General features: G+C 65.5%; 36 protein-coding genes, 3 pseudogenes and 1 riboswitch. Of the genes and pseudogenes, 8 read left to right on the top strand and 31 right to left on the bottom strand.

The genetic code is table 11. The features are described from left to right. Together LN450_RS04190 and LN450_RS04185 are read right to left on the bottom strand one after the other, a co-directional pair. A pseudogene (locus tag LN450_RS04190) lies at positions 1 to 171 on the bottom strand (histidine-type phosphatase); the annotation flags it as partial. Further along, positions 161 to 2,932: a TonB-dependent receptor gene (locus tag LN450_RS04185; RefSeq protein WP_011346449.1), complete on the bottom strand. Its 2,772-nt coding sequence runs from the start codon at positions 2,930 to 2,932 to the stop codon at positions 161 to 163. The pseudogene LN450_RS04190 and the gene LN450_RS04185, both read right to left, overlap by 11 nt. On the opposite strand from LN450_RS04185, the pseudogene LN450_RS04180 reads away from it, so the two are divergent. After that, a pseudogene (locus LN450_RS04180) lies at positions 2,931 to 3,296 on the top strand (hypothetical protein). The gene LN450_RS04185 and the pseudogene LN450_RS04180 sit on opposite strands and share 2 nt — an antisense overlap. Before the next feature lie 140 nt (positions 3,297 to 3,436). Here the strand turns inward: LN450_RS04180 and LN450_RS04175 are convergent. From LN450_RS04175 to LN450_RS04150, 6 genes are all read right to left on the bottom strand, one after another. After that, positions 3,437 to 4,639 (bottom strand): OmpA family protein, encoded by a 1,203-nt coding sequence (locus LN450_RS04175; protein ID WP_011346448.1) that lies wholly within the window; start codon positions 4,637 to 4,639, stop codon positions 3,437 to 3,439. A gap of 141 nt (positions 4,640 to 4,780) precedes the next feature. Further along, positions 4,781 to 6,775 (bottom strand): esterase/lipase family protein, encoded by a 1,995-nt coding sequence (locus LN450_RS04170; protein WP_039418417.1) that lies wholly within the window; start codon positions 6,773 to 6,775, stop codon positions 4,781 to 4,783. Beyond that, positions 6,772 to 7,809 (bottom strand): Lnb N-terminal periplasmic domain-containing protein, encoded by a 1,038-nt coding sequence (locus LN450_RS04165; RefSeq protein WP_011346446.1) that lies wholly within the window; start codon positions 7,807 to 7,809, stop codon positions 6,772 to 6,774. The genes LN450_RS04170 and LN450_RS04165 overlap by 4 nt, the downstream gene beginning before the upstream one ends. Beyond that, positions 7,806 to 8,378: a TetR/AcrR family transcriptional regulator gene (locus LN450_RS04160; protein WP_039418415.1), complete on the bottom strand. Its 573-nt coding sequence runs from the start codon at positions 8,376 to 8,378 to the stop codon at positions 7,806 to 7,808. Before LN450_RS04160 ends, LN450_RS04165 begins: the two co-directional genes overlap by 4 nt. A gap of 136 nt (positions 8,379 to 8,514) precedes the next feature. Next, positions 8,515 to 11,229 (bottom strand): phosphoenolpyruvate carboxylase, encoded by a 2,715-nt coding sequence (gene ppc, locus LN450_RS04155; RefSeq protein ID WP_011346444.1) that lies wholly within the window; start codon positions 11,227 to 11,229, stop codon positions 8,515 to 8,517. A gap of 351 nt (positions 11,230 to 11,580) precedes the next feature. Continuing rightward, positions 11,581 to 14,115 (bottom strand): S9 family peptidase, encoded by a 2,535-nt coding sequence (locus LN450_RS04150; RefSeq protein ID WP_011346443.1) that lies wholly within the window; start codon positions 14,113 to 14,115, stop codon positions 11,581 to 11,583. Between the two features lie 125 nt (positions 14,116 to 14,240). Next, a riboswitch (S-adenosyl-L-homocysteine riboswitch) is annotated at positions 14,241 to 14,353 on the top strand. Between the two features lie 31 nt (positions 14,354 to 14,384). Between LN450_RS04150 and ahcY the strand changes: the two genes are divergently transcribed. Next, positions 14,385 to 15,827: an adenosylhomocysteinase gene (gene ahcY, locus LN450_RS04145; protein ID WP_011346442.1), complete on the top strand. Its 1,443-nt coding sequence runs from the start codon at positions 14,385 to 14,387 to the stop codon at positions 15,825 to 15,827. 237 nt (positions 15,828 to 16,064) lie between these two features. On the opposite strand, the gene LN450_RS04140 is transcribed toward ahcY, so the two are convergent. The 5 genes from LN450_RS04140 to LN450_RS04120 all read right to left on the bottom strand — a co-directional run bounded on the left by LN450_RS04140 (position 16,065) and on the right by LN450_RS04120 (position 20,463). After that, positions 16,065 to 16,847, bottom strand: a complete 783-nt coding sequence (locus LN450_RS04140) for a class I SAM-dependent methyltransferase (protein WP_011346441.1) — start codon at positions 16,845 to 16,847, stop codon at positions 16,065 to 16,067. A 31-nt stretch (positions 16,848 to 16,878) separates the two neighbouring features. Beyond that, positions 16,879 to 17,811: a sulfotransferase domain-containing protein gene (locus tag LN450_RS04135; protein WP_011346440.1), complete on the bottom strand. Its 933-nt coding sequence runs from the start codon at positions 17,809 to 17,811 to the stop codon at positions 16,879 to 16,881. Positions 17,812 to 18,303: 492 nt separating this feature from the next. After that, positions 18,304 to 18,990 (bottom strand): sulfotransferase family protein, encoded by a 687-nt coding sequence (locus tag LN450_RS04130; RefSeq protein ID WP_005910850.1) that lies wholly within the window; start codon positions 18,988 to 18,990, stop codon positions 18,304 to 18,306. Positions 18,991 to 19,140: 150 nt separating this feature from the next. Then, positions 19,141 to 19,698, bottom strand: a complete 558-nt coding sequence (locus tag LN450_RS04125; protein ID WP_011346439.1) for a DUF3228 family protein — start codon at positions 19,696 to 19,698, stop codon at positions 19,141 to 19,143. A 219-nt stretch (positions 19,699 to 19,917) separates the two neighbouring features. Continuing rightward, positions 19,918 to 20,463, bottom strand: coding sequence for a DUF2058 domain-containing protein (locus LN450_RS04120; protein ID WP_039417995.1), 546 nt, complete (start codon positions 20,461 to 20,463; stop codon positions 19,918 to 19,920). A 714-nt stretch (positions 20,464 to 21,177) separates the two neighbouring features. Between LN450_RS04120 and LN450_RS04115 the strand changes: the two are divergent. Continuing rightward, a pseudogene (locus LN450_RS04115) lies at positions 21,178 to 22,547 on the top strand (alpha-amylase family protein). Between the two features lie 382 nt (positions 22,548 to 22,929). Here LN450_RS04115 and LN450_RS04110 read toward each other — a convergent pair. Further along, the gene (locus LN450_RS04110; protein WP_011346434.1) at positions 22,930 to 23,865 is read right to left on the bottom strand and encodes a Gfo/Idh/MocA family protein; all 936 of its coding nucleotides are present in this window, start codon (positions 23,863 to 23,865) and stop codon (positions 22,930 to 22,932) included. A gap of 374 nt (positions 23,866 to 24,239) precedes the next feature. Between LN450_RS04110 and LN450_RS04105 the strand changes: the two genes are divergently transcribed. Next, positions 24,240 to 24,644: a VOC family protein gene (locus LN450_RS04105; protein ID WP_011346433.1), complete on the top strand. Its 405-nt coding sequence runs from the start codon at positions 24,240 to 24,242 to the stop codon at positions 24,642 to 24,644. Between the two features lie 75 nt (positions 24,645 to 24,719). On the opposite strand, the gene LN450_RS04100 is transcribed toward LN450_RS04105, so the two are convergent. Beyond that, a complete protein-coding gene (locus LN450_RS04100; protein WP_011346432.1) occupies positions 24,720 to 26,480 on the bottom strand; it encodes a S53 family peptidase in 1,761 nt (586 codons plus the stop codon). A 239-nt stretch (positions 26,481 to 26,719) separates the two neighbouring features. Continuing rightward, positions 26,720 to 27,697 carry an NAD(P)H-quinone oxidoreductase gene (locus LN450_RS04095; protein ID WP_011346431.1) on the bottom strand — a complete coding sequence of 326 codons (978 nt, stop codon included), beginning with the start codon at positions 27,695 to 27,697 and terminating at the stop codon, positions 26,720 to 26,722. Between the two features lie 396 nt (positions 27,698 to 28,093). Here LN450_RS04095 and LN450_RS04090 point away from each other — a divergent pair, with 396 nt between their 5' ends. Genes LN450_RS04090 through LN450_RS04080 form a run of 3 tightly spaced genes read left to right on the top strand, consistent with a single transcriptional unit; the run spans position 28,094 to position 31,018 of the window. After that, the gene (locus LN450_RS04090; RefSeq protein ID WP_011346430.1) at positions 28,094 to 29,476 is read left to right on the top strand and encodes a glycoside hydrolase family 2 TIM barrel-domain containing protein; all 1,383 of its coding nucleotides are present in this window, start codon (positions 28,094 to 28,096) and stop codon (positions 29,474 to 29,476) included. Between the two features lie 39 nt (positions 29,477 to 29,515). After that, positions 29,516 to 30,343 carry a methylenetetrahydrofolate reductase [NAD(P)H] gene (metF, locus tag LN450_RS04085; protein WP_008573251.1) on the top strand — a complete coding sequence of 276 codons (828 nt, stop codon included), beginning with the start codon at positions 29,516 to 29,518 and terminating at the stop codon, positions 30,341 to 30,343. Positions 30,344 to 30,388: 45 nt separating this feature from the next. Further along, positions 30,389 to 31,018: a hypothetical protein gene (locus tag LN450_RS04080; protein ID WP_011346429.1), complete on the top strand. Its 630-nt coding sequence runs from the start codon at positions 30,389 to 30,391 to the stop codon at positions 31,016 to 31,018. 111 nt (positions 31,019 to 31,129) lie between these two features. On the opposite strand, the gene LN450_RS04075 is transcribed toward LN450_RS04080, so the two are convergent. The 3 genes from LN450_RS04075 to LN450_RS04065 form a co-directional block, all read right to left on the bottom strand. Beyond that, the gene (locus LN450_RS04075) at positions 31,130 to 32,077 is read right to left on the bottom strand and encodes a Nudix family hydrolase (RefSeq protein ID WP_008571815.1); all 948 of its coding nucleotides are present in this window, start codon (positions 32,075 to 32,077) and stop codon (positions 31,130 to 31,132) included. Between the two features lie 322 nt (positions 32,078 to 32,399). Continuing rightward, positions 32,400 to 35,138, bottom strand: coding sequence for a preprotein translocase subunit SecA (gene secA, locus LN450_RS04070; RefSeq protein WP_011346428.1), 2,739 nt, complete (start codon positions 35,136 to 35,138; stop codon positions 32,400 to 32,402). A 156-nt stretch (positions 35,139 to 35,294) separates the two neighbouring features. Further along, the gene (locus LN450_RS04065; RefSeq protein WP_011346427.1) at positions 35,295 to 36,236 is read right to left on the bottom strand and encodes a M23 family metallopeptidase; all 942 of its coding nucleotides are present in this window, start codon (positions 36,234 to 36,236) and stop codon (positions 35,295 to 35,297) included. On the opposite strand from LN450_RS04065, the gene LN450_RS04060 reads away from it, so the two are divergent. After that, on the top strand, positions 36,237 to 36,683 hold the full coding sequence (locus tag LN450_RS04060) for a DciA family protein (RefSeq protein ID WP_008571812.1): 447 nt from the start codon (positions 36,237 to 36,239) through the stop codon (positions 36,681 to 36,683). It abuts the gene before it with no gap. A gap of 185 nt (positions 36,684 to 36,868) precedes the next feature. On the opposite strand, the gene lpxC is transcribed toward LN450_RS04060, so the two are convergent. The 12 genes from lpxC to LN450_RS04000 all read right to left on the bottom strand — a co-directional run bounded on the left by lpxC (position 36,869) and on the right by LN450_RS04000 (position 52,737). Then, positions 36,869 to 37,780 carry a UDP-3-O-acyl-N-acetylglucosamine deacetylase gene (gene lpxC, locus LN450_RS04055; RefSeq protein WP_011346426.1) on the bottom strand — a complete coding sequence of 304 codons (912 nt, stop codon included), beginning with the start codon at positions 37,778 to 37,780 and terminating at the stop codon, positions 36,869 to 36,871. A 234-nt stretch (positions 37,781 to 38,014) separates the two neighbouring features. Further along, the gene (gene ftsZ, locus LN450_RS04050; protein ID WP_008571978.1) at positions 38,015 to 39,253 is read right to left on the bottom strand and encodes a cell division protein FtsZ; all 1,239 of its coding nucleotides are present in this window, start codon (positions 39,251 to 39,253) and stop codon (positions 38,015 to 38,017) included. A 313-nt stretch (positions 39,254 to 39,566) separates the two neighbouring features. After that, complete coding sequence (gene ftsA / locus LN450_RS04045; protein WP_003485272.1) at positions 39,567 to 40,802, bottom strand: cell division protein FtsA; 1,236 nt, start codon at positions 40,800 to 40,802, stop codon at positions 39,567 to 39,569. Further along, entirely contained in the window at positions 40,799 to 41,626 is an 828-nt protein-coding gene (locus tag LN450_RS04040) for a cell division protein FtsQ/DivIB (protein WP_008571979.1), read from the bottom strand. The genes ftsA and LN450_RS04040 overlap by 4 nt, the downstream gene beginning before the upstream one ends. A gap of 124 nt (positions 41,627 to 41,750) precedes the next feature. Beyond that, entirely contained in the window at positions 41,751 to 42,707 is a 957-nt protein-coding gene (locus tag LN450_RS04035; protein ID WP_008571981.1) for a D-alanine--D-alanine ligase, read from the bottom strand. Further along, positions 42,704 to 44,137 (bottom strand): UDP-N-acetylmuramate--L-alanine ligase, encoded by a 1,434-nt coding sequence (murC, locus tag LN450_RS04030; protein ID WP_011346425.1) that lies wholly within the window; start codon positions 44,135 to 44,137, stop codon positions 42,704 to 42,706. The genes LN450_RS04035 and murC overlap by 4 nt, the downstream gene beginning before the upstream one ends. Beyond that, positions 44,134 to 45,429 (bottom strand): undecaprenyldiphospho-muramoylpentapeptide beta-N-acetylglucosaminyltransferase, encoded by a 1,296-nt coding sequence (gene murG, locus LN450_RS04025; RefSeq protein WP_011346424.1) that lies wholly within the window; start codon positions 45,427 to 45,429, stop codon positions 44,134 to 44,136. The genes murC and murG overlap by 4 nt, the downstream gene beginning before the upstream one ends. Then, positions 45,426 to 46,802 (bottom strand): putative lipid II flippase FtsW, encoded by a 1,377-nt coding sequence (gene ftsW / locus LN450_RS04020; protein WP_011346423.1) that lies wholly within the window; start codon positions 46,800 to 46,802, stop codon positions 45,426 to 45,428. Before ftsW ends, murG begins: the two co-directional genes overlap by 4 nt. Then, positions 46,802 to 47,887 carry a phospho-N-acetylmuramoyl-pentapeptide-transferase gene (mraY, locus tag LN450_RS04015; protein WP_011346422.1) on the bottom strand — a complete coding sequence of 362 codons (1,086 nt, stop codon included), beginning with the start codon at positions 47,885 to 47,887 and terminating at the stop codon, positions 46,802 to 46,804. The genes ftsW and mraY overlap by 1 nt, the downstream gene beginning before the upstream one ends. Continuing rightward, a complete protein-coding gene (locus LN450_RS04010) occupies positions 47,877 to 49,388 on the bottom strand; it encodes a UDP-N-acetylmuramoyl-tripeptide--D-alanyl-D-alanine ligase (RefSeq protein WP_011346421.1) in 1,512 nt (503 codons plus the stop codon). Before LN450_RS04010 ends, mraY begins: the two co-directional genes overlap by 11 nt. Continuing rightward, positions 49,385 to 50,860, bottom strand: a complete 1,476-nt coding sequence (locus LN450_RS04005) for a UDP-N-acetylmuramoyl-L-alanyl-D-glutamate--2,6-diaminopimelate ligase (RefSeq protein ID WP_011346420.1) — start codon at positions 50,858 to 50,860, stop codon at positions 49,385 to 49,387. Before LN450_RS04005 ends, LN450_RS04010 begins: the two co-directional genes overlap by 4 nt. An 8-nt stretch (positions 50,861 to 50,868) precedes the next feature. Beyond that, the gene (locus LN450_RS04000) at positions 50,869 to 52,737 is read right to left on the bottom strand and encodes a peptidoglycan D,D-transpeptidase FtsI family protein (RefSeq protein WP_011346419.1); all 1,869 of its coding nucleotides are present in this window, start codon (positions 52,735 to 52,737) and stop codon (positions 50,869 to 50,871) included. Between the last annotated feature and the right edge of the window lie 43 nt (positions 52,738 to 52,780).

Raw genomic sequence — 52,780 nt, 5'->3', positions numbered from 1 at the left:
CCATCGCGGCTCCCCACCGCTGGCCGACGGCGCGCGTTGCAATGCCCACTGCTCCGTTCCACCGCAGGCGCGTGCACGGCCTGCGCTATGCATCGCGTCCGTCATGACATCTGCATCCTGCTGCGCACCTGGAAGGTCGTCGGATGCGAATCGTGCGCGATCAGAACACATACTTGGCGGTCAACAGGCTGGTCATACCGGAATCGACGATGTCGGAAATCGCATCGGTGTCATGGCCAACGTGCGCCCAGTAGCTGTGCTGTTTGGTGAGGTTGGCCACCGACAGATCCACGCGCAGGTGATCGTTCGGTGCATAGCCCAGATGCAGGTCCACGCGGGTGATCGGCTTGATCCACAGGTTGTCCCAATTTGCGCCCTGGTTGAGATAGTCGTACACCGACACGTATTCGCCGGAGTAGTGATAGCTCAGGTTGACCGACCACGGCCCCTTTTCGTAGAACAGCTCCGCATTGGCGAGCAGGTTCGGCGCGTTCTGGATACGTTCGTGTGCGAAGCCTTCTTCTCCCAGGTCCACGCGCGTGGTCTGGCGGGTGATGTTGGCACCGATGCCGAAGCCGTCCAGCGGTGCGGGCAGGCCCTGGAAGGTTTGCCGCACGGCCGCTTCCATGCCCAGCACGCGACCGTCGCCACCGTTTTGAGGACGCACGAAGCGGATATTGCCGCTTTCGCTTTCGCCGGCATTGGCGGCGTTCGAACCGCTTTCATAGATGTAATCGGTGAGGCGCTTGTAATAGCCGGCCAGCATGGCGTGGCCGCCGCTGTCGTTCTGCCATTCGCCCGACAGGTCCACGTTGAGCGACTTGATCGGTTTCAGATCCGGGTTGCCTTCGGTGATGGTGGTCTGGCCATCGCTGGAGATGTCGGTGGAGCGGCCGCCGCCCAGCTGCACGAAGGCCGGGCGCGTGTAGCTGGTCCACACCGAGCCGCGATACACCGCGCCATCGCCATCGGGCCGGTAATTGACGAACACGCTGGGCAAGGCGACGTTGTAGCGCGTGTGGTTGTTGGCGAATGCGCCGACCTGCTCGGCACCGTTGATGGCGGCCGGCTGCGCCCAGAACGTGTTGGTGATGGCGGTATGTTCGAAGCGCACGCCCGGCAGGATTTCCCAATTGCCGGCGCGCAAGGTGGCCATTGCATAGGCAGCGCTCACCGCTTCGGTCGCGCGCATGGTGTTGCAGTTGAGATTGTTGATGGCCAACTGGCCGCAACTGTCGAAACTGGCAGGGGTGAGCGTGCGTGCGATCAGGTCATTGAGCGCTGCATTGCTCAGGCGCACGGTGGGAAACGCGTATTGGCCTGGATAGACCGCATCATAGCGCTGCGCGATCAGGCCGGTATCGCGCAACAAGGTGCCGTCGGTGTACTTGGCATTGGTCCAATCGCGATCGGTGAAGCTGCGCGAGCTGTCGACATACTTCACGCCAAAGGCAATGCGGCTGAGTAGCCCCGCATCGAAGTCATAGGCCACGTCGAACTTGCCGCCGCCCTTGTCCTGGCCGCTGTATTGCTTGGAAATCTGCCCGGTACGTCGCGCATACAGGCTACCCACGTCCGAGGCCTGCGCCTGCATGGCCGGGGTGAGCAAGGGAACCGGGAAACCGTCGCCGTCGTAGCTGATGAAACGGTTGGCGCCATAGGCAAAGTTGGTCGAACTGTACTGGTCGTTGCGCGCGGAGATTTCCACGTGATCCGGCCGGTCGTTATTGCCGGTGCCGTAGAAGATGTTGGGCGCGAACGTCCAATGGCCGAGCTGCTTTTCTGCGCCGAACTGCACGGTGGCAAGGTCGGCCTCTTCCGGGTTGGTTTCGTACCAGTAACGCACTGCAACGCGGTTGATCTGCGGCTGATACACGCCGCTGCTGCCGATTTGCGTGAAGCTGACATTGGCCGGCACGAACTGCGTGTAGCCGGTGTTCTGCTCGGTCTTGGCAAAGGCGTAGGTCATGCGTGCATACAGATGCAAACTGGGATCCACACGCCAGTCGAAGGCCGCGTTGCCGCCGTAGCGTCGGGTCTGCCCCTGCGAGTAGCCGATATTGATGCCGGTGCTCTGCAGGACCTCTTGCGGGTCGGCGCCTGCGGCCAGATTGCCGCTGGCGTCGGCACGTGCAAATTTCCATGCGCCATCGTTGCGTGCAGCCGAGGCAGAGGCCACTTCGCTGTTCACGAAATGGCGCTCGTCGTAATACGCACTGACCGACACACCGAACTGCCCGGCACCGCCGAAACGCGCATGCCAGTCGCCGGCTGCGCCGCTGCCCAGCCCGGAATCGCCGTAGTCGCGTGCACGGCTTTCCAGGCGTCCACTCAAGGTCACGCTGCCGCCCTGGCGATCGGGCGAATCGAATGCGCTGGGCGTGCGGTAATCGATGGTGCCGCCGATCGCATCGCCGTCCATGTCGGCGGTGGAGGTCTTGTTCAACACGATGGTCTGCAGGCCCGACGGCGGCAGCAGGCTCAATTGCACGCCGCGGCTGTACGGCATGCCTTGCGCGACGTTGATGCCGTTGATCAGGTTGACGTTGTATTCGGCATTGAGGCCGCGCACCGATGAAAACATGCCTTCGCCGCGCGCGGCGCCGTCGATGCCGCCGAAATACGACTGCCCGGTATTGATCACGTTGACGCCCGGCATCAGGCCCAGCGCTTCGGCGACGTTGTGCACGGCAGTGGTCTTGAGATCGTCGGCCGACAACACGTTGACGGTATTGGTGGCGGCCATCTGCATGTCGGTCGCGTTATAGCGCGTGGCAGCGACAGTGACCTTGTCCAGCGTGGCCATGTCGCCCTGTGCGGGCGTGGTGGACTGCGTCTCCTGGGCCGCGGCATGGCCGCACAGGGCGCACAACGACAAACACAGCGCCTGCGACAACCGCGAAGGACGCAACAGCGAGCAACGAACGATCATGATCCAATCCGATGAATGCAGCAGCGCGCCATGGACACGCGCCAAGGCTGCGCCGCCGCGAATGTGGGGAAGCGAGGCAGCCCGCGCAGGCGGAACTGCATCACACCTGCAAGCAGGCGCCGCGCATGGTGGTGATGCGGTATGTCAGTTTGGTGACCGTGGTTGCGAACATGACAAATGCGCGCAACGCATGCGCAAGTCGGCACAGTCATTGCCGTATGGAGGCAAACATTGTCGACGCTGTGCGCTGCCTGCCTGGCGCATGCATCCACCGACAGCAGGGCATGCGCGCCGGCGAGGCGATGCATGGACCCTGGATGCACGGGGCCAGGTGGTGGCGCAGACACACACCTCAATCATCTGACGGTTGCGCACGCGCCAACGGCAGGTGTTGCCGACTGCCTTCGGCCGCCCGCCAGCCTGCGATCGACGCGCATTGCGGTGGCATGCGAGGCAGTCCGCACCAGCGCGCGGTCAAGCGCTCCCCCCGCCCGTCACGCTGCGTCAGGTACGCAGGAAGATCTCCACCCGTCGATTGAGCTGCCGCCCGCCCGGATTGTCCTGGCCGTTGAGAGTATTGGGCGCCACCGGCTGCGATTCGCCATAGCCCTTTGCATTGGCCGACTGCGCGGCACCACGGGCGCGCAAGGCCGCCAGCACGGCATTGGCGCGTCGCTCGGACAGCGCCTGGTTGTAATCGTCGCTGCCCTTGGCATCGGTGTGCCCGCGCACCTGCATGTCTTTTGCCGTGACCTTGGTCAGTGCGGCGCCCAGGGTGTCGAGCACGCGCGCCGCGTCGGGGCGGATGTCGGACTTATCGAAGTCGAACAGGATGCGGTCGTTCAAGGTGATCAGGTAACCGCAGGGTGCGCCGGACGGTGCGAACTTTTGCAGCGGCGGGAAGCGGCCTGCTGGCGGCACTTTCGGTAGTGGCGGCATGCGCACTTCGCGCGGCGGTGTACCGACCGTGCCGGTGCCGTCGCCGTGGTTCTGCACCAGGCCATCGGGACCGTTCCAGGTGCCCGAGCCATCGGCGTTGATGGTGACCAGCCCGCGTGGCCCGTTCCAGGTGCCGCTGCCATCGCCACGATTGTCGACAAGCCCGCTCTTTTCGCTGTTCCAGGTTCCGGCGCCCTTGCCGTCCAGACTGATCAAGCCGGCCGGGCCGTTGTAGGTGCCGCCACCATCGGACTGCACATCGATGAGCGCCCCACCGGACCCGCCTTCGCCGATCGCATTGATGGTACCGCTGCCGTCGGCATTGACGTTGACCAGCCCGCCCTCGAAGTTGGCGGTGCCACTGCCGTCGGCCTTGAGATCGAACAGACCGCCCTCGCCATTGCGCAACAGGTTGCCGTTGGCGTCGACGCTGGTGATGCCGGCATCGGTGATCAGGGTACCGCCATCGCCGCAGCGTGCCGGGGCGACGCTGACGCCTTCGATCGGGTCGAGAATGTCCTGCAGCGATGCTTCCAGTGCACGTTGCGCGGGAGTGACGCCGACGATCTCCGGCACCACGATGGTGGGGATGGCCGGAAATTCCGGTGCGGCCTGGTCGACGGCCGCTGCAGCGTTGGAGGTGCCTGCAGGCTGCATCGGCGCAGCGCCCGTGGCACCGGCAGCAGTGGTTGCATCCTTTGGAGCTTCGCCACGCCCGCATCCGACCAACAACACCGGTACCCACAACATCGCCGACAGCTTGCGCATCGCCTCTTCCCTGTTCGAGCCTGTACGAGACCCGCCTGATAGCACGGTCGCGGTCAACATGGCGCTAAGACCGGCGGCTTTCACGCTGCATGCCGGTGCCGCCAGTGGAGCACGCGAAACGGCAGCCGCCCCACCGGCAGGCTAGCGGTCCGGCGCGTGCGAGGCCTGCTGCTCTGCCTGCAACTGCACATGCAGGATGCGACGAATTTCCAGAATGGCCTGCGGCGTTTCCTGCACGCTGTGCCAGGAGGTCACCACCAGCTCCGAGGCCGCGCCGTCCAGATGCGCGCTGCGATACGGCACCAGGCCGTCGTCGGAATCGGCCAGCGGCACCTGCGGTTTCTCGCGCCCGATGATGGTGTGGTACTGCACGTTTGGAGAGATCGGCAGATCCATCGTGGCACGCACGAACGGATCGGTGTCGCGCAGGTTGTCGATGCTGGTGGGCACCAACGCGCGGCCCTTGCGGCGGGGAGCGCCGCCCGGATCGTCGCGTTCGCTGTTGGCCAGGTCCTGCATCACATCGCCGAAGCGATCCAGCAACGCGCCCGGCAAACGGACCAGCTTGCTCACAAACCGCCCCAGCCCGCCCTCGGCCAACGGCGTACCGCGATGCGGCGCGGCGATGAAGATGGCGCGGTCCACTTGCGGCATCGGCGAAAAGTGCAGCAACGGCCACAATTTGGCGCGGATGCGCGCGCCGCGTTCGCCCTCCAGCCGGTAGTTCTGCAGCAGGGAATCCCACAATTGCTCGCCAGAGGACGACACCAGCAGCCGCCCGATCACCCCGCCCATGCTGTGCCCGACCAACACCATGTCGTGCGACGCGATCGCACTGCCGGATGGATCGAAGTGCTGCAGGCTGCGTTCCACCAGCGACTGGATTTCCGCGCGGTTGATCGCCATCGGCGCGTTGGTCGGGTAATACACCTGCCAGATCTGGTAGCGCTGGCGCAGCGTTTCATCGCCCATCACTTCATTGGCCACGTTGACCCAGGCCTCCGGGCTGCTGGCCAGACCGTGCAGCATCAGCAGCACGCGTCGGTTGGGATCGTAGGGCTGCATCAGATACAGGTGCGGACGATCGATACCGCGTGCGCTGCCCAGCATCGACCGCAGCGACTGGTCCGCAAATCCGGATTTGGCCAGCCACAATCCATACGCAGCAGTGAAGTTGCCTGCCAGCGGCACGCGTTGGCCATGCAGCACCACTTCGTTCTGGCGATACGGGTCGTACGGCACCAAGGTGACCAGGTGGCTGCGCAACACCTCAGCAAGCGTCTCGCCCTCGAAACGCAGCAAGATCGTTGCAGGCGCGTACGGCATTTCGCTGAACGTCGGTAACGGGCGATCGGGCGCCGCACCCGCCGCGACGGCCTGCTGCAATGCCAGCCCGGCGGGGTCGCCAACCACTTGCGGGTCCACTTCCGCGACCAGCTCGGCGCCGAATCCATCGCGCCGGTAGGTGCTGCGCAGGCCATTGAAGCGCAGCGCCGAGGCGGCGAAGATCGCACGTGGCGTATTGCCGTCGCCCGGCAGCCGGTAGGCGGACAGATCGACGTCGAGCTGCCAGCGCCCGACCGTGGTGGATGCCGGAGTGGTTTCGCCGGCTTGCTGCGATCGTGCGAACAGGCGCTCCACCACCTGCTGCACGGCGTAATTGTAGTAATCGCGCACCTGCGACTGGCGATTCTCGAACGCCCGCGCACTGGGTGCACGCGCGGTGAAGAACAGGTACGCATACGCATGCCGCGCGGCCTCCAACCAGGCCTCCACCGCGGCATCGCTCATCGTGGTGGGGTTGCGCCCGCTCAGCGCGATGGCACGCGCGGTCCACAGTTCTGCCTGCGTGGCCAAGCGCCGCTCATCGCCGATACCGGCCTCGCTGGTGAGCTGCTGCAGGCACGGCAGCGGCGCAGCGCGGCAGGCCTTGGGTTGCAGGCCGGCAACCTGCAAGGTTTCGCTGCCGGACTGACTCAATTCACCGGTGCTCAGCACATCGCCACGCGTTTGCGCGATGTAGTCGCCGCTGTTGCGCGACTGCACCGTCACCATGGCGCAGCCGCTCAACCACACAGTTGCCAGCACTCCCGCCAGGAATGCAGCGGCACGCGCTCGGGGCATGCGCGGCCTCATCGCGGCGTGGTCGCGGTTGCGCCTGGCGCCGGCGCCAGCGGCATGCCGGCACGGATGCGCGCAGAAAAATCCGCGGCCTTGTCGGCGGAGATCGCACGCGCGGTGAAATGCCCGCGCTGCTTCAAGGTGGCGAAGGGATAACCGGGCATCAGGCCGTGATGGTCGTAGGCGTATTGGTCGACATAGCCGGACAGCAGCAGGCGATGATCCAGCGGCAGTGTGGGCTGCAGTTGCCGCACCAGCGCGAACACAATGGTGGTGCAGTTGCTGGTAAGCGTGTTGTAGAACGCCGGCTTGCGATCGAGTTCGTTGGCCAGTTCCACATATCCCATGAACATGCGGCGCAGCCCGGCCTTGGGAATCGCCAGGCGATACAGGTACATGTCTTCGCCACGCACGTTGGTGCGCACGCGCAGGATGTCGCGTTCGTCGGCGGCGACCAGGGTTTCTTCGAAACTGCGAAAGAATCCGCCCAACGCGGAAAACGCTTCGCCACGTTCCTTGCGGATTTCCAGCGAGAACACCACGTGCGAACCATCGTCGAAGCCGAACGACACCAGCGTGTGCGCGATCGCCGGGCCCATCCAGTACGAGAGCGCAAGATCTGCGCTGACCAGGCGGTTCAGATCGTATTGGCGCGTCTCCCAACGCGGCACATAGTCGGTCTCGCTGCGCCAATCGAAGTTGCGCACGTTGTGCAGGGTGACGATGTCGCCGTGCACCTGCGGCTGCAGACGCTGGGCGACATCGTCGGCCCAGTCGCGGTCCTGGCTGGGCTGCATCAGCCACCACGACACCGCCAGCACCACGAACGCGGCGCTGAAGATGCCCACCAGGGCCCAGTTCTCGCGGCCACGACGTACCCCCCACAACGCTGCCACCGCCATCGCGCACCACGAGGCCACCCACCCGGCGCGTACGAGGGCGTTGCCAGCCAGTGCGTAGTAGATCGCCAGGCCGCCCCATCCGGCGGCCAGCACCAGCGCAGTGCGCAGGGCCCAGCGACCGATGCGGGCGCGTGTGGCCGGTGTCATCGCGTGCCGCCTTCGGGTACCCGCATGCCCAGCGCATGCATCAACAGATCGGCCGAGCGATGCGCAAGCCGCTTGCGTTCGGCCTCATCGTTGCCGCGCAGACAGCTGCCCAGCATGTCGATCACCAACAGCACCTGTTCCTCGTCGACATCGGCACGGCACAGCCCGGCGTCGCGGGCGCGATGGACGAACGGCAGGAAGATGCCGACCACCCGCCGATCTGCCGCCTCCACCGCCGGATGCGCGCGTTCGATCGAGCGCCAGAAATCCACCAGCGGTGAAGACTGGGCAATGTGCTCGGCGACATCGTGCAGCAGCACCGCCAGGCCATCCGGACGGTCGGCGAGGTCGGCGGCAAGGCGCTCCAGCCCATCCAGGCCACGCACCATCAATGCAGTCATCAGTGCCAGCCGGTCGGGGAAATTGCGATACAGCGTGGCGCGCCCCAGACCGGCGCGCTCCACCACCAGCTCCAGCGGGGCATTGACGCCGTGTTCGCTGAACACCTCGTCGGCGGCATCGAGAATCTGCCGGCGGCGCAGCGCGGCATCGGGGCGGGACGTCATCATGCCGACATTATCGGACAGATTTGTCCGGTTACGCCAGAGTCCGCTTGCCGTTCGTGCGCGCTCTCCGACCAACGGCGTGATTGCCGTTGGCTTGCGGTGGTCTGTTCCCTACCCGCCCCTGCAGCCGGCCATGCAATCAGCCGGTGTTCTGCACGCCCTGCGAGACGCCGTTGACGCAGGCCACCAGCGCACGCAGCAGCGCTTCGTCTTCGCCATCGGTGGCGCGCCAGCGTTGCAGCAGATCCACCTGCAGCACGCTGATCGGGTCGATGTAGGGATTGCGCAGACGGATCGACAACGCCAGCCGCGGGTCGTGCTGCAACAGCGACTGTTGTTGCAGCAGCGCCTTCACCCAGGCCTTGGTCAAGGCAAGTTCGTCGCGAATCAGCGGGAAAAACCGCGTGTGCAGGTCGCCGGACAAGCGCGAGAACAACTCGGCGATATTCAGGTCGCCCTTGGACAACACCATGGCGATGTCGTCCAGAAAGGTGCGGAAGAACGGCCAGTCCTGCGCCATTTCGCGCAAGGTGTCTTCATGCCCGGCATCCACCGCCGCCTGCAGGCCGCTGCCCACGCCGTACCAGCCGGGAATCACCGCACGCGCCTGGCTCCACGCAAACACCCAGGGAATCGCACGCAGGTTGGACAAGGCCGCGTCCTGGCCCAGCCGCCGCGACGGACGCGAGCCCAGCGTCATGCGCTCGATCACATCGATCGGCGTGGCCAGGCGGAAGTACTGCATGAACTCCGGCGCGCCGACGAAGGCGCGATACGCAACCGTGCTGCGTTCGGCCACCAGATCCATCACCGGGCGCCAATGCGCCTCGCGCGGCTCGGGCGCACGCGGGCGCAGGCTCGAGAGCAGCACCGCGCCGGTCATCTGCTCCAGCGAGCGCAACGCCAGAGCGCGGATGCCGTACTTGCGGTGGATCACCTCGCCCTGCTCGGTGACGCGCAGGCGGCCATCCACGCTGCCGCGCGGTGCGGCATCCAGCGCGCGGCTGGTCTTGCCACCGCCGCGCGCGATCGAGCCGCCACGGCCGTGGAAGAAGGTCAGCCGCACGCCCAATTCGGCGGCCGCTTCCAGCAACTCGACCTGCGCGCGTTGCAGGCCCCAGCGCGAGGCGGCGATGCCACCGTCCTTGCCGCTGTCCGAATAGCCCAGCATCACCATCTGCGTATCGCCGCGCGCGGCCAGATGCTGGCGATACACCGGGTCGGCCAGCAGGTCCTGCACGGTGCCGGTGCCGCCGCGCAGATCGTCCACGGTTTCGAACAGCGGCACGATATCCAGCGGCACCGCGCCGGCATCGTCGACCAAGCCGCCACGCCGGGCCAGTGCCAGCACGGTCAACACGTCGGCGCGGTTATGCGCCATCGAGATGATGTAGCTGCCCAATGCATCGGCGCCATGGCGGGTGCGCGCATCGGCAAGCGCGGCGAATACCGCATCCAACCGTGCATTGCCTTCATCGTCCACGCGCGGCAAAGGTTCCTGCCCTGCGGCATACGGGCCGAGCACGGCAGCGCGCTGGGTGGCATCCTGCGCATCCCAATCGGTCTGGCCCAGGGCATCGGCCACCGCGCGCGCATGCACGCTCGATTCCTGGCGCACGTCCAGCCGCGCCAGATGGAAACCGAAGCTGCGCACGCGCCACAGCAGACGCCGCACCGCGAACCACCCGGCATGCAGGCCCTTGTTGGCCTGCAGGCTGTCCAGGATCAATTGCAGGTCGTGCTCGAGCTCCGAAGGTGCGCTGTAAGCGCCCTCGGCATCGTCCAGTGTGGCCTGCAGGCGCGCGCGCATCAGGTCGTTGAGCAGGCGGTACGGCATGTCGCCATGGCGCGGGCGCGAACGCGCGGCCGCGTCGGGGAGCAGCGCGCGGTAGCGCTCCAGCTGTGCGGTGAGTTCGGCGCTCACCTGCACCAGCGTGGTCGATTGACTGAGCAGGCTGGCCAACTGCCAGAGTTCTTTCTGATAGCGGTCCAGCACCGCGCGCCGCTGCGCGTCCAGCGTCCCGGCGATGGTCTTGGCATCCACATTGGGATTGCCGTCCATGTCGCCGCCCACCCAGGTGCCGAAGCGCAGCAAACGCGGCAATGCCGGCACGCTGCCGTAGGTTTCTTCGATGGCGTGTTCCAGCGTTTCGTACATTACCGGGATGACGCGATAGAGCACCTGGGTGAGGTAGAAGCCCACGTGCTCGCGCTCGTCGTCCACGGTGGGGCGCACCGGCGAGGAATCGGCAGTCTGCCACGACGCGGTCAGGGCCATGCGGAAGCGCGCGGCGTCGCTGGCGCGTTCGTTGGGCGTGCGCATGCCGTCCAGGTTGTCGACCAGGCTGGCGACCATCAGCTGTTCTTTTTCCAGCAGCGCGCGCCGCACCGCCTCGGTGGGATGCGCGGTGAACACCGGCTCCACATCGATGCGCGGCAACCATTGGCTGAGTTCGTCCAGGGTCACGCCCTGCGCCTTGAGGCGGCGCAATGCGTCATGCAGGCCATCGGGCTGCGGCGTATCGGTGCCGCTGCGCTGGTATTCGCGGCGGCGGCGGATGCGGTGCACGCGCTCGGCGATGTTGACCACCTGGAAATAGGTGCTGAACGCCCGGACCAACGCTTCGGCGTCACGCGGCTGCCGTCCGGTGAGTTGTTCGCTCAGCGTGGAAGGTGGGGCATCGCTTTCGCGCCGCGAGATGGCGGTGGTGCGCACGCGTTCGATTTCATCGAGAAATTCCGCAGACACCTGCTCGGCGAGCAGATCACCCACCAGTGCGCCGAGCCGACGCACATCGTCGCGCAAGGGAAGATCGGGGGTAGCGAACACAAGACTGCTGCGGTACTCGTTCATCGGAAACGCACACCCTCTTCAAGCGCAAAGTCGTCGAAGACTAACCCAAAAGGATTAGATGATCGCGACCGGCACGACGGTTTCAACACCAACCATCGTGTGCTGGCGCACGTGGCGATGAATCTCGTCGTGGCGCGCTCGCGCGCGATGCGCCGTTACCGATAATGCCCCATCGCGGGCAGGCCCGCTCCTACAGGATCGCGGCACCCATCTATATGCTCGGCAGCCGTTGCCGGCAGCACATCAGCCACATCCTCATCCGCTGTAGGAGCGCATCCGGGCGCGACGAAGCTTCATCGGTAACGGCGCATCGCGCGCGAGCGCGCTCCTACCGTGCCAGCGCACCATCGATCAACGCGTGCGCATAGCGCCGGTCTCCTTTACCGGCTCGCCGACATTGGTCTTCAACCACTGCTCGCTTTCGGCCAGCATCTGCATGATCGATTGCCGCGCGCGGTAAGCATGCGATTCGTTGGGCAACATCACCAGGCGCGCCGTGCCACCCAGGCCCTTGATCGCGGCGAACATGCGCTCGCTCTGGATCGGGAAGGTGCCGGTATTGTTGTCGTCCTGGCCGTGGATCAGCAGCAGCGGGTCCTTGATCTTGTCGGCGTAATTGAATGGCGACATCGCCTGGTACACCGATTGCGCCTGCCAGTAATTGCGCTCTTCGGCCTGGAAACCGAACGGGGTGAGCGTGCGGTTGTAGGCGCCGCTGCGTGCGATGCCGGCCTTGAACAGGCGCGTGTGTGCGAGCAGGTTGGCGGTCATGAAGGCACCGTAGGAATGCCCGCCGATGGCGATGTGCTCGCGGTCGGTGACGCCACGCCGCACCACTTCGTCCACCGCGGCCTGCGCATCGGCGATCAGCTGCGGCACATAGGTGTCGTTGGGTTCGGCATCGCCTTCGCCCACGATCGGCATGCTCGGGTTGTTGAGCACCACATAGCCGATCGCCAGAAACGCCTGCGGCCCCCAGTAGCTGATCGCGTTGAAACGGTACGGCGAGTCGGTGACCTGGCTGGCGGTGTCGGCGCTTTTGAATTCGCCCGGGTAGGCCCACATCAGCAACGGCCGTGGCCCGTCGCGCTTGGGGTCGTAACCGGGCGGCAGCAAGAGCGTGGCGGTGAGGTCCACGCCGTCGGCGCGCCTGTAGCGGATCTGCTCCTTCTGCACGCCGCGCAATTGCGGCAGCGGGTGCGCGAAGTGCGTCAACGCGCGCGCCGCGGCGCCATCGCCCAACGACTGCACGACATAGTTGGCCGGTTCTTCCGGCGATTCGCGGCTGAGCAGCAGTTGCGTGGCCTGCGCGTCCAGCAAGGCCAGCGGCGCCGAATAGGTCGGCGCCTGCGAATGGAACAGCCGCGTGGCCTGCTTGCTGCGCAGATCGAATCGATCGACGAACGGGCGGTCGCCCTCCGGCGAAGCACCTTTGCCGAACAAGAACAGGCTGTTGCCATCGCTGCTGGTCTGCAGCAGCGGGCGGCCCTTGCCGTCGGCCACCGTCGCCGGCGTGCCCGGGTCCTTGTAGCGGTCCTGCGAGGAGCGGTCCCACAACAGTTCGGGCGCGCGTTGCGGTTGATCCGGTGCGATGCGCCATTGCTTGGTGCGGCGGGTCTTCCACCAGCTTTCGCTCAAGATCGCCAGATCGCCGCGGCCCCACTGGATGCCTTCGAATCGGCTGCCCAATTGCGCCAGCGTGACCGGCGCGCGGTTGAACGGCGCGGCCTGCATCCGCACCGCGTCGCGGACCTTGCTCTCGCGTGCCGGGTCGCCACCGTCCTGCGCTTCGGCCCACACCAGCGTGGCCGGTGCATCGTGCCGCCAGGCGATGTCGCGCACGCCGGTCGGCACCGCATCGTTTCCGGTCGGCAGACCTTCCACCAATGGCAGCTGCGCGATCTGACGCACCGGTTTGCCCTGCAGGTCCAGCACCTGGATGCGGCGCGGGAAGTTGTCCACCGGCACCAGATACGAAAACGGCCGCTCGCTGCGTTCGCTCAGGATGTAACGGCCATCCGGCGACACCGACAGGTTGAGATAGATGCCTGGCGTGGAGACCGGGCGCACCTGCCCGGCCACCGTGACGATGATCGGCTGGCCGGTGGCGTAGTACTCGAACACGCGCGCATCGGCTTCGTTGCGCAGCAGGTCCTGATACGTGGGCAGCGAGCGCACCCCGGCAGCCGCACTGGTCTGCTGGGTCGCCGGGCCGGTCGGGGTCGCATCGCGGGTCGGCGGTGCGCCCTGCCCTGCAACCTGTTGCTGCAACAGCAAACCACTGCCATCGGGCAACCAACGCAAGTCGTCGTTGACGCTGGTGTTCAAGCCGGCCAGCAGCCGCCGCGCCTGCCCGGCCGCCACGTCCACCAGCCACAGTTCGTTGGCGCCGCTGGCGGCATCTTCGCGGCGGAATGCCAGATGGCGTTGGTCGGGCGACCAGCTCAGATCGGCCAGCGACAACGGGGAGGGCAATCCGGCGATCTGCCGCTCGCTGCCGTCGACCACCGACAGCAGCCACAGCTTGCTGGCGAACGAAAAGCGGCTGGCCGCAAAGGTCTTCGGATGGATGCGCAGGCCGGCCAGCTTCAGTTCCGGCTGGGCCACCTCGGCGATGTCCGGCAGTGCGGGCATTTGCAGCATCGCAGCCAGATCGCGCTTGGGCGAGAGCTGCAGCAGCGGCGCACGCGGGGCATCCACCACCGCCTGCAGCGCCTTGGACGGCAGTTGGTAACTGCTGCCTGGCGCAGGGCCTGGTGGAGCGACTGCCGCGTTGGTCGCTGTTGGGTTAGCCGCCCCGGCCATCACCGGTGCGCTCAATGCCAGCACCCCTGCCAACGCCCATGTGTGCTGCCGCCAGCCTTGCGCATGCCGTTTCGCCCGCATCGTCCGTCCCCGCTGATGATCGACTCCGGACCATAGCAGCCGCCTGTCGGCCGCTCCCCTGCCGTTGGTAGGGGGTCGGCCGCAATTCATGCCGCGCGAGGGTGCTGCCGATATAATCGGGCCCTCTCGTCGAGGGGCGCTGCGACCGGTAGAGCGGACTGATCCGCTCACTGCACCACAGGTGCAGGTACACGGCCAGGCTCGACCAGCAGTTACCGTTCAACGGCGCCCGGCATTGCAGACATTCGTTTGCCTACCGGAGCCATTGCATGAACGCTGTCACAAAGATCACCCCGCACACCGACTACAAGATTGCCGACATCTCCCTGGCCGATTGGGGCCGCAAGGAGCTGGACATCGCCGAGCACGAAATGCCGGGCCTGATGTCGATCCGCCGCAAGCATGCGCAGACCAAGCCGCTGAAGGACGTCCGCATCACCGGCTCGCTGCACATGACCATCCAGACCGCCGTGCTGATCGAAACGCTCAAGGACATCGGCGCCGATGTGCGCTGGGCCTCGTGCAACATCTTCTCCACCCAGGACCACGCCGCCGCTGCGATCGCCGCGACCGGCACCCCCGTGTTCGCCTGGAAGGGCGAGACGCTGGAAGAGTACTGGGACTGCACCCTGGACGCGCTGACCTTCACCCTGCCCGACGGCACCCTCACCGGCCCGGAGCTGGTGGTGGACGACGGTGGCGACGTCACCCTGCTGATCCACAAGGGCTATGAGCTCGAGAACGGCAGCACCTGGGTGGACGAGCCGGCCTCCTCGCACGAAGAGGGCGTCATCAAGGCGTTGCTCAAGCGCGTGGCCGTCGAGCGCCCGGGCTACTGGGGCCGCGTGGTCAAGGACTGGAAGGGCGTCTCCGAAGAAACCACCACCGGCGTGCACCGCCTGTACCAGATCGCCGAAGCCGGCAAGCTGCTGATCCCGGCCATCAACGTCAACGACTCGGTCACCAAGAGCAAGTTCGACAACCTGTACGGCTGCCGCGAGTCGCTGGCCGATGGCCTCAAGCGCGCGATGGACGTGATGCTTGCCGGCAAGGTTGCCGTGGTCTGCGGCTACGGCGATGTCGGCAAGGGCAGCGCCGCCTCGCTGCGCGCCTATGGCGCCCGCGTGATCGTCACCGAAATCGACCCGATCTGCGCATTGCAGGCGTCGATGGAAGGCTTCGAAGTCAACACCATCGAATCCACCCTGGGCCGGGCCGACATCTATGTCACCACCACCGGCAACAAGGACATCATCACCGTCGAGCACCTGCAGGCGATGAAGGACCAGGCCATCGTCTGCAACATCGGCCACTTCGACAACGAGATCCAGGTCGATGCGCTCAAGGCGCTGAAGGACGTGCAGAAGATCAACATCAAGCCGCAGGTGGACAAGTACGTGTTCCCCAACGGCAACGCGATCTTCCTGCTGGCCGATGGCCGCCTGGTGAACCTGGGCTGCGCCACCGGCCACCCGAGCTTCGTGATGTCCAACTCGTTCGCCAACCAGACCCTGGCTCAGATCGACCTGTGGGAAAAGCGCGACACCTACGAAAAGAAGGTCTACATCCTGCCCAAGCACCTGGATGAAGAAGTTGCGCGTCTGCACCTGGAAAAGATCGGCGTGAAGCTGACCACCCTCACCAAGGACCAGGCCGATTACCTCGGCGTGCCGGTGGAAGGCCCGTTCAAGCCGGATCATTACCGCTACTGAGACGTGGGCGCACGTTCGCCCATCCTCGACAGTGTCAATCAACGGGCGCCGCAAGGCGCCCGTTGTGCTTCAAGGCCATGATCGGCACGACGTCGAAGCTGAATCTGCGCACGCGTTGCACTACGCGTTGTCGCCTGCGCTGTGGTCGGCCGAAGGTGACAGACCGCACGGCGGCCAGGACCACGACACGCCGACATTTGCTGCAGCCGCTATGACCGATCTTCGCCGATGGCACTGTCAGCCGCGTGCGCTCGCCTCGTCCGCATCCATCGCAGCAGGCTCATACACGGAGATCTGGCTACGGCTGCGCGCAGTGTAGGGCTGCCCGCTCCAATCGCCCCATCTGGCCCGCAAGCGCAAGCCGGCGATCCGTGCCATCAGATCCAGCTCGGAAGGCCAGAGGTAGCGATAGCGATCGTTGAAGACGCGGGTCGCCGACTCCCCGATCATCACGATGCGCTGCTGGATCAGCTGCCGGGCCGGATCGGCGCTGGAGCACATCAGCATCACCGGCACGTCGCCCTCGTCCAGGGCCGGCGCCTCCAACGACCTCACCTTGCCGTCCGCCAGCAAGGTCTCCGCCTGCGGCACCATCGTCTGCAGGACGAACACGCCGGACGTTGCCAGGCGCTCGCGCACCGCGCGTAGGCAACGCAATTGGTCGTCCTGCGTCAACAGATAGCCGAGCGAATACACCGAATAGATCAGGTCGAACGGCCCGGCGACCGGGACATCGACAAAATCAGCGCAGACCAGGGTCAGTCGCTCGGCACCGGGCTTGGCACGCAGCATGTCCAACATGCCAAGGGAGTTGTCGATGCCGCAGACTGCCGCACCGCCAGCCGCCAGCGGCAGCGCGATACGGCCGGTGCCGATCCCCAACTCCAGCGCCGTGCCACTGCCGACCAGTGCCGCCAATGCCTGCGCACACTGCGCTGCACTGGCAGCAGCCCAGTGGTCCCTCAGGCGATCGTAGTATTGCGACACCTGATCGTAGGCGTGCGCCGACGATGCATCCATGCCCTTCTCCGCGAAAGAATCGCTGGCCACCCTAAGCAACCATCCCGGTCGTCGCATGCGCCGCCGACGCAACATCGCCGGTGGCGAGCCAATGCGCGCACTCGGCGCCAAGCTCGGCGACAACACGCTGGCGATAGGCCGCATCGACTGCCGGTGCCAGTCGGTCACGCCACCGCCCATTGAGACCTTGATTGAAGAAGGCTCGGCCGCCGTCGCGCCAGAAACCGGCGCCCTGTGGAACGTAGCGCGCCGCGTGCGCGCGCATGTAGTCCAGACTGCAGTGCGCCAGCACGCGCTCGCAGTACTGGGCATCCAGCGGGATATCCAGGAATGCGGCAATGCGCCGCACTTGCGCAGGCAGGTCATGCAGCAACGCGGCGTAATGCACCAGCAGCACGTTGTCGTAATCGCGCAGCGCCCACCAGGAACGCACGCCCTCCCAGAACGGCCACAGCGGCGCACCATCGGCGCGCATCCAGTTCTGGAAATAGTCCTCCACCGAGCACGTGGGCGGCGGCATGACCTTCAATTTACCGTTGCTGGAGGGCTCCGCATCCAGACGCGCCTGTGCATCCGCGCTGACTGCCCGCTGATGGTCGTACAGGCTCCAGACGATGTCGCGCGCATCGCGGCCGACGTAGAGATAGCGGGCGCGTTCGGATAGCACCAGCGCATCGGCGGGCAGATGGGTTTTCACGAAGCGGCGATGGCGTTGCTCGGCGAGCAGCCGCTGCTTGGTGGCCTTGTCCGGATACACCGAGTCGAACCAGGGCGACAGCCGCGAGACCTCGATCTCCTCGGCGCCGCCGAAGATCAGTTGCGCGACGATCTGCTGCACCCAGGTCGTCCCTGCCTTGGCATAGCTGGCGATGACGACATCGTCGTCGCGAAAGGCGAAGTCGTTCCAGACTGTCGAGTCGAAAAAGCGATTGGAATATTCGCGCTGCTTGGAGGGCATGCCCACATCGGCGTCCTGTCGGTTGTCATCGCATCGGGCTCATCGGATATGCACGCGTGAACACTTCGCAACCGCATGATCCGCATCCGCGCCTGGCTCCAAGTCCCGGCAAGACGGCATAACGTCTGCCGCACATCCGCACACTGCACTTGCAGCACATCGGTAACCTGCGGCAGCGCGCATCGCCGTCGCCGACGATTCGCGTGCATGCGGGCCATCCGGCAAAGCCTGCCCGGGCATTGCAGTCACTGCGTGTAGATATACGCCACCTTGCGCGGACCAAACATTTTTAGAATCTTCGAAAACACGAGTGACAGCATGGCTTTGGCAGTTTTCATCACGCACACCTCTTCTGGAAGTTTCAGAAATGGCGAACTCTGACACTCGCCTTATTCAGGCTAGCAATAGTCATATGGCCAATCAACATTATGGTTGGTACTTTTTTTTTAAAATCAAATTATCGGGCATGTGTCGCAGAATAAGCCACGCAATTTGCGTTTATCCGAACAGATCTTCGCGCAGGTACTCCAGATATTCGCGCACATGTCGCTCGCGTGCGGCAACGTCGTCCGGCAGACGCAAGCCGCGCGTAAACCAACGCAGCCGCGGCCGTGCGTGCAAGTGTGGGTAAGGCTTGTGCGGCAGCGGTACGCCGAGGAAGCTGCATAGTGGCGCCCAGCCTTGCCGAGCCGAAAATACCAGCAGGCGTTCGGCTGGCACCGTATCGATCACCGCCTGATTCCAGCGATTGAAGTAGTCGACCATGAAGGCGCGGTCCTGACTGCGCCCGCCCATCTGCTGCTTCAAGAACGTACTGAATGTTTCGCCTTCGGGGCCGACGAAGGTGCTCTTTCTGCCCGGCATCAGGATGGTCTGGGTCACCGACTCGAACCAGCTGTCGGGATCGCGCACTGTCAGGACGACCTTGGCCTGCGGATATACCTCAATCAATTGCCGCCAGTAATAGCAACCAGGATGGTCGGTGCTCGAACGGTAGCCGGCGAAGATGGTCGACCAGTCTGCGGCACCGCGTTCGGCGGCATTCCACAGCGGCAGTGCCGTACGCATGTTCGCGGCGACCTCCGTGGCGTGATAACACGGTCCAAATCCCAAATGTTCCAGCGCGAACTTCAGCGACAGCGTCCCGGTTCGGCCTAGGCCAGCACCAAGCACTTCTAACGACATGGCGATTCTCCGATCCGTTACACGCAGGGCGGCAACCTAGCACGCAGCCATGGCGTACGTCCCGGGATTGGCAGTCAGGATGGATGTGGCAACTACACGCGCCATGCGCGATTTAATTGGCGGACAAGAACGCGGATCGCAACGACGCGCTCACCCGCGCCAATTGGCATTGCGCTCCCAGAACGCCGCGCTACGCCGATACGCCTCGCGGTCCAGCGGCGTGCCCGAGCCGCCCTCTTCCACACCCAGGGCATTGCGCAACATGGTGATCGGTGCCATCGGAATCTCGTCCGGCTCTGCGGTGTACAGACAACCCACCACACCCCAGTCTGCCTCGATGGGCGTGCCTTCTTTGGCCAACTGCTTACGGCTGTAGAGGATGGGCAGCAGATAGGCGGCCACCGGTGGCTCGACACCTTCGAACCACCGCACCAGCACGGCCAATTCCTGCGTGCTGCGTGCCTCGTAGCCGGAACGCAGCAGGTGCCGGTTGTCTTCGGTAATGGGAATGGTGAGGCAACGGGTCGAGGTCCAGTTGCGGTGCACATGCAATTGGCAAAACGGCGCATAGCCCTCGATCACGCGTAGCGGCGCCTCGTCGTTGAGCCGCTGGATGAACTGCTCCGGCGTGCAGTCCTGGATGGCATTGCGACGCCCATCGCGCGGAAACAAGCGGGTGCGGGCGAACTGGGTCAGGACGATCGACATGAGTGGGGTATGCGGCGACAAAGAGCGCCAGGGTAGCGCGCAGGCGTTCGCACGACTACGTTGATCAGCATCAGCCGACCGCGCGGCGATCGGACTGGCCCGAGTGCCTGGCCTGGTTCCCGACAGTCACCGAACATGCACCGACAGCATGCAGCGACGTCGCGCCTGCGGCGGAGCGGGAACCGTCCGGCAATCACCCAACGCGGCCGTTCGCCGGCGCTACCAGATCAAATCGTCCGGCACCTTGAACTGGCTGTAGTACTCGTCATCGCTGTCGGCCGCAGCCGGCGCGCTGTTGCGTCCGTGGTCCAGCACCACCGCATCGGCATCGCGGCTGTAAACCTTGTCGGCGGCCGCACGCGGAATCAGCTCGAAACCATCACCGTACCGCACGATCACCAGCGCGCCGCTGGCCAACTGGCTGCGCAGCGTCGTGTTGACCAGCACGCTGCGGATCACGCTGCCGTCGTTGAAGCGGTAGTCGATCTCGCCTTCGCGCTTGACCTTGTTGGTCTCCACGATCTGCCGTACCTGCGCGAGCACTTCCTGCTGGCGCACCTGCACGTTGCGCTCTTGGGCCAGCGCACGATCGCGCTCGGCACGCTCGGCCTGCAGGCGCGCCGCATCGACCTTGTCCGTCGCCGCCGGCTGCACCGCCGCGCCCTTGGCATGGCGCTGTTTGACCTGTTCGCGCGCAACCTTGTCCACCTGGGCTTTTTTCACCAGGCCGGCCTTGAGCAGCTGTTCTTGCAATGGATTGCGCATCGGGAGGCCGGGCAGTGGACTGGCGACTAGTTTAACGCGGCCAGCACCGGCCCATCGTCGTGGCCGGGCCGAGCCGTTGGGATCGCCTGCAATCCAGATTGCAGCCATGCCGCTGCCAGGCGCAGCCAGCCGCAGGTTCGGGCTTATCGCCGCTGCGGCGGGCGATCGCTGCTCGGCGCGATGCGGATGCGGCATGCAAGCCGCGAATCGGCACCTCAGGCCTTGCCGCACGAGGGCAGCGCAGCGTGCAACGATGACGTGCACACTGCCGGCGGCGAACAGCGAAGCAGCTGATCTGTGTCACCCGCGACGGTCTAGCGAGATTGCGCCGGCCACGTTGCACGCGCAGCATGGTAAGGATGAGCATTGCCTATCGCCAAGCCTTGATGTGACAAGGCAAGTGCAGGCGAGATTGCAACGGCCGTGTGGTTCCCTGATTTTTGCGACCAATCGCGCCGTTGGCGCCCAACCCGGCGCCCAGATTGCTGGCCCGCTGCATTGAATACGTATGCACAACCCCCATGCTGCGCCGCGATGCGCGCTTAGCATCACCGCGCGCTGCACGCCGTGCGCGCTTTACGGAACAGGGGCCGGAAGCCTTGATGCGGGCATCGCGCACTGCGCGTCGGCCTGCGCTTACCACTGGAGATCGATCCGATGCGCAACACGCCTGCTCATGCCCCACCTTCCCTGATACAACGCGGTGCACGTCTCTTGCTGACCGCATTGGCCCTGCTGCTGACCACCGCCAACGCGCAGGCCGATGTCATCCTGCATGCCTTCAACTGGCCATATGCCACCGTCGAAGCGCGCGCCAAGCAGATTGCCGATGCAGGCTATCGCAAGGTGCTGGTCGCCCCCGCGTACCGCTCCGAAGGAAGTGCCTGGTGGGCGCGCTATCAACCCCAGGACATCCGCCTGATCGACAACCCGCTCGGCGACACCGCTGCATTCAAGAAGATGGTCCAGGCGCTGGCCAACAACGGCGTGGAAACCTATGCCGACATCGTGTTCAACCACATGGCCAACGAAGCGGCCACGCGTTCAGACCTCAATTACCCGGGCAGCGTGGTGCTGTCGCAGTACGCTGCAGACCCCGGCCGTTACGATCGTTGCGCCTGTTCGGCACGCTGCAGTCAAACTTCCTCAGCGCCAGCGATTTCGGCCCGGCGCAATGCATCAGCAACTACAACGACGCCTACCAAGTGCGTAATTACCGCATTTGCGGCGGCGGCAGCGATCCAGGCCTGCCGGATCTCGTGGGCAACGACTGGGTGGTGCAGCAACAGCGCGCCTATCTGCAGGCGCTCAAGAGCATTGGCGTGACCGGCTTCCGGGTGGATGCGGCCAAGCACATGACCTTCGACCATCTCAACCGCGTCTTCGATGCCGGCATCCGCTCGGGTGTGTATGTCTTCGGTGAAGTGATTACCGGCGGCGGTACTGGCAATGGCGATTACGACCAGTTCCTGGCGCCGTATCTGCAATCCACGCCGCATGCAGCCTACGACTTTCCGTTGTTCAATGCGGTGCGCAATGCGTTCGCGATCGGCGCCAGCATGCAGCAGCTGGTGGACCCCGCCGCGTCCGGACAGGCATTGCCGGGCAATCGCGCCGTGACCTTTGCAGTGACCCACGACATTCCCAACAACGCCGGCTTCCGCTACGCGATTCTCGACCCGGTGGATGAGACGCTGGCCTACGCATACCTGATCGGTCGCAACGGCGGCATGCCGATGATCTATACCGACAACAACGAAAGCGGCGACAACCGCTGGGTCAACGCCTATCTCCGCGAAGACCTGCGCCGCATGATCGGCTTCCATAACGGCGTGCAGGGCACCGACATGCAGGTCTTGTCGTCCAGCTCCTGCCATATCCTGTTCCGTCGCGGCAGCCTAGGCATCGTGGGCATCAATAAGTGCGGCAACCCGGTCACCACCACGGTGGGAATGAACAACAGCGTGTTGTACTGGAATGCCGACTACGTGGACGCGTTGGGCTCGGGCAACGTGGTGCGCATTTCCAGCAGCTCGTACACCTTTACCCTGCCGGCGCGCGGGGCGCGCATGTGGCGCCGCTGAGCAGCCACCACAGCATGGCCTTGACACTACGTTGCAGTGCTCCCATCGTTTGAAATGGTGACTGCGACGTTGGCGTGCGACGTTGCACGCCAACGCCGCAGGGCGATCAAGGCGAAGCCCCCGACGCAGCCGGCGTATGGGGGCTTCGTTGTCTTTACGTGCTGGCGCCGATCGACTGCACCAGGATGCCGCGGGGTGCAGTACACGCCCACTCGCATCGATGAACCGCCAACACGCCTTGCAGTCGGCCCGTTTCCTGCGCACCGCGCACCGCGGTGGGCGGACGACCGTGTGCCCCGAACCCGCTTCCATCGATCGCAGTCGGCCGCAGGACCGCTGGCATTGACCAGCGGTGTTCACCGTTGGCGAGCGGCAGAACGACTTACCAGGCGAACGCTGCGGTGACCTGGCGTGCGCCGAGCATGAACGCATCTGCCACGTGCACGAACGGTGCAATATCCACTTCCGATTGGCCCGCGCGCACCAGCTGCACGAAGCGCCCGTACAAGCCGTCGTATTCGCTGGACGCTGGCAGCGCCTTAAGTTGCCCATCGATGCTCAACTTGGCCCCGCCTTCGCTGAGCATGAGCAGGCCCGCGGTGGTTTCCACTTCGATGTCCCAGCGCTGGTGGCCGGTCTGCAGGAAATCGAATTCGGCCGTTACCGGGAGTCCTGCGGTGTCGACGAATGCGAGCCTGGCATACAGCGGCGCCTGGCGGTTTTCCGGGGTATGCAGCTCGGCGTCGCGCAGCGCCAAGCTGCGCGGCAGCAGATGGGTCACGATGGAGAGCGCATTGATGCCGGGGTCGAACACCCCCATGCCGCCAGGTTCCAGAATCCAGTCCTGGCCCGGATGCCAGTGGCGAATGTCTTCCTTCCAGGTGATGTGCGCGCGCACGAGTTGCTTGTCGGCCAACCATGCACGGGCAGGCTCGACACCGGCTGCGCAACGCGAATGCCAGCTGGTGAACAGGCTACGTTGCGTACGCTGCGCCACGTCCTGCAGGTCATGAATTTCGGCGAGCGTTGCGGCCGGCGGCTTCTCCAGAAACACATGGCGGCCGGCCATCAACGCGGCCTGCGCCAATGCGTGCCGTCCGACCGGTGGCGTGCACAAGGCCACCGCTTCGATCTGCGGCTGGGCGGCAAATGCGTCTTCCAGGGTCTGATAGGCGGGCACACCGTCCACCGTGCCATGCCGGCTCACGGTGGCCACCAGCTGCACATCGTCGCGCGCGGCGATGGTCGGCACGTGCTGGTCGCGGGCGATCTTGCCGATCCCGACAAGGGCGATACGCAATGCGTCTGGATGCTTCATCGAAACCTTCGTGCTGGTAGGGTGGCCACCGATGCGAACGCCTGCACGCACACTGCCTGGCCAATGCTGCAGCGGCGCGATGCGGAGAGCGCACGCGACGGCGCAGTGTACGGTCAGCGTGCAGCCCACTGCGAGACATCGCTCCTGCTTGTTTTGCTATACCTGTATGCCAGCCGCTGCCTACCGGGCCTGCTCAGTTGCGCCACGAAGGCAATGCGCGACGGCTGCAGACGTTGTCGGCGCGGCGGTTGGAATTGGCGGTGCTCGACCAACGCCACTAGCGTCTTTTGCAGCATGCGATTGACGCCGGCGCGCGTGCAGACCAGCATCGCCGCCGGCACGCCGCTGTGCCGTCGCCATCGACGGCTGCACCGATGTTGCAGCACGTTTCGCTGGGCGTTCGTACGATCGAGATATCCGCCGAATTTTTCGACGCAACGCTGGGTGCGCCTGGCTATGTGCGGGTGTGGTCCGATCTGGAGCCAGGCACGCTCGACCAGGCGGTCGGCGATGGCAGGCCCGGTGACGACGATTGCCTGGCGTTGAAACAACGCCAGGCAACGCAATGTGCCCCGGGGGTCGGATTCCATCTGGCATTTGCCGCTACCGACGCGTCCGCCGTGGACGCGTTTCACCGAGCCGCGCTACGGCACGGCGGTCACTGCAATGGCGCACCCGGCTTGCGACCGGATTATGGCGATGACTATTACGCCGCGTTCGTCGATGACCCGGACGGCCACCACATCGAAGCGGTGGTCGACTGTACGCCGCCACGGTAACCAGCACCGCCGCTACGCAACGTTGGAATATCGGTTAAGGCGCAGCGACAGCGAGCTCGCCATGCGCAGTGAAGGTTATGGCGCTGCCTGCGTCAGGAAGCGGTCGAAGTCGCCGATGTTCATGCTGCCCCAGCCCGACGCGAAGTCCCAACCGTAGCTCGCGTTGTATCCATCGCGATACAGGCCATTGCTGCCGACCACCACGTCATGGGCGCGCTGCGTATCGTGACGCTGGCTCGCGTACTGATAGATCTGCGGCGCAACGAAGCCCAGAGTGGGATGCGACTGCAACAGCCGGGCGATATAGCCGGCGAAGGTCGGGGTGGCGGCACTGGTCCCCCACACATACCAGGCAGCCTCGTTCCCTTGCGCATCGGTGCCGCGGATCTGCGCACTGCTGTAGAACGAGCCATTGAAGCTGACGTCGGGCACAGCGCGGTAGCCGGAGGCCGTCTGCCCCGGCAGCAGGGTGCGCTGCCACTGCGGCGCATAGGCAATCTTGCTGAGGCCGCCCTGGCTGAGGTGGCGGCCGACACCGGCATTCCAGACGCGCTCGGAGGCGTAGCTGCCGGGGTTGCCGCCCTGGGTCAGCAACTCGGTGGCGCCCACCGCAATCGCGTAGCGGTGCGAAGCCGGCCAACCGACCTGGCGCAGGTCCGGGCGCCCCGCCAGCGTGTCGTAATAAGGCGCGTTGGCGCGTGCGCTCAGCGGCAGGTAGATGCCGTCGTCGCCGCTGCAGATCAGGAAGTTCTGCCCCTGACGCACCGCCTTGGTCAGGCTGGCGTCCATGGCCTGGAAGACCGCGTCGTTGACCTGGATTTCCTGCCCATAGATCGACATGCTGACCACGCGGGCCAGGTTGTCGTCGGCCGCGCGCGCCATGCCATCGATCATGCTCTTCCAGGAAAAGTCCGGGATGTTGTAGATGATCAGGCGCTTCAACCCGCCGGCGCTGCCGACCAGCAACTGGGTATCCATGTCCCACTCGACTTCCGAATCCTTGCTGGCGGCATCGGACTGGTAACCCGGCGCGCTAGGGTCGCCCACCGTCACCACCGTGACCGGGGTGTGCAGGCCGTGCAGGTCCTGGAAGCTCTGCAGCCGCGCGAGGGTATTTTCCAGATTGCCGGCGGCAATGACCGCACCGACGATATCGCTGGCCGGTGCCAGCGTATCGGCGCCGTACGCGCTATTGAGCTCTTCGATGCTGTGGCGCACGACTTCTGCGCCGCCGCCGCTGTTGGCGGCCGTCACGGCGCTGCTGTTCAACAACGATGTGCGCGCGGCGCTCAGCGGCGCCCCGTGCGGGGTGACCTTGGCGCCGGCCGTGCCGTCCAGGCCAACCACACCTTGCACCACCGCCTGCAAGCCGGCCGGCACTGCGACCGTGCCCTGCGCAGCGGAAACGCCGAGGCGGCCATCGGCACTCACTGCACGCAGCGGGGTGCCAAGGGCAGCCTGCAATGCCGCCGCTGTCGCGCGAACCTGCAGCAGGCGGCCATCGATGGCCGGGCGTACATCGGTGATGCCATACCGGCTCAGATAGGCCTTGACCTGTGCGATATCGCGGGTGGAAGCAGCCGATGCGCGTGCCAGTTGGCCGCGCAACAGCGGATCGCCGCCATCGCGGGTCAACCACTGCTCCACCGTCGCTTGTTGCTGACGCATGGTCACCTGCGGCTTGAGCACCAATCCCACCTGCAGGATGCGTTGCGGCGCCAGCGCGCCACCGACGGCGGGTTGCGCAGGTGCCTGTTCGGCTGCCTGCGCGACACCGGTCATACCCAGCGCGACGGCGCAAGCCAGGACGGCCTGAGAGAAAGAGCGCGTCATCATTCGTGTGCCGCCATTGATCGTGAGTTAACAGGCTGCGGATTCTCACGAGGCGGCAGTGGTTTCAGGCGCAACAGTGCGAACTCTGTGTGCGTAAAACGATGCGGCCGCGAACTGACACGCGAACCTCGTGCCGAGGTAGCTGTGCGATTGCGCGGTGGCGGGGCCGGCGCTTGTCGATCGCCGGGCGCACGGCGCCTGCAGCCGCTGGCGCCGAGCTGGTTGAGTCCAGTGGCTACGTGCTACATCTCCAGCACCACCTTGCCCAGGTGACTGCCCTGCTCCAGGTAACGATGCGCCGCAGCCGCTTCGCTCAGCGGGAAGCACTTGTCGAGCAGTACGCGCAGCTTGCCCTGCTCGATCCATGGCCACACCACCCGCTCCACTTCGGCGGCCAGCCGGGCTTTTTCGTCTGCATTGCGCGGGCGTAGCGTCGAGCCGGTAATGACCGCCTGCTTGCGCATCAGCACCGGAATCGGCACCTCGATGGTGGCGCCGGCCTGCGAGGCGATGTAGACGATGCGTCCGCGCGGGTTGAGCGCTTCCAGGGTGTCGGCGAAGACCGCAGCGCCCACCATGTCGAGCGCAACATCCACGCCGCCGTGCGCCTTGGCCACCTCGACAAACGACGCAGTGGTGGAATCGATCGCCACATCGGCGCCCAACTCGCGCGCCTGTGCCGCCTTGCTGGCCGAGCGCGCGGTGGCCAGCACGTGCGCGCCCGCCGCCTTGGCCATCTGGATCGCCGTAACGCCGATGCCCGAGGTCGCACCATGCAACAGCAGCCATTGGCCTGCCGCGAGCCGGCCGTGTTCGAACAGATTGGCATAGGCAGTGAAGATGGTTTCCGGTAACGCGGCGGCGTGCACCAGATCCATGCCGGCGGGAATGGGCAGTACGTGACGCGCATCGACGGCGGCGTATTGCGCGTAGCCACCGCCAGCCAGCAGCGCGCACACGCGCTCGCCCACCTTCCAGCGACCAGCCGGCTCGACGATTTCGCCGGCGATTTCCAGCCCCAGCGTTTCCGGCGCGCCAGGTGGCGGCGGGTAGTGCCCGGTGCGTTGCAGCAGATCCGGGCGATTGATGCCGGCGGCATGCACGCGGATCAGCACCTGCCCCGGTGCCGGACGCGGGCGCGGTTGTTCGGTGGCGTACAGCGCCTCGGCGTCGCCCTTGCCATCGCGGATGGCGATGGCGGTCATCGTGGTATCGCTCATGAAAGCGCTCCATGGAAAGTGCGCCCAGTGTAGGCGTGCAGGCGTCAACGCCCGGCGCAGATGCACCCACGGTTTCCAGCAGGCATTGCCACGGCAGCGGCAAGCCAGCGATGGTGGGTCTTCGACAACGCCGCGGTGCTGCGTAATGTTCGTTGGACAAGCGGTCTTCGCCAACCTCTTCCTGCATGTCGCATTGCAGCCCAATGCAACCAAACGCTTGCGCTCACCGAATGCACCGCAAGTTCAAGCAGGCAAGCGGCGTGCGATTGCAACAACCCAGCCCCAGAACCGGATGCGATTGCCCGCAAGCAACCCCAACCAGGCAGATGCTGCGCGGCCGCCCGCATCACGGTATCCCGGCCTATGCTGGTGCCTTGCTGACCACCAGGAGTCGCCATGCAACTGCCATGCAATACGCGCGTCATCGCCGTCTGCGTGTTCGCACTGGCCGCGAGCACGCAGGTCAGCGCGGCGCAGGTGCGCATTGCGCAGGAAGCAGACGGCTACCGCCTGTTGGTGGATGGCGCTCCCTTCGTGATCAAGGGTGCCGGCCTGGGCAATGGCAGCATGGAAACGCTGGCCGCACGCGGCGGCAACGCGTTGCGCACCTGGCGCGTGGATCCGGACCCGCAACGCCAGCGCGCCCTGCTCGATCGCGCACAAGGCAACGGCCTGAAAGTGGCGGTCGGCATCGAGGTCGGCAACCAGCGACATGGCTTCGATTACGACGATGCAACGGCAGTGAAACAGCAACTGCAACGCATCCTTGCGCAGGTACGGCAATCGGCGGCGCATCCGGCGGTGCTAATGTGGGTGGTCGGTAACGAGCTCAATCTGGATTACACCAATCCCAAGGTCTGGAATGCGGTCGGCGAGATCGCCGAGGCGATCCATGCCATCGACCCGGATCATCCGGTCACCACCACGCTGGCCGGTTTCGACAAGCAACTCATCGACCAACTCAAGACGCGCGCGCCGGCACTGGACCTGATCGCCGTGCAGCTCTACGGCGATATCGCAGCGCTCCCGCAAAAGCTGCACGAGAGCGGTTGGCGCGGCCCTTACGTGGTCACCGAATGGGGCCCCACCGGGCACTGGGAATCGCCGACCACCTCGTGGGGCGCACCGATCGAAGACGACAGCACGCGCAAGGCGCTATTGCTGGAACAGCGCTACCGCAGCGACATCGCCAGCGACACCCGCCAGGGGCTGGGCTCGTTCGTGTTCCTGTGGGGCGACAAGCAGGAGCGCACGCCCACCTGGTATGGCCTGTTCTTGTCTTCGGGCGAGGCCACGCCCAGCGTGGACACATTGCAATTGCTGTGGACCGGCCAATGGCCAGCCACCCGGGCGCCAACGGTAGCGGCGCTCACGCTGGCTGGCCAACGCGCCACCGACAGCGTGAGCCTTCGCCCGGGCCAGGCCGTGACCGCACGCATTCGTGCCAGCGGCGCATCCGTACTGCGCTACGACTGGCACGTTCGCAGCGAAAGCACCGCGCGCAGCATCGGGGGCGACCCCGAGACGTTGCCACCGCTGGTCGATGCCGCCATTGCGCCGAACCGCGTTCCCGGTGGTCGCAACGGCGCACGCGCTACGGGCGAGGAGGTGCGCCTGATCGCACCACCGCCGGGCAATTACCGCTTGTTTGTGGAAGTGCGCGATGACGCCGGCCGCGCCGGCTATGCCAACCTGCCATTCCGCGTGCTGCCGCCCTCACCGGCCCTGCGACAGGGCGCATCGGAACCGTCGCAACCTGATATGCATTCATCGCGATGAAGCGATATTATCGCCAGACGATCAGCCGGAACCGCCGCGATGACGCATCTCAGTTTCGAGTTCTACCCGCCCAAGACCGATGATCAGCGCGCGCAACTGGACCGCACTGCAGCCAGGTTGAAAGGCTACGCGCCGGAGTACGTGTCGTGCACCTTCGGCGCCGGCGGCTCCACGCTCAGCTACACCTCCGAAACGGTACGCCACCTCAAGCAGAAGCATGGCTTCGAAGCGGCGCCGCACCTGTCCTGCGTCGGCGGCAGCCGGCAGGAAATCCGCGAGCTGCTCAAGCTGTATCGCGCCATCGGTTGCACCCGCATCGTTGCGCTGCGTGGCGACCTGCCGTCGGGCATGGGCCATCCCGGGGACCTGCGTTACGCCTCGGACCTGATCGCCTTCATCCGCGCCGAGCACGGCGCCGCGTTCCGGATCGAGGTCGGCGCCTATCCGGAAACCCATCCGCAGGCGGCCGACGCGCTCAGCGACCTGCGCTATTTCAAGGCCAAGGTCGATGCCGGCGCCGATGCGGCCATTACCCAGTATTTCTACAACGCCGATGCCTACTTTCATTTCCGCGACGCAGTGCAGCGGATGGGCGTGGAGATACCGATCATTCCCGGCATCATGCCGATCTCCAATTTCTCGCAGCTGCGGCGGTTTTCCGAGCAATGCGGCGCAGAGATTCCACGCTGGATCGGCAAGAAGATGCAGTCCTACGGCGACGACGCCGACGCAGTGCGCGCCTTCGGCGCAGAGGTCGTGGCGGCCTTGTGCCAGCGCCTGATCGCAGGTGGCGCGCCGGCATTGCATTTCTACACCCTCAATCTGGCCAAGCCGACCACGCAGGTGTTGCAGCTGCTCGGACGCTGAGCACCTGCTTCGCATTCCAGTCGTCGCCCTCGCACACCCGCGCGCATGTATGTCGCCAGCTCACGCTTACCCGGCTACGCTGCGCCGATGCATCGCCTTCTGCCCCTGTTGTTCTTGCTCTGCGCCTGTCCCGCCGCGCGCGTGCAGGCGCAGGAAATCCATCGCTGCGTCGCGCCGGACGGGCAAACCCTGTTCACCGACCGGCGCTGCGAAGACGTCGGCGCGGCCAGCCGCGCACTGCCTGCCATCCGCCCGCAGGGCAATACCGGCCTGTATCGCTACGGCTGCCCGCGGCGGCTGAGCGAACTGGTGTCGTTGCTGCAATTGGCGGTGGACAGCCGCGACGTCAACCGCCTGTCCAGCCTGTACCTGTGGAGCGGTCAATCCGATGCCGCCGCCAATCAGGTGCTGAGCCGGCTGGAAGCCATCGTGCAGCGCCCGTTGCTGGATATCGTGCCGATGTATCCGCACAGCGACACCCCCACCTGGGACGCCGACACCACCGCGCCTACGCCGTCGCTGGATGGCAGCGCCATCGACGCGCCACTGCCTACCCCGCCCAGCCGCCCGCGCCCCTGGGGACTGCGGCTGGAACAGAACCTCGCCAGCGGCACGCCGGCGCGCAGCGTGCTGCGGCTACGCAGGCAATATAACTGCTTCTGGGTGACGTTCTAGCCGCGCAGGCGTGGCATCCGGCGGCGCGGGATCACCGCAGGACCGCTGCACGTCGCAACAGGGGTCGAGGGCATTGCGCTGACGGTTCGGCCGTCAGATGCTGCGGTGCGCTCATTGCGGCCAGAGCGCGCGGATCGCCGCGATACCCTGCGCACCATGCGAGCGCGCCTGACGCACATCTTCGCCCTGCATGCCGCCGAGCGCGTAGATCGGCAGCCAGACCTGTTCGCGCAAGGTCTCGAAACCGTCCCAGCCGATCGGTGTGGCGCCCGGATGCGACGCGGTCGCCTGCACCGGCCCCAGCACCGCGAAGTCGCAGCCGATCCGTTGGGCGTGGCGCAGGTCGTCCAAGCCATGGCACGACGCAGCCACGAGTCGGTCTGCAGGCAGCGGGCGTTCCTGCAGACCGGCCAGCTGCTCCGATCCCAGATGCACGCCGATACCCAGATCCGCAGCCAGCGCGATATCGCGATTGAGCAACAGTTGCGCGCGCGCGCGACCACGCAGGCGCATCACCTGCTGCAACAACGCCTGCCAACGCGCCGGCGCAAGCTGCCGCGCACGCAGCTGGATCCGGGTGATCCCGTTGTGCAATGCGAGCTCCAGGCCCTCCAGCCAGCGCGCCTCGTCCTCCGGCTCGGGCGTGATCAGGTAACGGTCGGGCTGCCGTAGCGCGCCTACCACCGGCACGTCGGCCGGCGGCATCGAATAGCGGGCCAGCTTGTCTGCCGCCACCCAGGTCATGGCCTGGCCTTCGCGGCCGCGCGGGCTGCCTTTCCAGCTCGTGATATGACGCACTTCCAGGCGCAGCCGCTTGTCCGGATAGAGCTGCGGCACTTCCATCACCCAATCGCCCACCTGCGCCTCGATGCCGAGCTCTTCGTTGAGCTCGCGCACCAACGCTTGTTCGGAGGTCTCGCCAGGCTCGCGCTTGCCGCCCGGAAATTCCCACAGGCCAGGCATGTCGCGCGTTTCGGTGCGGCGGGTCAGCAGGATGCGCCCGCGGGGGTCGGTGATCACGCCGGCAACGACGTGAATGGATCGAAGAGAATCAGGCATGGCGGCAAGAGTGCCGCGAGTGAGCGGTACAGCGCAATGAGGCCGGGATCGGAGATTCGGGATTTGCTAACGCAGGCGTTGCACAGGCATTGCCAATCCCCAATCCCAAATCTCCGCCTCAGAGCAACAGATCAACGCCGCACTTACCGCTTAACCTCGTAGCCCGCAAAGCATCGCGATAATTCCGAAAGCAAAGCCCCCCTTGGTAAGGGGGCGCGCCGAAGGCGCAGGGGATCGGGAGCAGCGCCGTGAGCCCGCTATCGGCAACGCGGATAGCGGGTGAGCAGCCCGCAAAGCGGGCTGCTCCACGGTCAACTCAGCCTCAGCTGAGTTGACCGTGGCAGTGCTTGTACTTCTTGCCGCTGCCGCACGGGCATGGGTCGTTGCGGCCCACCTTGGGTTCGTCGCGGGTGACCTGCGACACCGGCACAGGCGCGTTGCCGCCCTGCATCTGCTCCACTTCCTCCTCGGCGCCGTAGCCACCCACATCCTGGTGCTGGAATTGCGAGGCCATCAAGCGCGCCTGCGCCTGGAGACGTTCCTGCTCTTCCAGTTCGGCCACTTCTTCTTCGCTGCGAATGCGCACGCGCGCCAGCAGATTGATCACCTCGCGCTTGACGTTCTCCAGCATCTCGGAGAACAGCTCGAAGGCTTCCTTCTTGTATTCCTGCTTGGGCTGCTTCTGCGCGTAACCGCGCAGGTAGATGCCCTGGCGCAGGTAATCCATCTTGGCCAGATGCTCCTTCCAGCCCTGGTCGAGCACGGTCAGCATCACGTGCTTTTCCAGCGCGCGCATGGTATCCGCGCCGATCGCAGCTTCCTTCTCGGCGAAGTGCGCATCCACCGCTGTCTGCACCTTGGCGGCGATCTGCTCGGCGTCGATTTCTTCCTGCGCACGCACCATGTCGGTCAGCGACAAGGTCATGCCCAGCTCCGACTCCAGCGTGGCTTCCAGGCCCTTCAGATCCCACTGTTCGTCGACCGAATTGGGCGGCACGAAGCGTGCGACCAGGTCGTAGATCACATCGCCGCGAATTCCGTCGACGTTGTCCTTGACCGACTCGGCGTCCAGCAATTCGTCGCGCTGGGCATAGATCACCTTGCGCTGATCGTTGTTGACGTCGTCGAAATCCAGCAGGTTCTTGCGGATGTCGAAGTTGTGCGCTTCCACCTTGCGCTGCGCCTTTTCGATCTGCCGGCTGACCAGGCGGTCTTCGATGACGTCGTCTTCCTTCATGCCCATCATGCGCATCGCCTTCTGGACCCAGTCCGAGGCGAAGATGCGCATCAGGTTGTCTTCCAGCGACAGATAGAAGCGCGACGAACCCGGGTCGCCCTGACGACCGGCACGGCCACGCAGCTGGTTGTCGATACGCCGCGACTCGTGGCGTTCGGTACCGATGATGTGCAGGCCGCCGGCCGCCTTGACCGCGTCATGACGACGCTGCCATTCGGTCTTGATCTTGAAGCGCGCATCTTCGCTGGCGTCTTCGCCGAGGGCGTGATACTCCGATTCCAACGAGCCGCCCAGCACGATATCGGTACCGCGACCGGCCATATTGGTGGCGATGGTCACCGCGCCCGGCTGGCCGGCGTTGGCCACGATGGTCGCTTCGCGCTCGTGCTGCTTGGCGTTGAGCACTTCGTGCTTGACCCCGGCCTTGCGCAGGTGCTCGGACAGCATCTCCGAGGTCTCGATCGAGGTGGTTCCCACCAGCACCGGCTGGCCGCGCTTGGCGCAATCTTCGATGTCGGCCAGCACCGCGTTGAACTTGCCCTTGCGGTTGAGGAACACCTGGTCCGGATGGTCCTTGCGCACGGTCGGGCGGTTGGTCGGAATCACCACCACTTCCAGGCCGTAGATGCTCTGGAATTCGTAGGCTTCGGTATCGGCCGTACCGGTCATGCCGGACAGCTTCTTGTACATGCGGAACAGGTTCTGGAAGGTGATGCTGGCCAGGGTCTGGTTCTCGCGCTGGACCGGCACGCCTTCCTTCGCTTCGACCGCCTGGTGCAGGCCATCCGACCAGCGACGCCCGGACAGCGTGCGGCCGGTGAATTCGTCCACGATCACCACTTCGCCATCGCGCACGATGTAATCCACATCGCGCTGATAGATGGCATGCGCGCGCAGCGCCGCGTTGAGGTGATGCACAACGCTCAGGTTCTGCGCGGCATACAGCCCGTCTTCGGCGTTTTCCAGGATGCCGGCCTGCAACAGCAACTCTTCGGCGTGGCCCATGCCCGCCTCGGACAGATGCACCTGCTTGCCCTTTTCGTCGATCCAGAAATCGCCTTCGCCTTCTTCGCTTTCCTGCCTGGTCAGCTGCGGCACGATGCGATTGACGCGGATGTACAGCTCCGGCGATTCGTCGGCCGGGCCGGAGATGATCAGCGGGGTGCGCGCTTCGTCGATCAGGATCGAGTCGACTTCGTCGACGATCGCGTAATGCAGGTTGCGCTGGTAACGGTCGGCGCGCGACAGCGCCATGTTGTCGCGCAGGTAATCGAAGCCGAATTCGTTGTTGGTGCCGTAGGTGATGTCGGCGCCGTAGGCCTCGCGCTTGTCGCTATGCGGCATGCCCGGGTACACCACGCCCACGCTCAGGCCCAGCCAGTTGTACAGCTTGCCCATCTGCGCGGCGTCGCGGCGCGCCAGGTAGTCGTTGACCGTGACCACGTGCACGCCCTCGCCCTGCAGCGCATTGAGGTACACCGGCAGCGTGGCCACCAGGGTCTTGCCTTCGCCGGTGCGCATCTCGGCGATCTTGCCCAGGTGCAACACCATCCCGCCGATCAGCTGCACATCGTAATGGCGCATGCCCAGCACGCGTCGGCTGGCCTCGCGGCATACCGCGAAGGCTTCGGGAAGAATCTTGTCCAGGGACTCGCCGGCGGCAAGCCGCTGCTTGAACTCCGGAGTCTTGGCTTGCAGCTCGGCGTCGGAGAGCTTCTCGATCGTCGGCTCCAGCGCATTGATCTGGGTGACGAGGCGGTTGAGCTGGCGCAGCTGGCGTTCGTTACGACTGCCAAAGACACGGGTAAGCAGACTGTTGATCATTGAAGAAACCGGTTGAAAAGGAACGGTTTGACCGACGCCGGTCCCCACAGACCCGACCGCCGTAAACGAAACAGGGCGCACTGCGCCCTGTCGATGGCAACACCCTATTGTAGCTTGGGGCGGGCCTTCACGAATCAAGCGCGGCCCGCGCCCCCGTCAACCGCGCCCCTGACGTCCCACCGGCGTGGCTTCGCCCAGGAATTTGCGCGGGTTGACCACGCGCCCATCCGCCCAGACCTCGAAATGCACGTGTGCACCGGTGGAGCGGCCGCTGGAACCGGCACGCGCGACCTGCTGGCCGGCGCGCACCAGATCGCCCACCTTCACCACCAGGCGCGAGTTGTGCGCGTAGCGGGTCACATAGCCATTGCCGTGATCCACTTCGACCACGTTGCCGTAACCGCCGCGTACGCCGGCGTAGCTGACCACGCCATCGGCCACCGACAGCACCGGGTCGCCCACGTTGGCATGGAAGTCCACGCCCTTGTGGAAGGCCGAACCACCGTCGAACGGATCGGCGCGGCCGCCGAAACCGGAGGTGATGTAGGTGTTGCGGATCGGCATCCGCGAGGGCACCGAATTCTGCTCCAGCTGATGATCGAACATCAGCGAGGCCAACACGTTCAATTGCTGGCCGGAGGCGGAGAACTGCTGCTCCACTTGCCCGAGCGTCTCCTTGAGGTCTTTCACCGGCATGTCGCTGACCGGCTCATCGCCGCCACCGACGCCGACCGGCTCGTCGAAGTCGAATTCGCCGTCCTTCAACTTGCCCATTTCGGTCAGGCGCTCGCCCAACGCGTTGAGGCGGGTGGCCTGCGCCTGCAGCTCGCCCAGCCGGGCGGCCAGTGCATTGACCTGCGCCTGCGAGGCGCGCTGCGCCTGGGCCAGCTCGGCCTGTTGCTGCGCAACCTTGGCCTGCAGCGCCGAATTGGTCACCATGCCGGTGGCGGTGCTGGCACCGACGCCGATCAACATGCCCAGGCCCAATACCGCGCCAAGCACCACCATCGGTCGATCCGCTGCAAAGTCCTGGAACTGTCGGGCCACACGCTGCGCCCGGGTCTGCCGCGATTTGATTACAACTTTTTTCAACGCCATATGAGTGTCATGTCCAAGCCCAAGTCCAACGCACGCAACCCTTCCACTCCACAACCGGCCATCGAGGCCGCGCTGGGGGAAAAGGCTGGCGACCCCTTGCGCCGAGCCTTGTGGCTCGATGCGCTGGACCGGCAGTTGCGCCCCCTGTTACCACCTCATCTGGCGACCCGTTGCCGGTTGGCCAATGTCCGAGGCGAACAGCTCGTTTTTCTGGTGGATTCGCCGGTCTGGCATGCCAAGGTGCGGCTTGCCGAAACCCAAATCCTGGATGCCGCCCGATCCGTCGGACTGAAGGCCACCGCGGTGACCGTCAAGACCGCAACCGTGCCGCTGCATTCCCCAACGCAGCAGAACCGCGACCGTCCCAAACCTGTATCCGAGGCGACGCACAAAGGCTTGCGCGACGCGTTGGCTTCCCTGCAGGACGTGTTACCGACCAAACGGTGAAGCCATGCCGCCCATCCGGAGCGGCCGCCAGTGCGTGAAAGCGTTGCGAAGACCGCACACGACCCGACGCATCCTAGCGGGCATGTGGCCCGCAGGAGTTAGAGAAGTCTTAAATAAATGTTAAGAACGGGCCTGAAATTCGAGCGCGTTCACACTTTGAACGCCAACCAGGGCATTCCCTGACATCACGCGTAGACGGGGCTGGCGTAGGTGACCGGTGGTTGTTCGGTGCCTTCCGGGAAGCTGACCCATTCCCAGGCGGCCTGGTCGGCCAGGAGCGCACGCACCAGTTTGTTGTTGAGGGCGTGGCCGGACTTGAAGCCTTCGTAGGCGCCGAGGATGGCGCCGCCAGCCAGATACAGGTCGCCGATGGCGTCCAGGATCTTGTGCCGCACGAATTCGTTGGTGTAGCGCAGGCCGTCTTCGTTGAGCACGCGGAACTCGTCCAGCACGATGGCGTTGTCCATCGAACCGCCCAGGCCCAGATTGCGCTCGCGCATGTACTCCAGATCGCGCATGAAACCGAAGGTGCGCGCGCGCGAAATTTCCTTGACGTACGCCGAGGTGGAGAACTCGATTTCCTGGCGCGACTGCTTGGCCGGAATCATCGGGTGATTGAATTCGATGGTGAAGCCGAGCTTGTAGCCCTCGTAGGGCTCAAAACGCGCCACCTTGTCGCCGTCGCGCACTTCTACCGTCTGCTTGATCCGGATGAAGCGCTTGGGCTTGCTCTGTTCGACGATGCCTGCCGACTGCAGCAGGAACACGAACGGGCCGGACGAGCCATCCATGATCGGCAACTCGGCCGAAGACAGCTCGACGATGACGTTGTCCACACCCAGGCCCGCCAATGCGGACATCAGATGTTCGACGGTCTGGATCTTGGCGCCGTTGCAGGTCAGCCCGGTGCACAGCGTGGTCTCGGTGACCAGTTCGGCATCTGCGGGGACTTCGACGACCGGTTCCAGGTCCACCCGTCGGAACACCACGCCATGATCGACCGGAGCCGGCCGTAACGTCATGTACACCTTGTCGCCGCTGTGCAGGCCGACGCCGGTGGCGCGAATGGTGTTCTTGAGAGTGCGCTGCTGGGTCATATGCGAAGTCTGGATGAACAATGCAGACAGACGCTGAACCGACTGTCTAATCCGCTGAGATTATCCGAATTTTAACAAGTCGCGCGTGACGGCAACGGTAATCAGTCAGTCACGCGATAACAAAAGCTGCCGGATCGGCACCGATCCGGCAGGAATGACATGACATGGCAGTACAACCCGAAGCGGGCCCCGGGCGGACGGGCTACGTCACCGTAGCAACGCAGCCGACGATCCTCAGTCGGCCTGGCGGCGCAGGAACGCCGGGATATCCAGATAATCGTTGGGCAGGTCCGCCGCCGGCGTCGAGGAGCCGCCGCCGTTGTGGCTGCCGCTGCCGACCGAGTCGCTGCTCGGACGGCGCAGGCCCAGCCCCATGCTGCCACCGACGGCCTTGGACACCGCATCGCCGCTGGTGGTGTCGAAGTCGCCGAATTCCGGCTGGCCGGTGGTGGCGTTGCGCACCAGCTTGATCGGCGCGCGCTGGTCCGGACGCTGGGCCTGGCGGGCAACCGCGCGGTTCAGGCCGGTGGCCACCACGGTCACGCGCACTTCGTCCTGCATGTCCGGGTCGAGCACGGTACCGACGACCACGGTGGCATCTTCCGACGCGAACGCTTCGATGGTGCGGCCGATCTCGTCGAACTCGGACATGGTGAAGTCCGGGCCGGCGGTGATGTTGACCAGGATGCCGTTGGCACCGGCCAGGTTCACGTCGTCCAGCAGCGGGTTCTGGATGGCGGCTTCGGCAGCGGCCTGCGCGCGATCGTCGCCGCGTGCCGAACCGGTGCCCATCATGGCCAGGCCCATTTCCGACATCACGGTGCGCACGTCGGCGAAGTCGACGTTGATCAGGCCCGGGCGCACGATCAGGTCGGCGATACCCTGCACGGCGCCCTGCAGCACGTCGTTGGCAGCGCGGAACGCCTGGATCATGGTGGCGTTGCGGCCCAGCACGGTGATCAGCTTTTCATTGGGAATGGTGATCAGCGAATCGCAATGCTGGCTCAGTTCCTCGATGCCCTTCAGCGCCACCTGCATGCGGCGACGGCCTTCGAACGGAAACGGCTTGGTGACCACGGCCACGGTCAGGATGCCCATTTCCTTGGCCAGCTGCGCAACGACCGGTGCTGCACCGGTACCGGTGCCGCCGCCCATGCCGGCGGTGATGAAGACCATGTCCGCACCCTGCAGCGCGTCCATGATGCGCTCGCGATCTTCCAGCGCGGCCTGACGGCCGACTTCCGGATTCGCGCCTGCGCCCAGGCCCTTGGTGACGTTGGTGCCGAGCTGCAGCTGCAGCTTGGCGCCGCAGTTCTTGATGGCCTGCGAGTCGGTATTGGCGGTGATGAATTCCACGCCGTCGACGTTGGTGTTGACCATGTGCGCAACGGCATTGCCACCGCCGCCGCCGACGCCAACCACCTTGATGACCGCGTTGGGAGCCATTTTTTCAATCAGTTCGAAATGTGCCATGTCAGTGTCCTCTTGAGCCGGGATTCGGGAATGGGGATTGGGGATTCGCACAAGCGAGGGTCCCTGCCCACTCCGCACCACGGCGAGTGTTGTTGTTTGAAAGTCGGGATTCGTGTGCCGGGGCCGTAGATTCGCTGTTGCGCTCCACGGCTCGTGTCACCTACTCCTCGACGCAATGCCTGCAAATAATTTTATCGCCTACCTGCTCGCCGCTCTCTACTTAATCTTCGCAACCGCCGCCGCTTTGCCTTTCGCTCTTGCTCTTGCTCTTGCTCTTTCCAATCCCGAATCCCAACTCCCGAATCCCGGCACTTCAAAATTCCCCGCGATACCAATTCTTCAATTTCTTGAACAAGCTGCCCGCGCGCCCGGTCGGAATCGATGGCCGGCGCGGGTGTTCGATCTGGCTGCCCATCAGCAGCAGGCCCACGCCGGAGGCGTGTACCGGGTTGCCGACGACTTCGCCCAGGCCGGTGACGTGCTGCGGAATGCCCACGCGCACCGGCATCTGCAACATTTCTTCGGCCAGTTCCACCACGCCTTCCATCTTCGAGGCACCGCCGGTAAGCACCATGCCGGCGCGCACCATTTCTTCGAAGCCCGAACGACGCAGTTCGGCCTGCACCATCTCGAAGATTTCCTCGTAACGGCCCTGCACCGCCTGCGCGAGTGCGTGGCGCGGCATGCGGCGCGGCGGGCGGTCGCCCACCGACGGCACCTGGATGCTTTCTTCGGCGGTGGCCAGCTGTGCCAGCGCGCAGGCGTAACGCACCTTGATCTGCTCGGCTTCCGGCGTCGGCGTGCGCAGCATGTGCGCAATGTCGTTGGTGACATGGTCACCGGCGATCGGCAACGAAGCGGTGTGGCAGATCGCGCCTTGCACGTACACCGCCAGATCGGTGGTACCGGCGCCGATGTCCACCAGCACCACGCCAAGCTCGCGTTCGTCGGCGGTCAGCACTGCGACCGACGACGCCAGCGACGACAGCACCAGATCGTCGACCTGCAGGCCGCACTTCTGTACGCACTTGGTGATGTTGGCGGCTGCCGACTGCGCGCACACCACCAGGTGCGCATGCACCTCCAGGCGCACGCCGGTCATGCCGACCGGGTTGCGGATGCCTTCCTGCGAATCGTCCAGCACGTACTCGCGCGGAATCGCATGCAGGATGCGCTGGTCGGCCGGAATGGCCACCGCCTTGGCGGCATCGAGCACGCGCTCCAGATCGCTCCAGGTCACTTCGCCATCGCGGATCGGAACGATGCCGGGCGAGTTCTTGCACTGCACGTGGTTGCCGGAAATCGAGGCATACACCGAGCGGATCTCGCAGCCGGCCATCAGCTCGGCCTCTTCCACCGCACGCTGGATCGACTGCACGGTGGATTCGATGTCCACCACCACGCCGCGCTTGAGACCGCGCGATTCATGCGAACCGATGCCGATCACTTCGATCGGATTGCCGGGCGAGTATTCGCCGACCAGCGCAACGACCTTGGAGGTGCCGATGTCCAGTCCAACGATGAGGGATTTGTCGCCTTTGCGATTCATGTCTTAAAGCCGGGATTCGAGATTCGGGATACGGGATTGGGAAAACGCGGAACTGCCTGGGCGACGGGAGGTGCGGAAGGTGCTGCGCGATGCCGGGGCTGCGCTTTTTCCAATCCCGAATCTCCACTCTCCAATCGCTGCCGTTCGACGGTAAATCCGTTGGTGTAGCGCAGGTCGGCTCGGGCGATCGGGCGCTGTGGATCGGACAGCTGCGGCAGCACGCGGGCGAAGCGCTGCAGCCGTGCGCGTGCATCGTCGCGGCCGACCACGATCTGCACGCCATTGCTCAGCCCCAGCGACCAGCTGCCGCGCGCGTCCATTTCAAGACGCTCCACATCCAGCCCGGTCGGTGCGAACAGGGCGCGCGATTCGTTGTACAGCGCCACCACGTCCTGGGTCTTGCTGTCCGGCCCACCGAGCTGCGGCAACTTGAAATCCTTCAACAGCGGCGGGGTGCGAAACAGCCGGCCCTGCTCGGACAGCATGCGGTCGGTACCCCAGCGCGCGAACGGCTTGTGCTCGGTCACGTGCACTTCCAGCACATCCGGCCAGCGCTTGCGCACCTGCGCACTTTCCACCCACGGCAACCGCGCAATGGCGTCCTGTGCCTGCTGCAGTTTCACCGCGAAAAAGCCGGCACGCGCATACGGCAACACCACCGCACGCAACTCTTCGGCCGGCACCCGCTTGAAGTCGCCGGACACGCGCAACTTCGCCAATGGCCAGCGCTCGGCACCGACCCAGCCATTGAGCACGGCCACCACCGGCAGCGCGACCAACGCCAGCGCGAGCAACCAGGCCAGGATGCGCAGGGTGGCGTTCATTGGTGTGCTCCGCACACGGGATTCGGCATTGGGGATTGGAGATTCGTCACGGCAGCAGCAACAGCAAAGGCGCGCATGGCGTCGCTGTTGGCCAATCCCGAATCCCGAATCCCCAATCCCCGCGTCACAGCGTCTGCTCCAGCACGCGCCAGACCAGTTCTTCGAAATCGATGCCGAGCTGGCGGGCGGCCTTGGGCACCAGCGAATGGCTGGTCATGCCGGGAGCGGTGTTCACTTCGAGCAGATACAGCTGGCCGCTGCTGCCATCGCGCATCACGTCCACGCGACCCCAGCCACGGCAGCCGGCAGCCCGGAAGGCGTCCAGCGCGAGTTGGCGAATCTGCGTTTCGGCCTCGCCTTCCAGGCCAGGGCACAGGTACTGGGTGTCCTCGGCGATGTACTTGGCGTTGTAGTCGTACCACTGGCCCTTGGGCACGATGCGGATGGACGGCAACGCGGTGTCGCCGAGCACGGCCACGGTGAGTTCGTCGCCTTCGATCAATTGCTCCATCAACAGCGCACCGTCGTAGCGCGCCGCCAGGGTCACTGCTTCTTCGAGCTGCGCCTGGTCGAACACGCGGCTGACGCCGACGCTGGATCCTTCGTTTGCCGGCTTGACGATGACCGGCAACCCGATCTGCTGTGCAGCGGCATGGATTGCCTCTGCGCTGGCGCCAGCAGCCAACCGCGCGTAGCGCGGCGTCGACAGGCCCAGCGACAGCCACACCTGTTTGGTACGGATCTTGTCCATGCTCAGCGCCGAGCCAAGCACGTCCGAGCCGGTATAGGGCACGCCGAAGGCTTCCATCAGGCCTTGCACGATGCCGTCTTCGCCGCCGCCGTTATGTCCGTGCAGCACGTTGAACACGCGATCGAACTGCTGCGCGACCAATGCCTTGGCCAACGCCGGAATGCCATCCACCGGCTGCGCATCGACGCCGCGCGCGCGCAGCGCTTCCAGCACGTTGCTGCCGGAATTCAACGACACCTCGCGCTCGGACGAGGTGCCGCCGAGCAGTACGGCGACGCGTCCAAAGGCTGCCGGATCGCTGGTGCGAACGTTGCCGACCAACGCGCTCATGCCTGCTCTCCGACAAACCCGTTGCTGATGATGTGCTGGGCCACGTAACCGATATCGCCGGCGCCCATCATCAACAGCAGGTCGCCGTCCTGCAGGACGTCCGGCAACACTTCGGCAAGCCCGGCGATCTGGCCGACGACCACCGGCTCGCTGCGGCCGCGCGCACGGATGGCGCGTGCCAATGCACGCGAATCGGCGCCCGGGATCGGCGCTTCGCCGGCCGGGTAGACCTCGCTCAGCACCAATGCGTCGACCGTGCTGAGTACCGCGGCAAAGGCGTCGAACTGGTCGCGGGTGCGGCTATAGCGGTGCGGCTGGAAGGCGACGACCAGACGCTTGTCCGGCCAGCCGCCACGCGCGGCGGCGAACACCGCTTCGAGTTCGCGCGGGTGATGGCCGTAATCGTCGACCACGCGCACACGTGCGCCGCTGCTGGTGGTGACTTCGCCCAGATCGTTGAACCGACGGCCGATGCCGGCAAAGTTTTCCAGCGCGCGCGCAATGGTGTCCGGCGCCACGCCGAGCTGCCAGCCGATTGCGGCAGCCGCCAGCGCATTGAGCACGTTGTGACGACCTGGCAGTGCGAGCGTCACCGGCGTGGTGGTGCCTTCGGGCAGGCGCAGCGTGAAGCGCATCCGTGGCCCGTCCTGCACGACATCTTCGGCGCGCACGTCGGCATTTTCGCTCATGCCGTAGCTCATCACGTGGCGCGGCGTCTTGCCGGCCAGTGCAGCCACTTCCGGGTCGTCGATGCACAGCAACGCCAGGCCGTAGAACGGCAGGCGCTGCAGGAATTCGGCGAATGCGGCCTGTACGCGGGCAAAATCGTTGCCGTAGTTTTCCAGGTGATCCGCATCGATGTTGGTGATCACCGCCATCAACGGATTCAGGCGCAGGAAGCTGCCATCGCTCTCGTCGGCCTCGGCGACCAGCCATTGGCCGCCACCGAGCTTTGCGTTGGCACCGGCAGCCAGCAGCTGGCCACCGATGACGAACGTCGGGTCTAACCCGCCTTCGCTCAACACTGCAGCCGCCAGGCTGGTGGTGGTGGTCTTGCCATGCGTGCCGGCCACCGCAATGCCGCGACGGAAACGCATCAGCTCGGCCAGCATCGCCGCGCGCGGCATGATCGGAATGCGCTGGCTGCGCGCTTCCATCAACTCGGGGTTGTCTTCGCGGATGGCGCTGGACACCACCACGCAATCGGTACCCAGCACGTTGGCCGCCGAATGGCCGCGCATCACGCGCGCACCCAGCTTGGCCAGCCGGCGCGTGGCCGCGTTGTCGGCGTTGTCCGAGCCGGAAACTTCATAGCCCAGCGTCAGCATCACCTCGGCAATGCCGCTCATGCCGGTACCGCCGATGCCGACGAAATGCACGCGCGGGAACGCCCGCACCAAATCGCCACTGTCTTGCAGACGGCGGATCACGGGGCACCTCCTGCGGAGGCGCCGGGATTGGGGAGTCGGGATTGGGGATTGGTGGCGATCAACTGCGCCGAACGGTCGCCATTTACGGATGTCTGCATGCTGCCCTGTTTGTGCGTTTGCTTGTTGCGAATCCCCAATCCCGCTCGCTCTTGGACAGCCGGAGGCTGGCCATCTCCACTCCCGGCCTCTTGAAGAATGATGTCGGCGATGCGCTCGGCGGCGTCCGGCTTGGCTAGGGTGCGTGCGGCGTTGGCCATCGAGAGGCGACGAGTCGGGTCGGCGAGCAACGTCTGCAATACCTGCTGCAAGCGCACTGCCAGGCTGTCGTCCTGCTTGAGCAGCACGGCGGCGTCGGCGCCGACCAGGTATTCGGCATTGCGGGTTTGATGGTCGTCGACAGCGGCGGCGAACGGCACCAGTACGCTGCCGACACCGGCGGCGCACAGTTCGGCCAGGGTGGATGCGCCGGCGCGGCACACCACCAGATCTGCCCAGGCATAGGCCGCAGCCATGTCGGCGATGAAGGGTTCGACGCTGGCGTTGACGCCTGCCTGCAGGTAGGCCGCTTCGGCTTCGGCGCGCAGCTTCTCGCCGCACTGATGGCGCAACTCGACCTCCGGGTGACCCAGTGCAGCCAGCGCTGTCGGCACCGCCTGATTCAACGCGCGCGCGCCCTGGCTGCCGCCCAGCACCAGCACGCGTACCGGGCCGGTGCGACCCACCAAGCGATCGGCCGGCGCCGGCAATGCAGCGATTTCTGCACGCACCGGGTTGCCTACCGCTTCTTCGCCAGCAAAGCTGCCCGGAAACCCGGTCAGCACGCGGCGCGCGAAACGCGACAACACCTTGTTGGTCATGCCGGGGGCGCGATTCTGTTCGTGCACCAGCAACGGCGCACCGAGCAGGCGCGCGGCCAGGCCGCCCGGGCCAGCTGCAAAGCCGCCAAAGCTGATCACCGCACGCGGACGGCGCTTGCGCAGCACGAAGCCGGCAGCGCGCACCGCGCGCATGACCCGCACCGGCGCACCGAGCAGCTTCACCACGCCCTTGCCGCGCAAGCCGCTGATGGCCAGCGTATCGATAGGAATATCGTGCTGCGGCACCAGGCGGGTTTCCATGGCGTCATCGGCGCCCAGCCAGGTCACCGGCACGCCGCGCGCGCGCAGCACCTTGGCCACGGCCAGGCCGGGGAAGATGTGCCCGCCGGTGCCGCCAGCCAGAATCATGACCGGCCGCATCATCGCAGACGACGGTGCGGGCATTTTTTGCGCGGCATGGGCAGAAACGCTCACGCAATCCTCCCGAAGGTCGGTTCCACACGCGGGTGCATGCGGCTGGTGCCGCGCAGGATGGCCGACGCCGGCGCTACGTAGGCGGCGGCAACCGGGGGAGCGGCCGGCGCGGGTGCAGCGCCAGTGTCGCGCTGCGGCTTGTGCGCAGGCGCGTACGCCGGCGGCACCGAATCGACCACCGGCTCGGCCGGCTCAGCTGGCGAGGCGGCCGCGCCCTGCGGAGACAACTTGCTGCGCAGGCGCTCGGCGCGATCGGCTTCGTAGGACACCCGCAGCAGCACACCCATCGCAAGACAGGTCATCAGCACCGATGAGCCGCCTGACGAAATCAGCGGCAGGGTCAGCCCCTTGGTCGGCAGGATGCCCAGGTTGACGCCGATCGACACGAAGCTCTGCATCGCGATCCACAGGCCGATGCCGAAGGCGATATAGCCGGAGAAATGCCGCTTCATTTCCACGCAGCGCATGCCCAGCCAGAAGGCGCGACCGACCAGCAGCGCGTAGAGCCCGATCACGCCGCACACGCCCACAAAGCCCAGCTCCTCGGCGATCACCGAGAAGATGAAGTCGGTATGCGATTCGGGTAGGTAGTTGAGCTTCTGCACCGAAGCGCCCAGGCCCACGCCGGTCCACTGGCCGCGGCCGATGGCCATCAGGGCGTTGGACAGCTGGTAACCGGAGCCCAGCTGATCCACCCACGGGTCCATGAAGGAGGTCACGCGCCGCATGCGGTACGGCTCGAAGATCACCAATGCCACCAGGGCCGGCAGCAGCAGCAGGATCGGCAGGATGATGCGCCCGATCGGCGCACCGCCCAGCACGAGCATGCAGGCGGTCACGCTCAGCAGCAGCATCGAGGAGCCGAAGTCCGGCTGCAGCAGCAACAGGCCGACCAAGAAGCCGACCACAAATACCGGTTTGAGCATCGCCTGCCAGGTCGCGTTGACCTCGTCGCGGAACCGCACCAGATAGCTCGCAAGCCAGATGATGTAGAACACCTTCACCGATTCGACCACCTGGAACCGCGACACGCCCAGGTTGATCCAGCGCTTGGCGCCATTAACGGTGCTGCCCAGACCAGGCACGAACACCACCACGAGCAGCACAAAGCAGGCCAGCAACAGCATCTGGTTGTGCTGTTCGATGGTCTTGAGCTCGGTGCGCATCGCCCAGAACGCCAGCGCGATGCCACCACCCAGGAACAGCAGGTGGCGGGTCAGGTAGTAGAACGGGCTGGCTTCCAGTTCGATCGAGCTGGACGCCACCATCACCACGCCCAGCGAGGCGAGCGTGACTGCCGCCCCGAGCAGCCACGGGTCGTAGCGGCCGCCGATGGCGTCCAGTCGTGTGGCCTGGCGGGACATGTCGTTCATCAGCGCACCTTCAACGTGGCGAGGCCGATCAGCACCAGCACCACCGAAATGATCCAGAAGCGCACGATCACGCGCGGCTCCGGCCAACCCTTGAGCTCGAAATGGTGGTGGATCGGCGCCATGCGGAACACGCGCTTGCCGGTCAGCTTGAAGCTGACCACCTGGATCATCACCGACAGCGTTTCGATCACGAACACGCCGCCCATGATCACCAGCACCATCTCCTGACGCACGATCACCGCGATGGTGCCGAGCACTGCGCCCAGCGACAGCGCGCCGATGTCGCCCATGAACACCATTGCCGGGTAGGTGTTGAACCACAGAAAGCCCAGCCCTGCCCCGGCAATCGCCGAGCAGATGATGATCAGCTCGCCGGCGCCGGGAATCAGCGGGATTTTCAGGTATTCGGCAAACACCACGTTGCCCGAGGCATACGCGAACACGCCCAGCGCGCAGGCCACCAGCACGGTCGGCATGATGGCCAAACCATCCAGGCCGTCGGTGAGGTTCACTGCATTGGAGAAGCCCACGATCCAGAAGTAGGCGATCACCACGAAGCTCACCCCGGCCAGCGGCAGCGCGATCGACTTGAACATCGGGATGTAGAACGTGATCGCCGCCGGCACGTCGGCGGTGTAGTACAGGAACAAGCCGGCGGCCAGACCGAAGATCGACTGCAGCAGATACTTCCAGCGCGACTTCAGGCCATTGGGATCGCGTTTGACGATCTTGATCCAGTCGTCGTACCAGCCGATCGCACCGAAGCAGATCATCACTGCCAGCACCAACCACACGTAGCGGTTGCGCAGATCGCCCCACAGCAGCACCGACAAGGTGACGGTGAGCAGGATCAGCGAACCGCCCATGGTCGGCGTGCCGGCCTTGGAAAAATGCGTTTGCGGGCCGTCCTGGCGGATCGGCTGGCCGCCCTTGAACTGGGCGAGCTTGCGGATCACCGCCGGGCCCATCCACAACGACAGGAACAGCGCGGTCAGCGCAGCCAGGATGCCGCGGAAGGTCAGATAGTTGAACAGCCCGAACAGGCTCTCCAGTTGCTGCAGCCAACGGGCCAACTCAAGCAGCATGGGATGCGTCCTCCGCCGATGCGAGCAGCGCGGTGACGACGCGGTCCATCGCGCTACCGCGCGAGCCCTTGATCAGGATCGTGATGGAGGCGACGCCCGGAAGCGCGTTGGTGGATGGCGATTGCTGTTGGTGAATCACTGCATGTTCCTGCGTATTTCCTGATCCGTGCTGCGGCACTTGCTGTCGCTGGCTGGTGGCATCGACCAGATCCGCCTGCAAGGCGTCGATCAACTCGGCGTGCGTGGCGAACACGCGGGCGCCTTCGCCGAATGCCTGCGCTGCGGCAGCGCTCAGTTCGCCCAGCGCATACAGCCGCTGCAGCTTGGCCGCGCGTGCGCGACGCCCCGCGGCGGCATGTAGTGCCACGCCTTCGGCGCCGAGTTCGCGCATGTCGCCCAGCACCAGCCAGCCTTCGCCCGGTGCGGCGGCCAAGGCATCGATGGCCGCATCCAGCGAGCCCGGGTTGGCGTTGTAGCTGTCGTCGATCAGGACCGCACCATTGGGCAAGGTCTGCGCGATCTGCCGGCCGGCCACCGCGCGTGCCTGCGCCAGACCGTCGGCGATCACCGGCAAGGCGATGCCGGCACCGAGTGCAAGCCCGGTTGCCGCCAATGCGTTGAGCACGTTGTGGCGACCAGGCAGCGGCAGCGCAATCTGCGCCTCGCCCTGCGGCGTGACCAGGGTGAACTGCGCGCCGCCGGTGTGCAGACGCAGTTGACGCGCAGTGATCTCGGCACTGGCCTGCAAGCCGTAGCGCAACACGCGACGTCCCTGCACCGGCTGGCTCTGCAACTGCTGTTCGAACCACATGCCGAAAGCGTCGTCGGCATTGATCACCGCCACGCCATCGGCGGGCAGCGCGGCGTAGATGGCGCCCTTGGTCCGTGCGACGCCAAGCAAGCTGCCCAGACGTTCCAGATGGGCGGGCGCGATGTTGTTGACCAATGCCACATGCGGCTGCGCAATCTCGGTGAGATAGGCAATATCGCCCGGCTTGCCGGCGCCCATTTCGTAGATCGCAAAGTCCGCATCGTCGGGCGCGGCGATCACTGCCAGCGGCAAACCGATCTCGTTGTTGCGGTTGCCCGGCGTGGCGTACACGGTGGTGCCATCCACGCGCCCGGCTTCCTGCAGGATCGACAGCAGCAGCGCCTTGACGCTGGTCTTGCCGTTGGAGCCAGTCAGCGCAAGCACACGCGTGGCGCGGTCGCGCTGCATGCCGGCGGCGATGCGCGCCAACGCCAGCTCGGTGTTGTCCACCACCACCTGCGGCACGCTCAGCGCCGGCAGCAGGCGATCGACCAGCACACCGCTGGCACCGCGCGCGACCGCCTCGGTGGCGAAATCGTGCCCATCAAAGCGTTCGCCGCGCAGCGCCACATACAGGCTGCCGTCGGCAAGCGTGCGGGTGTCGTTACCGACCGCATCGATCATGGTGTCGTCGCCGTGCAGCTCGCCGCCCGCCCAATGTGCGATCAACGACAGTGGCGTGAGCTTCATGGCCGCACTCCCAACACGGTGCGCGGCAGCAGCGCCTGCGCCGCCACGAGGGCGTCGTCGAAGGCGTGCCGCACACCGGCAATTTCCTGATACGGCTCGTGGCCCTTGCCGGCGATCAACACGATGTCCGATGGGCTGGCCATGCCGATGGCCTGATGGATCGCAGCGGCGCGGTCGCGCTGCACGATGGCGGCATCCGGTCGCGCGAAGCCGCGCAGGATATCGGCCACGATCGCATCGCCGTCTTCGCCACGCGGGTTGTCGTCGGTCACGATCGCCACGTCGGCCTTGAGCTCGGCAATCGCCGCCATCTGCGGGCGCTTGCCGGTGTCGCGTTCGCCACCGCAGCCGAATACGCAGATCAGGCGGTCCTGCGCATGCGAACGCAGGCTGCTCAATGCCTGTTCCAGCGCATCGGGCGTGTGTGCGTAATCGACCACCACCAACGGTGCGCCATGTGCGCCGCCGAGGCGGTTCATGCGGCCATGGATGGGCTGCAACTGGCCGAGCACACTGGCGATCTGCGCAGGCGCAAACTCCATCGCCCACAACGCGCCGGCCACGGCCAGCAGGTTGTCCACGTTGAAACGGCCCAGCAGCGGCGAATGCACCGGATGCACTTGGCCCTGGACATTCAACGCAAAGTTGATGCCGTTGTGGTCCAGCTGCAGTGCCTGCGCGCTCACGCTGGCGTCGGCATGCGCGCGCGAGCTCACACCGATCGCGCGCAGCGCGGGATCGAGCGCAGCGAACAGCGTGCGGCCGAAGCCATCGTCCAGGTTCACCACGGCCGCTTTCAACCCCGCGCGGGTGAACAGCTTGGCTTTCGCCGCGCCGTATTGCGCCATGTCGCCGTGGTAATCGAGATGGTCACGGGTGAGATTGGTGAACACTGCCACGTCGAAATGCACCGCATCCACGCGGCCCTGATCGAGCGCGTGCGAGCTGACTTCCATTGCCACGGCCTGCGCACCCTCATCGCGCAACTGCGCCAACAGGGCGTGCGTGGGCAGCACCAGCGGGGTGGTGAAACCGGTCGGCACGGCCGCGCCATACAGACCGACGCCCAGCGTGCCGAGCGTGCCGGTGGGCGTACCGAGCAGCGTCAAGGCCTGCGCCAGCAGCTGCACGGTGGAGGTCTTGCCGTTGGTACCGGTGACGCCGACCATGCGCATCGCCTGCGATGGCCGGCCATGAAATTGATCGGCCATCACGCCAAGGCGCGCGCGCAAGCCAGGCACGGCAATCGCATCGGCCGGGACCGGCAGACCGTCGGGAGCCGGCGGCTCGAACAACACCGCCGCCGCGCCATTGGCGCGCGCCTGTTCGACAAAGCCCAGACCATGCGCACCGAAACCGGCGATCGCCACGAATGCATCGCCCGGGCGCACGGCGCGGCTATCCATCACCAACCCGGACACCTGCACGTCGTGCGTCAATGCCACATCCGGCAGCAACTGCGAAAGCGCCATGGAGCGGCTCACTGGCGGCTCTCCTGCAACGGCGCGGGCTGTGCTGGCGCGGCAGCCGGCGCAGGCGCCAGTGCGGTCGGAATGCCGGCAGAGACTTCATCCACCGGGTCCGGCACCAGGGCCGGATCCGGATCGGCCGATTGCGGCTTGACCACCGGCTGGCCGGTCTTGCCGGCCGCCTGTGCGGCCAGCCACGACTGGATATCGTCCGGCGGCACGTCCATCAAGCGCAGCGCGCCTTCCATCACGCGATGGAAGACCGGCGCCGATACCAGACCACCGTAATACACCTTGCCTTGCGGATCGTTGATCACGATGACGGTGGCAAAGCGCGGGCGCGTGGCCGGCACCAGGCCGGCGAACAGGGCGTTGTAATGCCCGCGCTCGTAGCCGTTGGCGCCATTCTTGCGCGCCGTGCCGGTCTTGCCGGCCACGTGGTAGCCCAGAATCGCCGCGCCCTTGGCACCGCCCTGGGTCACCACGGTCTCCATCATGTCGATGACCTGGCGCGCCACTTCCGGCGTGATCACCTGACGGGTTTCGTTGTGCTGGCCACGCACGAAGGTCGGCGGAGTGAGCTTGCCGCCGTTGCCCAGCGTGGCGTACGCCTGGGCAATCTGCAGCGGCGTCACCGACAGGCCGTAACCGTAGGACATCGTGGTCTTGGACGGGCCGCTCCAGCGCGCCGGCTGCAGCACCACGCCGGCCGATTCGCCGGGGAACCCGCTATGCGGCGCGCTGCCGTAACCGAAGTTGCGGATCGAGTGGTAGAAGGTCTGGTCGGGCACCTTGGCCGCGATCTTGGCCGCGCCGATGTTCGAACTGCGGGTGATCACGCCGGTGACGTTGAGCACACCGTTGTTGCGCGGCACATCGCGAATGGTGAAACGCCCCACCGACATGTAGCCGGGGTTGGTATCGATGACGGTGTCCTTGGTCACCACGCCGGCCGTCAGCGCGGTGGCCACGGTCAGCGGCTTCATCGTCGAACCCGGCTCGACCAGATCGGTGACCGCACGGTTGCGGCGCGCCGACGGATTGATGCCGGTGACCGAATTGGGGTTGTAGGTAGGCAGGTTGACCATCGCCAGCACTTCGCCGGTGGCCACGTCCATCACCACCATCGAACCGCCGGCCGCGTTGTTTTCGACCAGTGCGTTGCGCAGCTCCTTGTAGGCCAGGAACTGGATGCGGCGGTCGATGCTCAGCGTCAGATCCTTGCCCGGTTGCGCCGGACGCACCAGGTCCACGCTTTCCACGATGGCGCCGCGCGCATCGCGCACCACTTTCTTGGAACCGGGCTTGCCGCGCAGCCATTCGTCGAATGCCAGCTCCAGGCCTTCCTGGCCGCGGTCGTCGATGTTGGTGAAGCCCAGCACATGGGCCATCGCCTCGCCTTGCGGATAGAAGCGGCGGAACTCGCGCTGCGAGAACACGCCAGGAATCTTCAGATCGACAATCGCATGCGCCTTGTCCGGATTGATCCGGCGCTGCAGGTACATGAATTCCTTGCCGGCCTTCTGTGCCAGCTTGGCGTTCAACTCGTCCAGCGGCTGCCCGAGCGCTTTTGCCAGCTCGGGAATGCGGTCCGGGTTGCGCAGCAGTTCCTGCGGATTGACCCAGATCGATTCCACCGGCGTGGACACCGCCAGCGGCTCGCCGTTGCGGTCGGTGATCATGCCGCGCGAGGTGGCGATGGGCAGTTCGCGCAGGTAACGCGCTTCGCCCTGACGCTGGTAAAAATCGCGATTGACCAGTTGCACATAAGCCGCGCGGCCGATCAGCGTCACCGAGCACAGGCCAAGCGCGATACCGACCAGGGTCAGGCGACCACGGAGGTTGAAATTGCTACGGGGGCGGTTGCGGCCGGTTTTCATGGCGCACCTCCGTGTGCGCCACCCTGCGGGCAGCTGCGCTGTG

The organism is Xanthomonas euvesicatoria pv. euvesicatoria (genome assembly GCF_020880415.1).
GTDB classification, from domain to species: Bacteria; Pseudomonadota; Gammaproteobacteria; order Xanthomonadales; family Xanthomonadaceae; genus Xanthomonas; species Xanthomonas euvesicatoria.
The sequence above is the reverse complement of the archived record's forward strand: the minus strand, read 5'-3'. Positions and strand labels throughout refer to the sequence as shown.

Coding starts and splice junctions, on each gene's coding strand:
- LN450_RS04140 (WP_011346441.1), bottom strand. CDS start 16,847: ATGGATGCATCGTCGGCGCACGCCTACGATCAGGTGTCGCAATACTAC.
- metF (WP_008573251.1), top strand. CDS start 29,516: ATGACGCATCTCAGTTTCGAGTTCTACCCGCCCAAGACCGATGATCAG.
- LN450_RS04080 (WP_011346429.1), top strand. CDS start 30,389: ATGTATGTCGCCAGCTCACGCTTACCCGGCTACGCTGCGCCGATGCAT.
- ppc (WP_011346444.1), bottom strand. CDS start 11,229: ATGAACGAGTACCGCAGCAGTCTTGTGTTCGCTACCCCCGATCTTCCC.
- LN450_RS04130 (WP_005910850.1), bottom strand. CDS start 18,990: ATGTCGTTAGAAGTGCTTGGTGCTGGCCTAGGCCGAACCGGGACGCTG.
- LN450_RS04185 (WP_011346449.1), bottom strand. CDS start 2,932: ATGATCGTTCGTTGCTCGCTGTTGCGTCCTTCGCGGTTGTCGCAGGCG.
- LN450_RS04010 (WP_011346421.1), bottom strand. CDS start 49,388: ATGAAGCTCACGCCACTGTCGTTGATCGCACATTGGGCGGGCGGCGAG.
- LN450_RS04000 (WP_011346419.1), bottom strand. CDS start 52,737: ATGAAAACCGGCCGCAACCGCCCCCGTAGCAATTTCAACCTCCGTGGT.
- LN450_RS04110 (WP_011346434.1), bottom strand. CDS start 23,865: ATGAAGCATCCAGACGCATTGCGTATCGCCCTTGTCGGGATCGGCAAG.
- ftsW (WP_011346423.1), bottom strand. CDS start 46,802: ATGAACGACATGTCCCGCCAGGCCACACGACTGGACGCCATCGGCGGC.
- LN450_RS04125 (WP_011346439.1), bottom strand. CDS start 19,698: ATGTCGATCGTCCTGACCCAGTTCGCCCGCACCCGCTTGTTTCCGCGC.
- LN450_RS04065 (WP_011346427.1), bottom strand. CDS start 36,236: ATGGCGTTGAAAAAAGTTGTAATCAAATCGCGGCAGACCCGGGCGCAG.
- ftsZ (WP_008571978.1), bottom strand. CDS start 39,253: ATGGCACATTTCGAACTGATTGAAAAAATGGCTCCCAACGCGGTCATC.
- LN450_RS04165 (WP_011346446.1), bottom strand. CDS start 7,809: ATGACACCGGCCACACGCGCCCGCATCGGTCGCTGGGCCCTGCGCACT.
- secA (WP_011346428.1), bottom strand. CDS start 35,138: ATGATCAACAGTCTGCTTACCCGTGTCTTTGGCAGTCGTAACGAACGC.
- LN450_RS04060 (WP_008571812.1), top strand. CDS start 36,237: ATGAGTGTCATGTCCAAGCCCAAGTCCAACGCACGCAACCCTTCCACT.
- LN450_RS04005 (WP_011346420.1), bottom strand. CDS start 50,860: ATGGCGCTTTCGCAGTTGCTGCCGGATGTGGCATTGACGCACGACGTG.
- LN450_RS04175 (WP_011346448.1), bottom strand. CDS start 4,639: ATGCGCAAGCTGTCGGCGATGTTGTGGGTACCGGTGTTGTTGGTCGGA.
- LN450_RS04170 (WP_039418417.1), bottom strand. CDS start 6,775: ATGAGGCCGCGCATGCCCCGAGCGCGTGCCGCTGCATTCCTGGCGGGA.
- LN450_RS04120 (WP_039417995.1), bottom strand. CDS start 20,463: ATGCGCAATCCATTGCAAGAACAGCTGCTCAAGGCCGGCCTGGTGAAA.
- LN450_RS04035 (WP_008571981.1), bottom strand. CDS start 42,707: ATGAGCGCGTTGGTCGGCAACGTTCGCACCAGCGATCCGGCAGCCTTT.
- ftsA (WP_003485272.1), bottom strand. CDS start 40,802: ATGAATCGCAAAGGCGACAAATCCCTCATCGTTGGACTGGACATCGGC.
- LN450_RS04040 (WP_008571979.1), bottom strand. CDS start 41,626: ATGAACGCCACCCTGCGCATCCTGGCCTGGTTGCTCGCGCTGGCGTTG.
- LN450_RS04100 (WP_011346432.1), bottom strand. CDS start 26,480: ATGATGACGCGCTCTTTCTCTCAGGCCGTCCTGGCTTGCGCCGTCGCG.
- LN450_RS04075 (WP_008571815.1), bottom strand. CDS start 32,077: ATGCCTGATTCTCTTCGATCCATTCACGTCGTTGCCGGCGTGATCACC.
- LN450_RS04160 (WP_039418415.1), bottom strand. CDS start 8,378: ATGATGACGTCCCGCCCCGATGCCGCGCTGCGCCGCCGGCAGATTCTC.
- LN450_RS04095 (WP_011346431.1), bottom strand. CDS start 27,697: ATGAGCGATACCACGATGACCGCCATCGCCATCCGCGATGGCAAGGGC.
- LN450_RS04090 (WP_011346430.1), top strand. CDS start 28,094: ATGCAACTGCCATGCAATACGCGCGTCATCGCCGTCTGCGTGTTCGCA.
- ahcY (WP_011346442.1), top strand. CDS start 14,385: ATGAACGCTGTCACAAAGATCACCCCGCACACCGACTACAAGATTGCC.
- lpxC (WP_011346426.1), bottom strand. CDS start 37,780: ATGACCCAGCAGCGCACTCTCAAGAACACCATTCGCGCCACCGGCGTC.
- LN450_RS04105 (WP_011346433.1), top strand. CDS start 24,240: ATGTTGCAGCACGTTTCGCTGGGCGTTCGTACGATCGAGATATCCGCC.
- mraY (WP_011346422.1), bottom strand. CDS start 47,887: ATGCTGCTTGAGTTGGCCCGTTGGCTGCAGCAACTGGAGAGCCTGTTC.
- LN450_RS04150 (WP_011346443.1), bottom strand. CDS start 14,115: ATGCGGGCGAAACGGCATGCGCAAGGCTGGCGGCAGCACACATGGGCG.